General features: G+C 68.2%; 45 protein-coding genes (1 of these 45 running past the window's edge). 27 read left to right on the forward strand and 18 right to left on the reverse strand.

Translation table 11 applies throughout. The features are described 5' to 3' along the window. The first annotated feature begins 1274 nt into the window (after nucleotides 1-1274). The 7 genes from ACFXJL_RS18780 (at nucleotide 1275) to ACFXJL_RS18810 (ending at nucleotide 13269) form a co-directional block, all read left to right on the forward strand. Nucleotides 1275-1931 carry a VWA domain-containing protein gene (locus tag ACFXJL_RS18780; RefSeq protein ID WP_384693960.1) on the forward strand — a complete coding sequence of 219 codons (657 nt, stop codon included), beginning with the start codon at nucleotides 1275-1277 and terminating at the stop codon, nucleotides 1929-1931. 34 nt (nucleotides 1932-1965) lie between these two features. After that, the gene (locus ACFXJL_RS18785) at nucleotides 1966-3387 is read left to right on the forward strand and encodes a protein kinase (protein WP_384693747.1); all 1422 of its coding nucleotides are present in this window, start codon (nucleotides 1966-1968) and stop codon (nucleotides 3385-3387) included. Nucleotides 3388-3422: 35 nt separating this feature from the next. Further along, entirely contained in the window at nucleotides 3423-6788 is a 3366-nt protein-coding gene (locus tag ACFXJL_RS18790; RefSeq protein ID WP_384693750.1) for a DEAD/DEAH box helicase, read from the forward strand. After that, complete coding sequence (locus tag ACFXJL_RS18795; protein ID WP_384693752.1) at nucleotides 6772-8220, forward strand: hypothetical protein; 1449 nt, start codon at nucleotides 6772-6774, stop codon at nucleotides 8218-8220. The genes ACFXJL_RS18790 and ACFXJL_RS18795 overlap by 17 nt, the downstream gene beginning before the upstream one ends. Before the next feature lie 3 nt (nucleotides 8221-8223). Further along, nucleotides 8224-10665 (forward strand): hypothetical protein, encoded by a 2442-nt coding sequence (locus ACFXJL_RS18800; protein ID WP_384693755.1) that lies wholly within the window; start codon nucleotides 8224-8226, stop codon nucleotides 10663-10665. Continuing rightward, nucleotides 10662-12602: a DUF2357 domain-containing protein gene (locus ACFXJL_RS18805; RefSeq protein ID WP_384693758.1), complete on the forward strand. Its 1941-nt coding sequence runs from the start codon at nucleotides 10662-10664 to the stop codon at nucleotides 12600-12602. Before ACFXJL_RS18800 ends, ACFXJL_RS18805 begins: the two co-directional genes overlap by 4 nt. 133 nt (nucleotides 12603-12735) lie before the next feature. Then, entirely contained in the window at nucleotides 12736-13269 is a 534-nt protein-coding gene (locus ACFXJL_RS18810) for a hypothetical protein (protein WP_384693761.1), read from the forward strand. Between the two features lie 201 nt (nucleotides 13270-13470). On the opposite strand, the gene ACFXJL_RS18815 is transcribed toward ACFXJL_RS18810, so the two are convergent. Further along, the gene (locus tag ACFXJL_RS18815) at nucleotides 13471-14490 is read right to left on the reverse strand and encodes a glutathione S-transferase family protein (RefSeq protein WP_384693763.1); all 1020 of its coding nucleotides are present in this window, start codon (nucleotides 14488-14490) and stop codon (nucleotides 13471-13473) included. Between the two features lie 425 nt (nucleotides 14491-14915). Between ACFXJL_RS18815 and ACFXJL_RS18820 the strand changes: the two genes are divergently transcribed. After that, nucleotides 14916-16181, forward strand: coding sequence for a cation:proton antiporter (locus tag ACFXJL_RS18820; RefSeq protein WP_384693766.1), 1266 nt, complete (start codon nucleotides 14916-14918; stop codon nucleotides 16179-16181). Nucleotides 16182-16226: 45 nt separating this feature from the next. On the opposite strand, the gene ACFXJL_RS18825 is transcribed toward ACFXJL_RS18820, so the two are convergent. From ACFXJL_RS18825 to ACFXJL_RS18845, 5 genes are all read right to left on the reverse strand, one after another. Further along, complete coding sequence (locus ACFXJL_RS18825; RefSeq protein ID WP_384693769.1) at nucleotides 16227-17126, reverse strand: hypothetical protein; 900 nt, start codon at nucleotides 17124-17126, stop codon at nucleotides 16227-16229. After that, nucleotides 17123-17857, reverse strand: coding sequence for a MerR family transcriptional regulator (locus ACFXJL_RS18830; RefSeq protein WP_384693771.1), 735 nt, complete (start codon nucleotides 17855-17857; stop codon nucleotides 17123-17125). Before ACFXJL_RS18830 ends, ACFXJL_RS18825 begins: the two co-directional genes overlap by 4 nt. A gap of 100 nt (nucleotides 17858-17957) precedes the next feature. Beyond that, nucleotides 17958-19490, reverse strand: coding sequence for an MFS transporter (locus ACFXJL_RS18835; protein WP_384644380.1), 1533 nt, complete (start codon nucleotides 19488-19490; stop codon nucleotides 17958-17960). A 162-nt stretch (nucleotides 19491-19652) separates the two neighbouring features. Beyond that, nucleotides 19653-20000, reverse strand: coding sequence for a PRC-barrel domain-containing protein (locus tag ACFXJL_RS18840; RefSeq protein WP_358882376.1), 348 nt, complete (start codon nucleotides 19998-20000; stop codon nucleotides 19653-19655). 380 nt (nucleotides 20001-20380) lie between these two features. Further along, nucleotides 20381-22228 carry a transketolase gene (locus ACFXJL_RS18845; protein ID WP_384693775.1) on the reverse strand — a complete coding sequence of 616 codons (1848 nt, stop codon included), beginning with the start codon at nucleotides 22226-22228 and terminating at the stop codon, nucleotides 20381-20383. Nucleotides 22229-22702: 474 nt separating this feature from the next. Between ACFXJL_RS18845 and ACFXJL_RS18850 the strand changes: the two genes are divergently transcribed. From ACFXJL_RS18850 to ACFXJL_RS18860, 3 genes are all read left to right on the forward strand, one after another. Further along, on the forward strand, nucleotides 22703-23245 hold the full coding sequence (locus tag ACFXJL_RS18850; RefSeq protein WP_384693778.1) for a type 1 glutamine amidotransferase domain-containing protein: 543 nt from the start codon (nucleotides 22703-22705) through the stop codon (nucleotides 23243-23245). Nucleotides 23246-23523: 278 nt separating this feature from the next. Continuing rightward, nucleotides 23524-24324, forward strand: a complete 801-nt coding sequence (locus ACFXJL_RS18855) for a phytanoyl-CoA dioxygenase family protein (protein WP_384693780.1) — start codon at nucleotides 23524-23526, stop codon at nucleotides 24322-24324. A 22-nt stretch (nucleotides 24325-24346) separates the two neighbouring features. Next, a complete protein-coding gene (locus ACFXJL_RS18860; protein ID WP_384693783.1) occupies nucleotides 24347-24961 on the forward strand; it encodes a DUF6309 family protein in 615 nt (204 codons plus the stop codon). Here ACFXJL_RS18860 and ACFXJL_RS18865 read toward each other — a convergent pair. Further along, complete coding sequence (locus ACFXJL_RS18865) at nucleotides 24890-25660, reverse strand: SDR family oxidoreductase (RefSeq protein WP_384693786.1); 771 nt, start codon at nucleotides 25658-25660, stop codon at nucleotides 24890-24892. The genes ACFXJL_RS18860 and ACFXJL_RS18865 overlap by 72 nt on opposite strands. Nucleotides 25661-25686: 26 nt before the next feature. Between ACFXJL_RS18865 and ACFXJL_RS18870 the strand changes: the two genes are divergently transcribed. Next, the gene (locus ACFXJL_RS18870) at nucleotides 25687-27057 is read left to right on the forward strand and encodes an aspartate aminotransferase family protein (RefSeq protein ID WP_384693788.1); all 1371 of its coding nucleotides are present in this window, start codon (nucleotides 25687-25689) and stop codon (nucleotides 27055-27057) included. Nucleotides 27058-27564: 507 nt separating this feature from the next. Here ACFXJL_RS18870 and ACFXJL_RS18875 read toward each other — a convergent pair. Then, nucleotides 27565-28098, reverse strand: a complete 534-nt coding sequence (locus tag ACFXJL_RS18875) for a DUF1203 domain-containing protein (protein ID WP_384693791.1) — start codon at nucleotides 28096-28098, stop codon at nucleotides 27565-27567. 99 nt (nucleotides 28099-28197) lie between these two features. Further along, nucleotides 28198-28845 carry a MerR family DNA-binding transcriptional regulator gene (locus ACFXJL_RS18880; protein WP_384693794.1) on the reverse strand — a complete coding sequence of 216 codons (648 nt, stop codon included), beginning with the start codon at nucleotides 28843-28845 and terminating at the stop codon, nucleotides 28198-28200. A 144-nt stretch (nucleotides 28846-28989) separates the two neighbouring features. Between ACFXJL_RS18880 and ACFXJL_RS18885 the strand changes: the two genes are divergently transcribed. From ACFXJL_RS18885 to ACFXJL_RS18895, 3 genes are all read left to right on the forward strand, one after another. Beyond that, nucleotides 28990-30792, forward strand: a complete 1803-nt coding sequence (locus ACFXJL_RS18885; protein ID WP_384693797.1) for an ABC transporter ATP-binding protein — start codon at nucleotides 28990-28992, stop codon at nucleotides 30790-30792. Next, nucleotides 30789-32531: an ABC transporter ATP-binding protein gene (locus ACFXJL_RS18890; protein WP_384693799.1), complete on the forward strand. Its 1743-nt coding sequence runs from the start codon at nucleotides 30789-30791 to the stop codon at nucleotides 32529-32531. The genes ACFXJL_RS18885 and ACFXJL_RS18890 overlap by 4 nt, the downstream gene beginning before the upstream one ends. A gap of 269 nt (nucleotides 32532-32800) precedes the next feature. Next, a complete protein-coding gene (locus ACFXJL_RS18895; protein ID WP_384693802.1) occupies nucleotides 32801-33826 on the forward strand; it encodes an ABC transporter substrate-binding protein in 1026 nt (341 codons plus the stop codon). A gap of 183 nt (nucleotides 33827-34009) precedes the next feature. Here the strand turns inward: ACFXJL_RS18895 and ACFXJL_RS18900 are convergent, their stop codons facing one another. Next, entirely contained in the window at nucleotides 34010-34267 is a 258-nt protein-coding gene (locus ACFXJL_RS18900) for a hypothetical protein (RefSeq protein ID WP_384644360.1), read from the reverse strand. Between the two features lie 488 nt (nucleotides 34268-34755). On the opposite strand from ACFXJL_RS18900, the gene ACFXJL_RS18905 reads away from it, so the two are divergent. The 8 genes from ACFXJL_RS18905 (at nucleotide 34756) to ACFXJL_RS18940 (ending at nucleotide 41906) form a co-directional block, all read left to right on the forward strand. Next, the gene (locus ACFXJL_RS18905) at nucleotides 34756-35238 is read left to right on the forward strand and encodes a hypothetical protein (RefSeq protein ID WP_384693804.1); all 483 of its coding nucleotides are present in this window, start codon (nucleotides 34756-34758) and stop codon (nucleotides 35236-35238) included. 481 nt (nucleotides 35239-35719) lie between these two features. Beyond that, the gene (locus tag ACFXJL_RS18910) at nucleotides 35720-36130 is read left to right on the forward strand and encodes a tyrosinase cofactor (protein WP_384644356.1); all 411 of its coding nucleotides are present in this window, start codon (nucleotides 35720-35722) and stop codon (nucleotides 36128-36130) included. Nucleotides 36131-36146: 16 nt separating this feature from the next. Then, the gene (locus tag ACFXJL_RS18915; RefSeq protein WP_358882390.1) at nucleotides 36147-36971 is read left to right on the forward strand and encodes a tyrosinase family protein; all 825 of its coding nucleotides are present in this window, start codon (nucleotides 36147-36149) and stop codon (nucleotides 36969-36971) included. Between the two features lie 473 nt (nucleotides 36972-37444). Next, nucleotides 37445-38329, forward strand: coding sequence for an SDR family oxidoreductase (locus tag ACFXJL_RS18920; protein ID WP_384693808.1), 885 nt, complete (start codon nucleotides 37445-37447; stop codon nucleotides 38327-38329). Nucleotides 38330-38504: 175 nt separating this feature from the next. Continuing rightward, a complete protein-coding gene (locus ACFXJL_RS18925) occupies nucleotides 38505-38960 on the forward strand; it encodes an SRPBCC family protein (RefSeq protein WP_384693810.1) in 456 nt (151 codons plus the stop codon). 50 nt (nucleotides 38961-39010) lie between these two features. Further along, complete coding sequence (locus ACFXJL_RS18930; RefSeq protein ID WP_384693812.1) at nucleotides 39011-40660, forward strand: phytoene desaturase family protein; 1650 nt, start codon at nucleotides 39011-39013, stop codon at nucleotides 40658-40660. Between the two features lie 319 nt (nucleotides 40661-40979). Beyond that, nucleotides 40980-41201, forward strand: a complete 222-nt coding sequence (locus ACFXJL_RS18935) for a DUF6480 family protein (protein WP_358882438.1) — start codon at nucleotides 40980-40982, stop codon at nucleotides 41199-41201. Nucleotides 41202-41492: 291 nt separating this feature from the next. Next, nucleotides 41493-41906, forward strand: coding sequence for an SRPBCC family protein (locus ACFXJL_RS18940; protein ID WP_384693815.1), 414 nt, complete (start codon nucleotides 41493-41495; stop codon nucleotides 41904-41906). 516 nt (nucleotides 41907-42422) lie between these two features. On the opposite strand, the gene ACFXJL_RS18945 is transcribed toward ACFXJL_RS18940, so the two are convergent. Then, entirely contained in the window at nucleotides 42423-42920 is a 498-nt protein-coding gene (locus tag ACFXJL_RS18945) for a type II toxin-antitoxin system Phd/YefM family antitoxin (RefSeq protein WP_384693818.1), read from the reverse strand. Nucleotides 42921-43085: 165 nt separating this feature from the next. Between ACFXJL_RS18945 and ACFXJL_RS18950 the strand changes: the two genes are divergently transcribed. After that, on the forward strand, nucleotides 43086-45272 hold the full coding sequence (locus tag ACFXJL_RS18950) for a germacradienol/geosmin synthase (RefSeq protein ID WP_384693821.1): 2187 nt from the start codon (nucleotides 43086-43088) through the stop codon (nucleotides 45270-45272). Between the two features lie 69 nt (nucleotides 45273-45341). Here ACFXJL_RS18950 and ACFXJL_RS18955 read toward each other — a convergent pair whose 3' ends face one another. Both ACFXJL_RS18955 and ACFXJL_RS18960 read right to left on the reverse strand, forming a co-directional pair. Beyond that, nucleotides 45342-45842 carry a hypothetical protein gene (locus ACFXJL_RS18955; RefSeq protein ID WP_329013254.1) on the reverse strand — a complete coding sequence of 167 codons (501 nt, stop codon included), beginning with the start codon at nucleotides 45840-45842 and terminating at the stop codon, nucleotides 45342-45344. A 143-nt stretch (nucleotides 45843-45985) separates the two neighbouring features. After that, the gene (locus ACFXJL_RS18960) at nucleotides 45986-48913 is read right to left on the reverse strand and encodes an ATP-binding protein (protein ID WP_384693824.1); all 2928 of its coding nucleotides are present in this window, start codon (nucleotides 48911-48913) and stop codon (nucleotides 45986-45988) included. A gap of 368 nt (nucleotides 48914-49281) precedes the next feature. On the opposite strand from ACFXJL_RS18960, the gene ACFXJL_RS18965 reads away from it, so the two are divergent. Further along, complete coding sequence (locus ACFXJL_RS18965; protein ID WP_384641429.1) at nucleotides 49282-50196, forward strand: phosphorothioated DNA-binding restriction endonuclease; 915 nt, start codon at nucleotides 49282-49284, stop codon at nucleotides 50194-50196. Between the two features lie 579 nt (nucleotides 50197-50775). On the opposite strand, the gene ACFXJL_RS18970 is transcribed toward ACFXJL_RS18965, so the two are convergent. From ACFXJL_RS18970 to ACFXJL_RS18990, 5 genes are all read right to left on the reverse strand, one after another. Beyond that, nucleotides 50776-51246 carry a hypothetical protein gene (locus tag ACFXJL_RS18970; protein WP_358882432.1) on the reverse strand — a complete coding sequence of 157 codons (471 nt, stop codon included), beginning with the start codon at nucleotides 51244-51246 and terminating at the stop codon, nucleotides 50776-50778. 515 nt (nucleotides 51247-51761) lie between these two features. After that, nucleotides 51762-52628 (reverse strand): NAD-dependent epimerase/dehydratase family protein, encoded by an 867-nt coding sequence (locus ACFXJL_RS18975; protein WP_384641435.1) that lies wholly within the window; start codon nucleotides 52626-52628, stop codon nucleotides 51762-51764. A gap of 714 nt (nucleotides 52629-53342) precedes the next feature. After that, on the reverse strand, nucleotides 53343-53933 hold the full coding sequence (locus ACFXJL_RS18980; protein WP_358879791.1) for a hypothetical protein: 591 nt from the start codon (nucleotides 53931-53933) through the stop codon (nucleotides 53343-53345). Nucleotides 53934-54046: 113 nt separating this feature from the next. Then, nucleotides 54047-55486: a WGR domain-containing protein gene (locus tag ACFXJL_RS18985; protein ID WP_384693829.1), complete on the reverse strand. Its 1440-nt coding sequence runs from the start codon at nucleotides 55484-55486 to the stop codon at nucleotides 54047-54049. Nucleotides 55487-55758: 272 nt separating this feature from the next. Then, a complete protein-coding gene (locus ACFXJL_RS18990) occupies nucleotides 55759-56619 on the reverse strand; it encodes a helix-turn-helix transcriptional regulator (RefSeq protein WP_358879789.1) in 861 nt (286 codons plus the stop codon). A gap of 265 nt (nucleotides 56620-56884) precedes the next feature. Here ACFXJL_RS18990 and ACFXJL_RS18995 point away from each other — a divergent pair, with 265 nt between their 5' ends. Both ACFXJL_RS18995 and ACFXJL_RS19000 read left to right on the forward strand, forming a co-directional pair. Continuing rightward, complete coding sequence (locus tag ACFXJL_RS18995; protein ID WP_329028025.1) at nucleotides 56885-57085, forward strand: hypothetical protein; 201 nt, start codon at nucleotides 56885-56887, stop codon at nucleotides 57083-57085. 430 nt (nucleotides 57086-57515) lie between these two features. Beyond that, on the forward strand, nucleotides 57516-57671 hold the beginning of the coding sequence (locus ACFXJL_RS19000) for an ABC transporter substrate-binding protein (RefSeq protein WP_358879788.1). 726 nt of this gene lie beyond the right edge of the window; the window shows 156 of its 882 coding nt (coding positions 1-156); its start codon is at nucleotides 57516-57518; its stop codon lies beyond the right edge, outside the window.

A 57671-nucleotide genomic window follows, 5' to 3' on the forward strand; every position in this document is an offset into this window, starting at 1 on the left:
CGCTATGGCAGGGAGAGCCGTGCGGGCGGCGTCCGTTACCCGGTGACTGGTTACCGCGGGGGAAGGCGGGCGTGCCCCCGGTGTCGATGCACCGGGCGCACAGCGCATGCCGTTTGGGCACTGCTCGGACCGACGGAACCTGCCCGGACTCGATCGAGCCGATCGGTGGGCCGCTGATCGGGCTGTGTCGAGCGCGCGAGCGATCGCCCTTCGCGCATCCCGTCCGGCCCTACCGAAGGGGTCAGACCCGCTCGGGCACCCGAAGGTTGCGCCACTGCCCGGGCGTGCCCTGGCCACGCAGTGAGACGCCGTGTACGTCAGGCAGGGGATGCAGTGTGAACAGCCCCATGCCGACACGTAGGGTCGGCGGAACTTCGATGTCATGTGCTTCGTAGGTGAGTCGGTCGACGCAAGAGGAATCCAAAGATCTTCGCGTCCTACGCCCAGCAGCGCCGCAAGGCCGTCGATGACCTCGCGGCTGCGGAGGCCCACCACGAGTCCTGCCCGCACTGGCATGTCTTCCCCGACCACTCCCCCGAATCCGGGGTGGGCGCCCGCGAAACAGGCCCTCAGGCATCTACGAGAGTCCCTTTTCGCCGTCAGTCCCAGGCGGCCACCGTTCCCCACCGGGCTCGGGCGGTCACCTGAAGCAGTCCAGAGCGCTGAACCGACCACCAAACGGGGACTGCTGGTTGACGAATCCCCCGGAGACGTCGACGTCACAACACTCATGGGAACGGGCGGGCACCCGACAGTTGATGAGCCAGGTGCAGGGCACATTCAGACGTCCTGCCAAGCTCCTGGGCTCGGGAATGACCCTGATGGGCTCTCCCGACGCTCCCAGAGGACTGAACGCAAAAGGGTCATCCATGCCCGATGTCTAACGCACGCCTGCGGCGGTGTGGTCCGTCCGTTCGACGCAGCACCGAGAACCACCTGCAAAATCGATTCCCGTCTACTCCATCTGCCCGGCTTCACGACATTTCGAGTCCGTTGGACGGTCCAACTCGCCGGCTGCGCCTGCTGCTCACAGACGAGGTCCGCTGACGGCCCAGCAGCGTCGCAACGCCGTCGCTGTCCCACCGGGTACCACAACGCTCGATCCAGCCGGAGATCGACGGCGAAGCGCCACGGATCGGGGGGATTCGTAGTAGCGTGCGTTACCTGGTCCAGGCTTAAACAAGCCTTAAATCGAGGGTACTTGACGGCTCGGAGGGCGGCGCACCGGTCGCCCCGGGCGTGGGAGGGAAATCGTGAGCGTCGCGCCGCGCTTCATGGCCGCGAAGGCACGTCCGTTACCGGTTCTCGTGCTGGCGGACATCAGCGGGAGCATGAAGGAACCCAAAGAGAAGATCGATGTGCTCAACGAGTGCATCCGCCGCATGCTCGATGACTTCGCATCCGCCGATGTCGGGCGGGGTGCGATCCATGTCGGCGTGATCGCCTTCGGCGGAGCGGGCGCAACGGAACACCAGCGGCTGGTACCCGCCGTCGAGGCGGCCTGGACCGACATGGAAGCCTTCGGAGGCACCCCGCTCGGCGCCGCGCTCCGCCTTACCCGGGACGTCCTCGCCGACGAGGCAGTGATCCCCGCCCGCGCGTTCTCCCCCACCGTCGTACTGGTCTCCGACGGGATGCCCAACGACGACTGGGAGGAGGGGTTGGACCTGCTGCTCGCCTCGCCCCGAGGGGCCAAGGCCAATCGGCTCGCGGTCGCCATCGGAGGCTCCGACATGACCGAGCCGGCGAAGGCGGTGTTGCGCAGGTTCGTGAGCGACGAGTCCACCGGTGTGTTCGAGGCACAGGAGGTCGGGCGGATCCAGCAGTACTTCCGCTGGGTCACCGTCACCGTCACCCAGCAGGCCAGGAGCACCCGCCCGGGCGTGTCACCGGTGCTCAGCCCCGAGGACCTGTCGGGCTTCGGCGCCTGAGCCGACTGATCCCACTCTGGAAGGGAACCGATCGGTGGCATCACGGTGGGACCTCGGCGGTCTGCTGCGGCCCGTGGAGGACGAATACCATCAGTTATGGCCGTTGTCGCACTCCATCGGAGTCGGCGGCCAGGGCGAAGTGTGGCTGGCCAGGGGCGGACGCACGGCCATCAAGATCATTAGCGCCCCGACCGAAGAGGCGGCGGAAGCGGTTCACGCACGGCTGCGGCGCATCCAGCGACTCCCCCTCGACGGACTGCCCCTGGCAACCGTGCAGGCGCTCCTCGCACCGCCGAAGCTCGGCTACGTCATGGAACTCATCGATGAGATGGTCCCGCTGGACGCGCTGTGCTTTCCCGATGAGGACGATCTGGCGGCCTGGTACCTGCGCACCGGGGGCCTCGACCGCCGGCTGCGGGTGCTGGCGAAGCTCGCGGACGCCATCGCCAGGTTGCACGCGCGGGCCATCGTCTATCAGGACCTGTCGCCGTCGAACGTACTCGTTTCGGCCTCCCGCGAGCAGGAGGAGATCCGACTGATCGACGTGGACAACCTCGGGCTCGTCTCGGCGATCGGGTCCGGGGCCGTCTACACACCCGGCTACGGCGCCCCGGAGATCGTCCAGGGCCGCAGCGGTCCCACCACCCTCACGGATGCCCACGCGCTCGGCGTGCTGGTCTTCGAGACCCTGACCGGCAGTCATCCGTTCCGGGGCGATGCGGTCCTGGACGCCGACCCCGACTACCAGCAGGAGTACGCCGATCGCTTCCGGCTTCCCTGGATCGACCACCCCACCGACCGCTCCAACGAGTGCACCAACGGCATCACACCGCGCGAGGAGTTGATGTCCGCCAAGCTGTGGGACCTGGCCGGCCGGTGCTTCGCTGACGCAGTGGAGGATCCGAGGGTCCGCCCGTCCGCTGCCCTGTGGGCGGCGGCACTGCACTCCGCGGCGGGTCAGACCGTGACCTGCCCGGAGTGCGACTGGGTGTACCGGGCGATCGCACCCTCCTGTCTCCTCTGCGAGCGGCCGACCGATCCCTCCTGGGTACTGCGCCATGGCATCACCTGTCCGGTGGGCGTGGAACCGGAGCCCGGCAACGTTGGCGGTATGCCCGGCACCAGGTCGGCCGAGGTGCCGTTGCCCGACTTCACCGTCCTCCAGCCCGCCGCCGACACCACACTGACCGCCCGCCACGCCGCCCCGGCGCCTGACCGGCCCGACGTCCCCGTCGCACGGTTGCGGTTCGACGGAAGGGACGCGACCGTGCTGAGCCTCGCCCGCGAGAGCCTCTGGCTCGATCACGACGACGGCCGTCCCTGGCGGGAGATCAGACAGGGCGGCCAGGCCGTCGTCCCGGTGGGCGATCTCGGCCGGACCTGGACCCTGCACTTCGGAGCGCGCGATTCCATCCACCGTTGGGTCCGGCTGATGCGGCTGGCGGTGCCCCGTTGACTCCACGACAGAAGACACCCGCAATGCCGGAACGCATGCCCGGCGCTTCCATCCTGCTGTCACTGATGTGGCAGCGAGTACCCACCGGGTTCATCGGAACGCCCCTCGCCGACGGCACCGAGGTCCGCTTCCACCACCGTCCCACTGGCCAACTCGACCTGACCACCGAGGACGCCACCTACGGCGTCCGACCGGCCGGGCCCGAAGACGGACGAAAGCTGGAGGAACTGCGCGCGGCAGGCTCCAGCTCCGTCGTGGTGACCGCGCACCGGGTCACACCGCGCCCACCGGTGGCACGCGTGCCACGACAGTCCCGGCCGGGAAGAGCCCCGGAGGCCGATGAGCCGTTCACCGTCCGGGCCCATGTCTACGCACCCGCCACAGGACTCGCCCTACCGCTCACCACGGGCCTCCATCTCGATGTCACCGACGCCGTGGTCGAGGACGCCCGCAAGTACACCGAACGGGCCGACACCGCCGACGCCGCATCGGCCATCGCGTTCCTCGGCCGCGAACTGCTCCTGGCCCCGCGCCACGGGGCACCGGCCGAGGCCCGACGCATGGTGGTGTCCGCGGGTCCTGCGGGCAACCTCGCGGCAGGATTCCGACTGCACGGACCCCAGTTGATGGCCGACGTCGAGAAGCACGGCGACGGCTACCGGCTCACGCGTCTGATCAGCGCCGTCCACGACAGGTCAGGAGACTCGTCGCCCAAGGCGCTGGCGGTCGGGGCCATCGAGCTGCGCGACATGACGGCGCGGCAGCGCGACCGGGTGCTGATCCAGCGCGGACTCGACCTGGTGGCGGGCCAGGACAGCTATCTGGCCATGTGGGACAGGTACCAGGAGCTGGAAGCCCACCACATCCGTCGGCGGATCACCGACTTCGGAGCGATTCGCTACAGCCGCGTCCGGGTCGAGCCAGACGGTCGCTGCGCCTTCACCGTCCATCTGGGCGGCGCGCTGCCGCGCACCCGTGCCGTGTTGGAGAACGCGACGACGGTCGAACGGATGGAGATCGAGGCCGCGGCGGACATCCCTGACTCGGTGACCAACACCGCCGTGACCGACCGCGAATGGCTGGTGGCCTCGCGCGCCCAGCGCAGCGATGCCTGGGTCGGGGAACCACTCGGCTACGACGATGTGACCGAGACCCTGCGGCTCGCCGGGACCCTGCACGACCAACGAGACCCTGCTCCCAAGGGATGGCTCTATCTGGCGCACCGCGGCGACCAGCGCCGACTCGACCGGCGCGAGAAGGCGATGCAGAAGCTGCGCACCGACGGGACGCACATCCCCGCGCTGCCGACCCTGCTGGAGGGCGGCGCCTGGCCGCAGCCCGCCCAGCGGCGGATCACCCGGCTCTCGCGTGCCGCGCTCGACTGCTTCTTGCCGCACGGACCGACACCTGCCCAGCTCAACGCCGTACTGACCGCGCTCAACACACCCGATCTGGCCGTCATCCAAGGCCCTCCGGGCACCGGCAAGACCCAGGTGATCGCCGCGCTGGTGAATCAGTTGGGCGACCTCGCACAGGGGGGCGATGTCTCGGGCAGCACCCTGCTCACCAGCTTCCAGCACGCGGCGGTGGACCATCTGGTGACCCGGGGCTGGGTCTTCGGGCTGCCGCCGCTGAAGGTGGACTCGCGTGGCCGGGGCAGCAGCGTCGCCCTGGACACCTGGCGGATCGAGGCGGCCCGCTCGGTCGACCTGCGGTTGCGCGAACGCCCTTCGGGTCGGCACCTGGCGGCCCGGCGTGCAGCCGCGGACCTGGCCGCCGCCTATCGCGCCGCCCCCGTCCCTCCCGAGTATCTGACGCAGTTCCTGGACCAGGTCCTGTCGGAACTCGCCGACATCGCGGACCCCTCACTGGTCCAGGAGCTGCGCGCCCGGCGCGAGGCGGCGCGGGAGCAGCGGCATCGTGCCGTCGCGGTCGCCGACTCCGAGGTGAGCGCGGAACTCCTGCCCTACGTACGGTCGTTGCGCTGTACCGAAACGGGGTTCCTGGACGACGGGCCTTCGTGTGCGCGTGCGCTGCTGACCCGGCTGGAACTGGCGGACAGCCCGCTGCTGGAGGGCGTCGCCTTTCGGGAGCCGCTGCTGGCCGCCTGTCGTGAAGCGGTTCCGACCCCGGACCTCCTGGACTCTCTCGCCGAGTTGCGCGACGCGTTGCTCGACCGCTTCACCGCACGGATACGGCTGCCCGAGGTCACCGTCGCAGATCCCTTGCTGGTGGACCTCCTCGACCGGGTCGCCGCTCAACTCTCCGAGGCCGTCACGCGGTCGCCTGACGCCGTGGCCGCGGCACTGCTCGACTACCGGGACGATCTGCGCAACGATCCGGAGGGAGTCGACGCGACCCTGCGCGCGTACACCGTCTCGTTGGCCTCCACCTGTCAGCAGGCCGTGTCCAAGGCGATGGCCGATGTCGGACGGCCGGACGGGGTCTTCGAATCGGTCATCGTGGACGAGGCGGCACGGGCCAACCCGCTCGATCTCCTCATCCCGCTGGCCCAGGCGCGTCGCCGCATCGTGCTGGTGGGTGACCATATGCAGCTTCCGCACATGCTGGAGCCCGATGTGGAGCGCGAACTGGGCTCCCTGGGCGATCAGATGCGCGACCGGCTTCAGGAGAGTCTGTTCCAGCGGCTGGCGCGGCAGTGGAAGCACGGTTCGTCCGACTCCCATCCCCGGTTCGCCCGTCTCGACACACAGTTTCGGATGCATCCGGTGCTGGGCACCTTCGTCAGCGACAACTTCTACGAAGGAACCCTGCACAACGGTCGCGAGGCGTCCGAGTTCGAACACGGCATCGATCGGTACGGAGAGGTGCCCGCGGTGTGGCTCCGGGTCCCGCTGTCCTCGGGTGGCGAGACGAAACGGGGCACCAGCCGCGCCCGGCGCGCCGAGGCCACGGCCATCGCCACCGAGATCGTCCGGTTGATCGACCGGTACCCGGGGCTGACCTTCGGGGTCATCGCCTTCTACGCCGCACAGGTCACGGAGGTCTGGACCGAACTCAAGAGGGCCGGTATCGCGGAGTTCACCGAAGCCGAGGGGTGGCGGCCGATCCCCAGGCTCTGCCGGGACGAGAACGGCACCCCGCTGGACCGACTACGGGTGGGCACCGTGGACGCCTTCCAGGGAATGGAGTTCTCCGTCACCTACCTCTCGACCGTACGCAGCTGCGCGCCGGAGGCCCGTACGGACGCCAGAAGGGACTACGGGCACCTGACCGTGAAGAACCGGCTCTGCGTGGCGATGAGTCGTCAACAACGGCTGCTGGTCGTGGTCGGCGACGATGCCATGTTCGGGCCGGGAGCTCCGAAGGCGGTCGAACCGTTGACGGAGTTCCTGGCGCTGTGCAGAAGGGAACGGGACGGCCGTGTCCTTCGACCGTAGAGCGTCGGTGTTCCAGCTCAGCGCCCCACCGCAGGGACACTACCGGCCGGTGCTGCTGCCCGTCTGGGTCTACCAGGCGATGGCTCCCACGGGCTTCTCCCGGACCTTGGACACGTTCCAGATGGTGGTGCTCCGGCTGTGCGCCGCCGGGGTGCGTGACATCGGGGAGCTCTCCGGGCTGATCGGCCTCGACAGCTCACTGTGCCGCACGGTCATCGCCCGGCTCATGGAACGCGGACTGATGGGATCGGGGCTGAAGCTCACCGAGGCGGGGCGGGACACGGTCAGGCTCGGTGAGGTCGCGGAGACCGAGCCACGGCTGATCCGTGTCTTCCAGGACCCGGGCACCGGGGCCCTGCTACCGCGCATGTTGATGGCCGATCCCGTACGTGCCGATGTACGCGGTTACCGCGGTCGCCAGGTGATCATCCAGTTCGGTACCGCCGGAGCCTCAAGGGAACTCAACACGCTGGCGCTCGACGGCGACGCGGATCCGATGCGCCCCTCCGAACGGGATGTACTGGAGGCGTGCCGGGGGCACGACATGGCCGCACGCGGCATCCGTGGCAGCGCCCGCAACACCCGCCCGACGGCCGGGGCCTCCCAGCGGATCAGGTTCCACGGCTCCCGCACCCCGGCCTACCTCGTGTGCTACCTCATCGCGGACGACGACGGCTCGGGACGGATGTGGACCGTGCTCGACCCGTTCGCCGTAGGTGACGGACGGGTCTTCGCCGACGTTCTCGCCGCCCGGGTCGAACGGGAGCCCGATCTTGCCCGGCTGATCGAGACCCTCGCCGGCCCCGACCGTCGGGACCGCGTCCTGGCCGCCCGCCGAGCCGATCGCGAGCTGGCGCAGGACGCCCGGGCCGACGTGGTGGCGACGCTCGGCGAACAGGTCCGGGAGCACCCGGAGGTTCTGGCGCACCTGGCCGACATCGAGTTGGCCCGGGTCAAGGACACCCCGCGGGAGCGCGAGAACCTCGTCCGCAACGCCATCCGCGTCTTCGAGTGCATTCTCCCCGGGCTCAACGAGAACTACCCGGTTTCGCTGCCGCCGTCGAACGTTTCAGAGGTGCGGCAACGGGAGTTCGTCCTCACGGCCCAACGGCTCGGTGCCCTCTCGGTGCCGCCCAAGATGCGGCACCACTCGGGGAGCGGGCCGCGCGGCGGCTTGGCCGGGGACGTCATCAAGGCCGTCTGGGCGGCCCGAGGCAACCCCGACCACCCGTTCGCGCTGTTCATCAGGCATCGCCCCACACTGCTCGAAGATCTGGAACGCTCGCGCATTCTGCGCAACAACGCGACCCATGCGTCCGTCGGACCGCCTGCGTCCGACGAGTTGGAGAACATCCGGACGCTCGCCTATGAGGCAGCCGCCCACCTGCTCGGGATCGAGTGCCGTCTGACCGGCCACGAGAAAGCGAATTGAACCATGGGAAAGAACACCGGCCGCGGCCGACGGACCCATCGCGCCAGGTCGAAAGGGCCGGTGGGGCAAGGTCAGGCCACACCGCCCGCGTCCGGTCCGACCGCGCCCAGTGCACCGGCTCCTGCACCTACACCGGCTCCTGCTCCTGCTCCTGCTCCTGCTCCTGCTCCTGCTCCTACTCCTACTCCGACCAACGCGGCGCTGCGTCTGCACGAGGACGACGCCGCGCAGGCGTTGTTCGACGAGATCCGGCAGTTGGCGGGTGCTGCGGAACCGCTCCTGACCACGGAGGACGAGGCGAACGGCGACACAACCGAGTTGGAGCGCGTCTGGGCCGTCTTCCGGGGACTGGCCCGGCGCCAGACCGAAGCGGGGGACGCCCTGACCGCGCACGAGGAACGGATACGCGCCGAACGGTCTGCGTTGCGGGCGGACGCGACCGAGCGGGCGAATGAAGCGGCTGCCCTTCGGGAGGAACACGATCTCCTCGATGCGCGCGCCACCCTGCTGGACCGTAGGGAGGCCGAGTTGGAGGCCCGGCAGCAGAAGGCCGAGCTGCGCTTCACCGAACGTCGACTGGAAGCGGCCAGGGAGCTGGAGGTGTGGGTGGCCGACCACCGCCGCAAGGCGGTCGAGGCCCTGGAGGCTGAGCACGACGCCTGGCGCACCCGCTGGGCCGAGACCCAACAGCGGCTGTCCGAGGCCCAGGGGGCGATGGACCAGCGCGAGAGCGACTTCGCCCAGCGCGAGAGGGATCTGCGGTCGCAGCAGTCGCGCCTGAAGATGGACGAGGAGGACATGGCCCATCTGCGCAAGGTCCTCAAAGAGCAGCAGACCTCCCGTGAGGAGCGGTTCGAGCGTCAACTCGACGCCAGAACGACCCAACTGGTCCAGTCGGCGGAAGAGGACAGGCGTCGTGTGCAGGTCCTCACCGAGGCCAATGAGCGGCTGAACGCCCGGCTGTCCGAGCAGGAGGGCTCGTTGGCCGTGCTCGGTGGTCAGACCCCGGACCGCATCGCCGAGCGCATCGCCCGGCTCCAGGCCGAGAACGCGCGGCTGACCGAGGAGATGGCGACTTCGCCGCGGGTCGATGCCCAGATGCTCGTCCGGCTCCAGGAGCAGGTCCGACAGTTGTCGGTCGACAACGAGGAGTTGGTCAGGGAGCGGGGGGAGCTGGACTCCGCACTCCAGCGCGATCGCATCGCCGTCAACGAGCGGCAGAACTACCTGGACCTGAACAACTACCTCGAAGCCGCCAACAACCAGGTCCGGCAGACACTCAACGAGGAGGCCGCGAAGCTCAACGCCACCGCCGAGGCCGGAAAGAAGGGACTCGCCTTCCCCGCCTGCTCGCGGATGGACCTGGACTTCGGCGCTCCGCAACCGTCCGTCACCCACCCGCCGCACCTGGGTGACCTCGTCGACCAGATGCAGGCGGTGATCCTTCAGCACAGTCGGCTCGCCTACCGCCGCTCCGATCTGCGTCTGGTGCTGGCAGGTATGGCCATGAGCCGGCTGCACCTCTTCCAGGGCATCAGCGGCATCGGCAAGACAGGACTCGGCCGGGCTCTGGCCACGGCTTTCGGTAGCGCCGGCAGTGTCGCTGTCGTTCCCGTACAAGCGGGTTGGCGCGATCCGCAGGACCTCATGGGGTACTACAACAGCTTCGATCGGATGTTCTACGAGTCCGAGTTCACCAAGGCCCTGTACCGGGCCCAGTGCCCACAGTTCAGGGACCGTCCCTTCTTCATCGTGCTCGACGAAATGAACCTCTCCCATCCCGAGCAGTACTTCAGCGGTGTTCTCTCCGCCCTCGCGATCAAGGAAGGCCCGCGGCTGGCATTGACCACGGCACCGGTGCGCAACCCTCCGCAACTGCTCATCGACGGCACCCACATCTCCGTACCGGACAATGTGTGGTTCATCGGCACGGCCAATCATGACGAGACGACCGTCGGCTTCGCCGACAAGACCTACGACCGGGCCTTCGTCCTGGAGCTTCCCTGGCAGCACCCCGAACTGTCCGATGACACGACCGGACTGCCTGATCCCCTGGGCCACCGAGCCCTCATCGGGGCGTTCGACGAAGCCCGCAGCCGGTACGCGCAGCAGGCCACGGCCGTCATCGACTTCCTGGACATCGGATGGCGCGGCCGGTTCGCCGAGGACCTCGGCATCGGTTGGGGCAATAGGCTCGAACAACAGATCAAGGATTTCGCCCCAGTCGTGATCGCCGCCGGTGGCAGCCTGGGAGAAGCGGTCGACCATGTGCTGGCCACTCGCGTCCTACGCTCTGTCGGTGGCCGGTACGACATCCACGCGGACACGTTGGACGGCCTGCGCGCCGACCTCGTGGAGGGCCTGCGGGAGTTCGACGGAGCCCATGACCCCGTGGCGACCGACCGACTGCTGAGCAGCGCGATCCGATCGCGTGGCCGCCGATGAGCGGCAGGGAGGCGAGCGAACCCGAAGCCGACTCTCCGCAGGTTCGTCATCTGATGACCCTGTCGGCGCGGCTCGCCGGGCTGACCACCGATCTGGACGACTGGCTCGCCATGCCACCGATCACCCTCGACACCGGTGAGGAGACCGTCGCCCTTCCACTGGAGGAGGTCTTCGGGCGGGAGTCGGGCGCACTGAGGGCCGTGTGCAACCGTCCCTACACACGTCTGCGGACGATCGAGGAACCCATGCCCGCGTCGCGGGTGCGTTCGATCGCGCCCGGAGCGGCGACACGGCTGGCGGCGCACCCGGAGGACTGGGCCTCGCACACCCTGGCCGGGGTCCGGCCGCACCGGCTGCTGGCCCGGCGCAGCGAGGAGGATCCGGACATCTACGAGAACCGGATCGCCGTCGGGGTCCTGCATCTGATGCGATCGCACCTCCAACAGCGCATCGCCAAGGTGAGCGCGCTGAATCAGATGGTCAGTGATGTGCAACAACTGCGGATGCCCTCGGAGAAGAGCGCCTGGAGGGCCCGTCGCGACCTCGCAGGACTGCTGCGGAACATCGACGATTCGGATCGGCACCGGGCCGCGGCCGAAGCCCGTCTGGACGAACTGGAATCCGCTCTCGTCGATGTGGAGACCATGCTCGGCTCGCCACTGGCCCGGGCGATCGGCCACCGCGGTCCGCCCCCCGGGGATCTGCACGCCACGAATCTGCTCACCGCCGATCCCGGATATCGCCGGGTCGCCAGGCTGTGGGAGGCGTGTACGGCGAACGTGGGGCCGCCCGCGGAACCGGGGACCGAGCGCCGTCAGGAAACGGACCTCGCCTTTCGGCGCTTCACCGCCCTCCTTCTGCTCCTGGCCTGCCGACTCCTGGGGGCGACACCGGTCGCCGACCAGCCTGCTCCCGCTCCGGGCACGACGTCACGGTTTCGTCTGCGCGGCGCCGAGTTGGCGGTCGAGTGGACTCCGATGGGCGACTTCGTCCTCCGTTGGAGGGGCAGTCCAGTCCTGCGGGTCCTACCCGTCATGACCGATCTGTGCACCGCGCCGGACATCGCCTCCGTCACCGCTGCGATCAGTGCGGTCCGGGAGGCCAGACCGTACGCAAACGAGGTACGGGACCTGGTCGTCTATCCCGGCTCGCTGCCTTCGCGCCAGAAGGCCGCCCCCGAGGTGGCCGCCGCCGCGTATGCCGTTGGAAACGGCACGGTGGGCGGTCCGGGAGGTGCGGGGGCGGTGGACGTCGCGCCGCTGTCACCACTGGAGATCTTCAGCGTGAGCCGTCTGGTGCGGGCGATGCACTGGGCCACGCTGGGTGCTGATGCGAGGGGCTATCCGCATCTGGTGCCCATGTCCGCGGGTGAGCGATCAGCGTTGGCGGAGTGCGACTGGGTCGAGCCCCGTGCCCATGGCCTCGCGGTCGTACGGCCTCCCCTGCCGCAGGAATTGGACCGGCTGCCCGTTTTGCTCACCCCGTCCCATCCTCTTCAGGGCGGACGCCGAGCCGCCGAGAGCGAGAAGCGGCGGATCCATGCCCTGTGTACGGCGCTTGGGGACGCGGGTCGGGCCACGGCGTTGCTCGCGGTGTGTCCGGTGTGTGCCAAGACCGATCCGCACCGGCCGACTTCCTTCAAGCCGCGCACGGGGGGTCTGTTCGCCGCCGTCTGCTCCTCCTGCCAGACGCGATGGGAACTGCGTCGCTGTACCTCCTGCGACGACACCTTCCCCTTGCTGCATCCCCATGGACATGCCGCCTCCGGCACCCTTGAATCCGAACTCGATCGCCGCCTGGGAGGGGCACTGTTGGCGGTCCCCTGCTGGTCCGTGCTCCATACGGAGCAGGCTGTCTGCCCCAGCTGCGGCGCGTGCGGGCAGACTCCCCCGGCCTCCGAGTGTCCCCGCGGCTGTCGGGCTGGTGCCGGAGCCTGAGGGTCACCGGCACCCGTATCGATGGGTGAGTGTGGTGAAGCTTGGCCGCGGTGGTTCGGCTCGGGCACAACACAATGGCGAGCAACTGGGGCCAGGGGTTTCCGCAGCGCGGCCGTGAGTAATCCTTTGTGTCATGGAGAGCGGTGTGCACAGCGGTGGATGTGGCCGGAGCTCCCTTGAGGAGGTCCGGGAGTGGGCCGACCGTGCGGGTGCCGATGGACAGGAGATGGAGTACATCCGTGAGGTGGCGCTGTCTCGCGCCCAGAACCGTCGCCTCGCAGCCGAGTTGCGGAAACAGTGGGCCAAACTGTCACTCCAGGTCAACGCCCGTATGCATGGCGACGGCCCATGGGATCAGGCACGCATGACTCGGCAGAGCTGCGGTCTGCGGACGATGATCATCGAGGAGCTTGGACCTGATCCCCATGACCCCGACTGGGACCCTGCTGCCGTCGCCTCGGACATCGTGAGTGCCATACCGCTGACGTCACTACAGGCCCATGAGCTGAGCGTCAGGTGGCATGAGCGACCGGTTGAGCAAATCGGTCTCCTGCGCCGGATCAAGAACGTCACCGCGCCACTTGAGCGACTCCAGCACCACCTGCCGCCTGGACCGCTCCACGACCTGGCCCTGGAATGGCTGGCTGTCCGGAATCATCTGCCCTGAGTCCATCGGCCGCTGGCTCCTCCGTCCAGTTGTCGGTGCGGGGCCAGTTCCTCCAGCCTCAAGCAACCCAGGACCGGGGTGGGAACACACCCACACCTACTCCGGCGACGCGTATCCGTACGGCGCTGAGCCGCTCACCAGGGGGCGGTGCCCTGCCGGGCCACGCGGCAGGTTCCTCGCTGGACCCGCCCCCTGTGTCCGTCAGGCCGCCCGGCCGGTGGGCGGTACTGCCTCGGCGGCGGGTACGGGCCCCGGGGCCTCGGCGTCGCCGAAGGGGGTGCCGCCCAACTGCTCGCGGTGGTGCGGTGTCAGCCAGGAGGAGAGGTCCGGGCCGATGGGCACGATGGCGGTGGGGTTGATGTTCGTATGGACCTGGTGGTAGTGCCGGGTGATGTGGTCGAAGTCGATGGTGTCGCCGAAGCCCGGCGTCTGGAACAGGTCGCGGGCATAGGCCCACAACACCGCGTCCTCGCTGAGTTTGTTGCGGTTGCACTTGAAGTGACCGTGGTACACGGTGTCGAAGCGCACCAGGGTGGTGAACAGCCGGATGTCGGCCTCGGTGATGGTGTCACCGACCAGATAGCGGCGGGTGGCGAGCCGCTGCGACACCTGGTCGAGTCGGGCGAAGAGCTGTCGCACGGTGGTGTCGTAGGTCTCCTGGTGCGTGGCGAACCCGGCTTTGTACACACCGTTGTTGACATCTCGGTAGATCGATTCGGCGACGTCGTCGATCTCCTCACGAAGCGCCTCGGGATAGAGATCGGGGGCGCCGTCGCGGTGCAGACCGGTCCACTCGGTGGCGAAGTCCAGGGTGATCTGCTGGAAGTCGTTGGTGACCAGCTTGCCGCTGGAGACATCGACGATGGCCGGGACGCTGACCCCGCCGGGGTAGTTCCGCTCGCGGGCGTCGTATGCCTCACTGAGGAAGGCGATGCCGAGCACGGGATCCACGCCACCGGGGTCCAGGGTGAACCGCCAACTGCGCTCGTCCTGGATCGGGTCGGTGACGGCGAGCGAGATCGCGTCTTCGAGACCGAGGAGTCGACGGGAGATCAAGGCACGGTTGGCCCAGGGGCAGGCACGGTTGATCACCAGCCGGTAGCGCCCTGCTTCGACGGGCCAGCCGTCCCGGGCGTCCGCGGTGATCCGGTCCGCGAAGTGGCTGGCGGACCGCTTGAACTCGCCCTTGCCGCTCTTGTCGTCCTGGTCGGTGGCGACCATCACGCCCTCTTTTCCGATGTGCGCGTCGTGGCACCGGAGCGAAGCCCCTCGCACGGAACAGCCGCGCGACGAGGGGTTTTCCCACCGGAGAACCGATGTAGTCCGTACTTCAACAGTACGGGACGGCGTCGCTCAGCGCCGCCCCAGGCGCCCATTGCGAGATCCCCTACCCCGTCTGTCTTCCGTGCCTCCGGACGGACCGCGGGACGCAAGGGGCCAGCCCCGGTTGCGGGCCACCCCGGGGGCCGGTCCGGGCACCTCGGGAAGAGCGCTCGGGCTCAGCGGACCGGGCTATCCCTCGGTCATACCGGCACGCTCCGAGGTCGTCGCCGCCGTGACTGCCGTCTGCTGCGGGCCATAAACCGTCTGTGAACGGGCAGTCGGGTTCTGGGGCCCGTACGTCTCGGCCGAGAGGACGCAGAAGGTTGACCCCTGCCGACATCGTGTACACCGCCCTGGGCTTGGGGGCGCTCGCCGCAGCGGTCGTCCCGCGTCTCGTTCGACGACGCCCGCTGTCGACACCCATGGTCTTCCTGGCCGCCGGTGCCGTGGTCGCGCTCCTGCCGTTGCCCCTGCCGCAGGTCGACCCCGTGCAGGACCGGGTCTGGGTGGAACACATCGCCGAGGTCTGTGTGATCGTCTCGCTGATGGGCGCGGGGCTCGCGCTCAACCGTCCCTTCGGGCTGCGCGCCTGGGCCGGACCGTGGCGGCTCATCGGCATCACACTGCCTCTGACCGTCGCAGCGACCGCCGCCCTCGCCTGGGCGCTCCTCGGTTGGCCGATCGCCGCCGCACTGCTGGTGGGAGCACTGCTCGCGCCGACCGATCCGGTGCTCGCAGCCGAAGTGCGCGTGGGTGAGCCCACCGCCGACAAAGACGATGAGGACGAGGTCCGCTTCACACTCACCGCAGAGGCCGGGCTCAACGACGGCCTCGCCTTCCCCTTCGTCCTCGCCGCCACCACGCTCGCCGCCGCCCAGGGCGTGTGGAGTCACGCCGACTGGGGGCGCTGGTTCGCCGTGGACGTCGTGGCGAAGGTCGCCATCGGTGTCGCGGTCGGCTTGGTCCTCGGACGCCTGCTGGGGTGGATGTTCTTCAGGGCCGGCGCCTCCGCGCTGCGGCTGTCCGACCACATGGAGGGTTTCGTGGCCCTCGCCGCGACCTTCCTCTCCTACGGGATCGCCGAACTCGCCCATGGCTATGGTTTCCTCGCCGTCTTCGTCACCGCGTGTGCCATCCGGGCTGCCGAACGCGACCACGGCTACCACCGCGTGCTCCATGAGTTCACCGATCAGATCGAACGGCTGTTGACCGCCGCCCTCCTCTTCCTCCTCGGCGGCTACCTCGTGACCAGTGGCTTCGCGGAGCTGACCTGGCAGGCGGTCCTACTCGCCCTTCTGCTCATCGTCCTCGTCCGCCCGGCCCTGGGTTGGGTCGCGCAGTGGGGATTCGTCACCGGCCCCCGCGAACGCATCGTGACCGCAGCATTCGGGCTGCGCGGGATCGGTTCCCTCTTCTACCTTGCGTACGCCCTGGGTCACAACGGTTTCAACGGGCTGGCCAGTCAGCTCTGGGCGCTCACCGGTGTCACCGTCGCTCTGTCCGTCCTCCTGCACGGTGCCAGCGCCACTCCGATCATTCGGCGTCTGGACCGGCTACGGGATGCCAGGCCGACGGACGGGCCACTGTGAGGACCAGAAGAGCAAAGGCGGCAGGCGTGCGGCCCAGGGGTGTCGTCACACTGTCGATGCGTCGGTTCCGGTCGTGGGCGGGATGAAAGGCAGTACCGATGAACGCGGGCGGCGCAGGGCATCGACCAGTGCGCGCGGGTCGTCCGCGTGGAAGCGGATGGTCCGCGCCTCCGCTGTCCCGCCGAGCGGTCGGGTGCAGACGAGTGGACGGGTCAGTTCAAGGGTCACCGTGGTCTGACCGGCCACGATGAGATCGAGCACTCCGTCGTCCGACAGCGTCACGATCCTGCCGGACGGATAGCGGCGATCGACCCGCACGGAGGCGACCGCGTCCGCGGGGACTACGAGATCAAACAGTGCGCCGTAGCGGATCCGCAGGGAACCGTCGGATCGCACCACGTGGGGTCGGGTGATGCAGGCAGCGTGCATGCCCAGCAGGAGCACGACCCCGTACACATCGACTACGAGCAGCACCGAGTGGACCACCGGCCAGGGGATCAGGATGGCCAGCGCGACCGTCTCGACCACCGAGACGAAGATCAGTCCGTACATGAGTGCCGTCTGCGGTCCGGTGTACCCGGCGATCTGGTCCCCGGCGCGAACGCCGTGCTTCCTTCGGGCCACCCGCAACCCGAGCGAGACCATGGCACGCACTTCGTGCATCAGGAGGCGCCGTACGCGTACGGGGACGACAGCGCGCACAGCAGCGACCAGGGCGTGTGGCGGGGCAAGCCCCCGGTCGCGCCCGTGTGCGTACAACGAGCGCAGCACCCATGCCTCGACGGTGAGCACCGCCAGCACCATGACCCCGGCGGACGCGGTCACCCACATCGGTATGCGTAGCCCGGCCAGTTGGCACACCACCAGGGTCAGCTCCCCCGGTATGACGACAAGGGCCGCGATCCGGGCCGCTCGCACCCCGACGACATCTCCAGCTCCACTCATCCCCGACTCCTCCGCATAAAGGCTTCCATCACTCGGCGTACGACTTCGGCCTGCGCGGGCGCGTACTCCGCGAGCAGCGCTTCCCGGAATCCGGGAACGACCCGCCCCTCGGTGGGGATCGCTGCGAACACCTCATCGGGGACGGCCGCCACCAGATCGGCTGCCAGAACCGGGATCCGTGGATCGTCGGTCGGGGCGTCGGCGAGCGCGTCGAGGCGTTCGTACAGCGCGAGCAGTGCCGGATCGGCTGCCAACGGGCCCAACGCGGCGTACACCTGCTGGCCGCCGACGCCCAAGGCGTCGAGCAGTGTCAGATGTTCGCGGTCCTTCGCCGCGGCGGGCGATGTAGTGCGCGGCGCCTGGGCGAAGAGTGCGGCGAGCGCGGGGGACGAGGCTTCGGTCTCGCCCGGCTCGGCGGCCAGCAGGATCGCGAGCCTCCGCCGACGCTCCTCGATCTCGGCAGCCTGCCGAGCGAGGTCGGCGTCCAGTTCCTCCAGTACGTCGGCCAGATCGCGGCCCGCATCGTCCATGAGGACGTCCCGCACTTCGTCGAGGCTGAGCCCGAGTTCGGTCAGCCGGCGTACACGTGCCAGGAGGACGGCGTCTCGGACGCTGTAGACCCGGTATCCGTTGGGGCGCCGCTCCGGTTCGGGAAGCAGCCCGACATGGTGGTAGTGCCGGATCGCCCGGGTCGTGAGCCCGACGAGCGCGGCGATCTCTCCGATCCGCATGGCCTCAGTAGAAACCCTGCCGTCGCGTCAAGGTCAAGCACCTGGGCGGTGGGCAGAAGCACGGATAGGACGGGGGCGCCGGCATCCGCGGCGGAACCATTCAGGTGCGGTGCCCGGTCGCTCGGCCATCCGACTGACGAGGCAGCGGGGCACCTTCGGTCGTTTGGTCCCGGGCGTCGGACGGTTGTGCGGAGAGGGGGGTGGCGATGTCCTCCAGTGAGCGGCCTTCCGCGGCGACGGCGAAGAAGAAGGCGATCACACCCGCAATGACCATGAGCGTGGCCCCGATGCAGAACGCGAGAACCGCGTCGGAGACGGCTCCGCTCTCGGTCAGTCCGGCGAAGACGAGGGGGCCGGAGATGCCGCCTGCTGCGGTGCCGATGGCGTAGAAGAAGGCGATGGACATCGCCCGTGTCTCCATGGGGAAGATCTCGCTGACGGTCAGATAGGCGGAGCTTGCTCCGGCTGATGCGAAGAAGAGGACGACGCACCAGCACAGGGTCATCGTCGTTGCGGTGAGCACTCCGGCGCCGAAGAGTGCGGCGGTGGCGAACAGCAGGAGCCCGGACAGGATGTAGGTACCGGCGATCATGGGCCGCCGTCCCCAGGTGTCGAAGAGACGCCCGAGCAGCAGCGGGCCGAGGAAGTTGCCCGCGGCGATGACGGCGAAGAAGTAACCGATCGATGCAGTGGGGACGTCGAAGAACGTGACCAGGATCGAGCCGAAGCCGAAGGTGATGGCGTTGTACAGGAACGCCTGCCCGATGAAGAGTGCGAAGCCGAGGGTGGCGCGTCGCGGGTAGACGCGGAAGACCGTCCGGGCGATCTCCCCGAAACCGATCGTGCCACGCTGACGCACCGTCATCTCATTGCCAGCGTCGGGCAGGGGTCGTCCGATGTCCTGTTCGACCTGGTGTTCCACCTCGTCGACGAGCCGTTCGGCGTCCTTGGCCCGGCCGTGGATCAGCATCCAGCGCGGGCTCTCCGGCACGTGCCGTCGGACCAGCAGGATCACCAGACCCAACACAACACTGAGGGCGAAGGTGAGCCGCCAGCCGATGTCCTTGGGGAACAGATCGGTGTTGAGCGCGAGGACGGACAGCAGTGCGCCGCCCATGGCTCCGAGCCAGTAGCTGCCGTTGATGATCAGATCGACCCGGCCCCGGTACTTGCTGGGGATCAACTCGTCGATCGCGGAGTTGATCGCCGCGTACTCCCCACCGATACCGAAGCCGGTGAGGAACCGGAAGAGGAAGAACCACCAGACGGAGAAGGAGACCGCGGTCAGTGCCGTGGCCGCCAGATACAGAGCCAGGGTGATGAGGAACAGCTTCTTGCGGCCGTAGCGGTCGGTGAGTCGGCCGAAGAACAGGGCCCCGCAACAAGCGCCGGCGACATAGAGCGCAGCGGCGACCCCGGTGACCTGGGCACTGCTGATGTCGAGCCCGCTGCCGTCCTCCGAGATCCGCCCGGCGATGGCACCCACCACGGTGACTTCCAGACCGTCGAGGACCCACACGGTCCCCAGGCCGATGACGATCATCCAATGCCAACGCGACCACGGCAGACGATCGAGCCGGGCAGGCACCTTCGTCGTGATGGTGTCCGCTGGTAACCGCCTGGCCTCGTTCATGTCCTGCACCCCGTTTCATCCCGAAGTTGTGGGTCGATCAGCCGAGTGACGATCGCCCGACACCGCGCCGGGCCATGTGTTCCGCGCTGCCGCCCGGGACTCAACCCACGGGACGACGGTCCGGTGCCCCCGCACGAACGGCGGGGGCACCGGCAAAGCTGGTTAGATCCGCGGCGGCCAGTAGAAGGCCGTCAACTGCCGGCGGTAGTCGGCGCTGTCGTAGTGGGTCTCCCGGTGGAACTCGGGGGCGCCCTTGACCTGGTCCTTGGTCAGATCCAGGAACACCTTCTTGTGGTCCGTGTCGACCCGAGTGACGGAACCGGCGGGAATGAGTACTTCCCTGCCGAAGATCCACGGACCGGTGTCCACCACGAGACAGGCGGAGCCCACCTCGTCGGTGTGTTTGTCGACCTTGCCGATGTCGCCATCCAGGGCCTCCACCTGGAATCCGGTCAGATCGGACCCGGTGTATCCGGCTGCGGACGGGTAGTCCCAAGCGTTTTCCTGCACGGTACGGAATCCTTTCCCTCGGAATGAGAAGAGGCCACGGCGGGGTCACCGCTCCTCCGGACGGAGCCGCCGCCGTGGCCGCTCCCGTCCTCACCGCGCGCCTTCCCCGCTCACCGCCCGCCATACGTACCGGCTCTCCGCGAACCTCAAGGGGATCCCCCTTGGCGTCGACCCAACGCCCCGTCAGATGGACGGTTCGGCCGACCGTGCACCAGCCCCGCCGAGGAGCTAACCGGCACGCCAGGACCCGGGCGCAACCGTCATGGTCCGGGCGGAGTGAGCCGTGCAACGTCACCCCGCCCGATCGGCAGCGAGCAGGCACGGTGCACAACAGGAGCCGCTCCCGCAGCGGTGGGCCAGCTCGCGATCAGCCAGAAGGATCAGGAGACGATGACCTCTTCCACCAGCAGTTTGACGCTGGCGGCGATCGACTCGGCATCGATACCGGAGTGGTGGAGTTGTTCTTCGGGGGTGGCGGAGCCGGGCATGTTCGAGACCGCGAGGCGAACCAGCCGAGGCCCCGGACGGCCGTCGGCGAAGGCCGCCGCGACCGCGTCCCCGATACCTCCCGCGGGCCGGTGGTCCTCGACGGTCATCAGACACCCCGTTTCCTCCGCCGCGTGCCGGAGGGTATCCGCATCGACGGGCTTGATCGAATACAGGTCGACCACCCGCACGGCGATGCCGTCGGCAGCCAGCAGATCGGCGGCGCGCAGTGCCTCGTGCACGGTGACACCGGCGCCGACAACGGTGAGCCGGTCGTCCGGGCTGGACCGCAACACCCGGGAACCGCCGACCGGAAAGTCCTCGTCCGGGCCGTAGAGCACAGGCGTCGCGCCACGGCTGGTGCGCAGGTATCCGATGCCCGGTAGCCGGGACATATGGGGAACGAGACGGGCCGTCTGGTTGGCGTCACAGGGGTAGAGGACGGTTGACCCATGGATGGCACGCATCATGGCGAGGTCTTCGAGCCCCATCTGCGAGGGCCCGTCCTGGCCGATGGCGACCCCCGCGTGGGAGCCGCAGAGCTGGATGCCGGTACCGCTGACGGCGGCCATCCGAATGAAGTCGTGGGCCCGGGTGAGGAAGGCCGCGAAGGTCGTCGCGTAGGGGAGGTAGCCGCGCGCCCGCATCCCGACCGCGGTCGCGACCAGCTGTTGTTCGGCGATGTACAACTCGAAGTACCGGTCCGGATGGGCCTTGGCGAACGCGTCCGCCCGGGTGGAGTCGCCGACCTCACCGTCCAACGCGACGACATCGCCGCGCTCGGACCCCAACGCGGCGAGCGCGGCGCCGAAGGCGTCCCGGGTGGCGACCTTGTCGCCGACCTGGTAGCGCGGCGTCGCAGCTTCTTCGGACGACGGCGAACCCATGGCGACCGACCCGTCCGGCGGCGGCGCGACCTCGACCCGAGCGGAGCGGACGCCACCCAGTTCCTCGATCGCCTGCGCGGCATGGGGCAGCGGTTTGCCGTGGAAGCCCTCCTGGTCCTCCACCTCGGCGACACCGCGGCCCTTGTGGGTACGGGCGATGACAGCCGTCGGCCGGCCTCGGGTGGCCGCGGCCTCCTGATAGGCGGCGTCGATCGCAGTGACGTCATGGCCGTCGATCTCGACCGTGTGCCAGCCGAAGGCCCTGAACCGCCGGCCGTAGGCGTCGAGGTCCCATCCTTCGCGGGTGGGGCCGCGCTGACCGAGCCGATTGACGTCGACGATCAACGTCAGGTTGTCGAGCCGCTCATACGCCGCATGTTCGGCGGCTTCCCAGATGGAACCCTCGGCCATCTCACTGTCCCCGCACAACACCCAGATCCGGTACGGAAGCCGGTCGAGCCGCTTCCCGGCGAGCGCCATCCCGGCACCGACCGGAAGCCCCTGCCCCAGGGAGCCGGTGGCCACGTCCACCCAGGGCAGACGTGGGGTCGGGTGGCCCTCCAGGAGGCTGCCGTCCTGCCGGAAGGTGAGCAGTTCTGCGTCGTCGACCACTCCGGCTGCCCGGTAGAGCGCGTAGAGCAGTGGGGAGGCATGCCCCTTGGACAGGACCAGACGGTCGTTGCCCGGGTGACGGGGTCGGTCGAAGTCATACCGCAGATGGTGCGCCAGCAGTACGGCACCGAGATCGGCAGCCGACATCGACGACGTGGGATGTCCCGACCCCGCCGCGTCCGCCGCACGCACCGCGTCGACCCTCAACTGCTGCCCCAGTTCGGCCAGTTGCTCCATCTCCATGTCAGCGCTCCTTGCTCGGTCCACGTCGCGGCTCATCGAGGCGCGTCCTCCTACCCGGGTCGCGTCCTCCTCCAGGGTTCCGCCTACTTCCCCAGACCGCTCCCCGAGTGCCCCGACGCCCTCGGCGCAAAACCGACTCCGGAGGCGGACCGCGCCCTCATGGGAGCTCGCGCACCCCGATCCGTCCTCCCACCGGGCCGGTCAGCTCGACGTGCGACCTGCACCGGTGTGTCGCACCATCGAAGGGATGCCCGTTGTGCCTGGGCGGGCAGTGGCAAGCGATCCGGGACCGGGAGAAGGGCAGCATTTTGTTGCCGTCCGGTGTGATTCTTCCGCGGCAGACGGGTACCCGCGCATCGAAAGCCGGTACGCGGGGTCGCTTCGGAAGGTGCTCCGCGTCCCCAGCAGAACCCACACCCAGCCGCTGACCCACCCGACAGTGGTGCTCCGGGTGAGGAGAGGACGTGAGCACGGATGAGGATCGCCTTCCTGGTGGCTCCTGAAGGAATCGAACAGATCGAACTGACCGAGCCGTGGCGGGCCGTCGTCGACGCGGGTGACACCCCCTCGCTGATCTCCACCGAAGCAGGCCGCGTGCAGGCGTTCAACCACCTCGATCGCGGGGACACCTTCCCGGTCGACCAGGTCGTGGCAGAAGCCGATGCAACGGCGTACGACGCTCTCGTACTGCCCGGCGGCGTGGCGAACCCGGACGCTCTGCGGATGGACGAACGTGCTGTGGCCTTCGCACGGTCGTTCTTCGACGCGGGCAAGCCCGTGGCGGCCATCTGTCACGCACCCTGGCTGCTCGTGGAGGCGGACGTCGTCGGCGGACGGACCCTGACCTCCTGGCCGAGTCTGCGCACCGACATCCGCAACGCCGGCGGTACCTGGGTCGACGAACCCGTGCGGATCTGCCGCAACGGCCCGAACACCCTGATCACCAGCCGTCGGCCGGACGACCTCAAGGACTTCACCGGCGCGTTCACCGAGGAGTTCGCCACGGCAACGTCCTGAAGAGACTCAGCCACATCGCGCGTGAGGCCGGTGCCCCAGGGACACGGGTGCCCCAGGTACACGGCACGCCGCAGCGGTCTCCGGAATTGACTTGATCCGTAGGCGGCGGCTTCAGCCCCGCCATAGGGATTTGGACATCCTTGTTGCCCTCCGCATAGACCGATAACGACCTGGATAGCCTCTGGCCTTGTTCGACCTTGTTCGGGTCGAATTTATGCCAGGTCGAGCCGCACTCCACGAGGAATTCGTACGGGCGGCTACGGGGAGGGAACGGCACTGTGAGCCAACAAGCCTCACCCATGCTCGACACCGAGCAGATAGCCCAGTTCGATGAACTCGGCTATCTCGTACTCCCCGCCTTCCTACCGCCCGCGCTGGTGGTGCGGCTGGAGCCGGAGGTCGACCACTGGGTGGACAGTGGACTGCGGGCGGACTCGATCGCAGCCTGCCGTGACGCCGAGTCGTTACAACCGCCACCGGTCATGGAGATCGAACTTCCGGCCCACGGCGAGCTTGTCGCACATCCTCCCCTGATGTGGCTCCTGCACCAGCTCATGGGAAGAGACTTCGTCTTCCATCACCTTCACAGCGTCCGGCTGCCGCCGGACGCCCCCGGCAAAAGCTGGCACCACGACTATGAGCAGCCCGTGGGGCACGGCCGAAGCCATCTGATGGTGCATGCACTGCACTATCTCGGCGGCCTCGAAGCTTCACAAGGCGGCCTGGCGCTCCTCCCGGGCTCGCACCGAGAACATGCGGAGAAGGCTGCCCGGGCCCGGTTAGGCTGTTCCGAGCTGCCGGGCGAGGTCCTGGTCAACGACCTGCCGCGCGGCTCGACCGTGCTGATCCACTCGGCACTGTTCCACACCCGGCGCCCGCCGTGCGTCACGGGGGGCGAGGCGAACCGGCCTCGCTATCTGGTCGATGGTTCGTACTGCCGGACGGGGGTGCGCTGGCAACCGGTGAAGCCGTACTGGCGTCAGATGCTCAGCCGGGCAAGGGACCTTGGCCTGGGCCACGGTCAGTGGCCGGAGCTCTTCTCCGACCAGCACTTCACCGAGTACACCGACCCGAACTGACGCTCCCGAGAGGCACATCAGCATGCTGACCGTTGCACCCGTCTCGTTTGACGAGGTACTTCACCGCTTCCACCAGGAGCACCCGCTCGACCGGGAGCACGAGGAGAACACCAACGACGAGGCAGAGGGACACCTCCGTGCCGCGGACCGCACCATCGGGGGATGGCGCAAGGTCCTGCTCGACAGGAGTGACCTGGGCGGCATCATCCTGCCGTGGCATCTCGGTGAGGGCGGGGAGCGGGAGCTCATTCCCAAGACCGGGCTGACGGTCGCCCGTACGGTGGCGCTGCTGCGCGCGTCGGGTGCGGCGTACGCACGTTCGAACCCGGTCTGCGGTCGCAAGCTCGCGCACCAGGCGACCAGCGCCTTCGCAACGATCTTCCTCAGCGTCGGGCCTGCGCCGGGCATCGACTACGACGGTCTGACGGTCAGGGACGGGCTCACTCACCTGGACGGCCTGCACCGCATGATCTCTTGGGAGCTCCACGGCAGGCTCACTCCCGGCACCCGGATCCAGGCGTACGTGGCTGGAGGGCCCGCCGGATCCGGGTCGGGAGCCGGACCGCTAGCCGCGGCCGACGTACGGCATGGCGGTGGGCATCACCGTGACGGACTGGATGTTCACGCCGACGGGTAGGTTCGCCATGGTGACGACCATGTTCACGACATGAGAAACGTCCATGGTCGGCTCGACCCGAAGTGATCCGTCGGCCTGGCGGACCGCCGGTTGTTCACGGCCCACCGGCGTGACGTTGCCGATGTCTATCTGACCGCAGGAGATGTCATACCGGCGTCCGTCGAGCGACAGGGACCGGGTGATCCCGGCGACCGCGTGCTTGGCCGCGGTGAAGGCGATCGAGTCCGGGCGCGGCACGTGGGCGGAGGGAGCGCCGTTGTTGATGATGCGGCCACCACGCGGCAACTGGTCCTTCATCATCCGGTAGGCGGCCCGTGAGCACAGGAAGGTGCCGGTGGCGATCGAGTCGAGCACCCGCCGCCAGTCATCGATGTCCACGTCCTCGGTCGGCGTGTACGGCATCGTGTCGGCCGCGTTGTTGAACAGTACGTCGACGCGCCCGAACCGCTCAGCCACCTCAACGAACAAACGCGTGACGGCGTCGGCGTCGGTGATGTCCGCGACGACCGGCACGGCCTGGCCCAGGCCCCCTTGTCCGGCGCCTGCCCGGGCGAGTTCCGCCGTCTCCTCCAAAGTGTCCCTTCTCCGCCCGACCAGCACCACCGACCACCCGTCCGCGACGAGCGCCAGGGCGCAGGCACGGCCAATTCCGCTGCCGGCGCCGGTAATGACAGAGACCTTATGGACCTTTTCGGCCACGAGCGGTTCCCCTTACAGGAGCAAGAATGAGTCTCGAAAATTTCGCCTCCCCTACCGTTCGCGGTGTTCCTGAAATCGGGAATACCAAAACGAGCCAAGCCCTGTTCGAACGAGCGAAACTCTCACTGGCCGGCGGGATCGCCTCCTCGTCACGTCTCACCTCGACGGGCACCCGCCCGTACCCGCTCTACATCAACAGCGGCTCGGGGGCACGAATCGTCGATGTCGATGGAAACGAGTACCTCGACTACCTCATCTCCTACGGCAGCGTGATCCTCGGACACGCCGCTCCGGCCATCACCTCCGCGTTGTCCTCGGTGCTGGCGAACGGCACGATGTTCGGTACCTGCAACGTCCCGGAGGTCGAACTCGCCGAGTTGATCTGTTCGTTGGTCCCCTGCGCCGATCTGGTGCGCTTCTCGAACTCTGGCTCCGAGGCCGTTCTCGGCGCGATTCGTACGGCGCGCGGATTCACCGGCCGTTCCACGATCCTCAAATTCGAAGGTCACTACCACGGGTGGACCGACACCCTGGCGATCTCCAACCGCCCCACCGCCGCACAGGCCGGTCCCTATGAATCGCCCGCGGCCCATCCCCATTCCCCGGGAATCCCGCAAGGCGTCGTCGACGACGTGGTGGTCTGCCCGTGGAACGACGTGGACCTCCTGCGCACGGCCCTCGACGCGCACCGGGGCGAGATCGCGGCCGTGATCTGCGAACCGATCGTCGCCAACAACGCCTGCACGATGCCGCTCCCCGGCTACCTCCAGACGCTGCGCGAGGAATGCACCGCACGCGACATCCTGCTGATCTTCGACGAGGTCTGCACCGGCTTCCGTACCGGCCCCGGAGGCGCCCAATCGCTCTTTGGAGTGGTCCCGGACCTCGCGGTCTACTCCAAGGCCCTCGGTGGTGGGCTGCCCATCGCCGCCTTCGCCGGGCGCCACGACGTCATGGACAGCCTCGCCACCGGCCAGGTCAAGCACGGCGGCACGTACAACGGCTCTCCGCTGTGCGCCACCGCCGCTCTGGTCACCCTCACCGAACTGGCAGACCCGGCTGTCACCGCGCGGATCGAGGAGAGCGGCCGACGTGTCATGGAGGCCGTTCGTAAGGCCTCCACGGATCACCACGTTCCCTGCGCGGTACAAGGCGTCGGGTCCATGTTCCAGGTCGTGTTCTCCGCCGACGGCGCACCGACGCGGCACTACCGCGACACCCTCCGCCTCGACCAGCACCGCTATGACGCATTCCGCCACGCACTGCTCCAGCGCGGCATCCACGCCAACGGCTTCGGACTGGCCTGCTGGTTCGTCTCCGCCGCTCTCACTGAATCCGACATCGATGAGACCTGCGCGGCGATCGACGAGGCGTTCGCCGCCATCCGTACTGCCTGACGGACCGCGCCGATGGCCCTCACGAGGAGGCCGGGGGTGGTCCCGACCAGGGGCACCCGCATGACGGTCCGGCCACTACCGCATCTCATCTGAAATGCCATGGCGGGTCCAATTTCGGAACTATCCATCATCGCGACACTGGTGACCTGGAACTGACCATGGTTCCCATGGGGTATGTCCGGACCCACCTCGAACCGGTCAGGGACCGCTCTCAGACCCGGCTTCCGGCACCGGCGCTTCCCCCATGCCGAGTGCCCCGCCACCAGGGCGGGGCACAGTCACATCGGCTAGGGGGTCCAGGCGGACGCCCCAGAGGGTCCGCCGGCACCCGGGGGAGCCACCATGAATCGCTCGACGCTCTCCGACGGGCCGTTGCCCGGCCGGCTACCGAACAGCGGAAGCGCCGCTCGTGTCCGATGTGCCGGTGCTAGGTCCGATGTGCCGGTGCTACACGGGCACACCGGACCTCCAGACCGCCGGCCATCAGGACTGCACGCCGCCGGACGGTCAATCCACCGGCCCGCCCTCCGGCCGGACCTCGAAGAGAAAGCAGCCGTGCTCCAGGGCCCGTACGTGCACCAGCGCGACTCCGGACTCGGCGAACGCCTCTCGAAGGACCCGGTCGAACCCGGCGTCCGCGCTCTCCGGAACCTCGAAGAAGCGGCCCCCGACGATGTGCCCCTCGGCGTTGTAGCCCCGGACGGTGCGCAGTGCCCCCGGACGCGTGGACGGGTACCTCCCTGGCTCCCGTGGCCCCTCGCATTCGTCTGCGTGGATGAACACCGGCCCGATCTCGTCGTAGGCGCCGGGCTCGGCTCCGGTGGTCGTCGCCCAGCGGCGGAGCGGCGCATAGGAGACGAGGGCGACCCGCTCACCCGCTTCGATGGTCCGCAGGCAGCAGCGCAGCGGACCTCCCACACAGTCCAGGGGCACGCCGTCCTCACGCGCGGTGTACGGCCGCATCGGCCGGCCGCCGTCATCGACAGTTCGCAGTTCCTGGAGCGTGGCGGGAGGGATGGGAAGAGTTGTGTAAGCGGTCATGGGACCAGTTTCGGTAGCCGTTCCACGGGCTGTCTGGCGGAATTCGGACATGGAGTTCCGTGCCCTCGCTTCGGAGTGCGCGGCAAGCAAACATGCCGGCTACCGATGGGCATTGCGCCGGTACTGTCGTTGTTGGCACGCGCGCGAACAGTAGGTGCGGCGTCGGCCGCGGGCTTGTTGGGCGAACGGCTCCATACAGACGACACAGCGTCCCGAGGCCAGAGCATTTTCGTCACGCAGCGAATCATTTTCGTCACGCTGGGGCTGACCCTGTGCGCCGTGGGAGATCGACTGTGCCGCGGCGACGAGCCCCTCTGTCGCGATGCGCCGACGCGGTGTGTGGCTCATCAATTCATCATCCAGGTCGGGGCATTGTCTGACGATGTCGTCGTCAGGGCACTGCAGCAGGTGCAACAGGTACTCGTGCGCGCTCTGCAACCGCTCGATCTTCTCCTGGATCAGCCCCGCCTGCCGCTGCACCGTGCTCTGCCAGTGTCGATTCCGGCTCCCTGATGTGACGACCGATGTCTGCTCAAGAGGCATCGCCCCAACGACACAGCACAGGTAGGCGAGACCGATGCGACGGAGCTCGGTCTCGGTGTAGACCCGGCGTCCATTGACCCTCGGCGGTTCCGGAAGTACCCGTTGGGACTCCCACCACCGCAGGGTCGACGGAGCAAGCCCGAAGAGCGCCGCCGCTTGACCGATCGAGACGCCTTGTGGATTGTCCATGCGCCTATTTGACATCAAGTCACCTTGAAGTCTCAAGATTGAAGTGAGGTTAGGCATACCTAGCCACTCTCAGATGGTGGCCGTTCAGACGGCGTCGCCACGGTCAGCGGCGAGAACACCTCAACGAAGGCGATGACACTCCTCAGGAGGAACCGGAACGTGAGCACGACAACAGAAGGACGCGCGGCCCCCGCATCGGGGGCCGATACGAGCGGGGACCGGTCAGCCGCATTGGCGAACCCCGGGTCCCTGGCACGGTTGCTCGCTCCGATCCGGACCCATCTGGTGGTCTGCGCGACCCTCTCGGCCCTGGGTGCAGCGGCGGGGATCGTGCCGTACATCGCCGTTGCCGAAATCGCTCGACTCATGCTCGACGGCCCGACAGTGGCGCATGAGTCCGTCTGGACCTGGGTCGGCATCGGTGCCTCGGGCGCCGGGCTGTGGCTGCTGTTGCTCGTGCAGTCCTCCCGCGTGGGGCACTACGCGGACGCGAAGATCCTGCACGAGCTACGTACGCGGATCGTGCGCCATCTCGGCGCGTTGCCGTTGGGCTGGTTCCGCGCTTCGGGCTCGGGCAAGGTCAAGAGGGCGCTGACGGGCGACCTGGAGGAGATGCACGAGGTCATCGCCCACGCCTTGGGGCAGCTGACCGGAGCGGTCACGGTGATGGTCGTCGGAGCGGGCTATCTACTCTCGGTCGACGTGACGATGGCACTGATCGTGCTCGGCGTACTGGGCCTGATGGGGGTCTGCTACCGCATCTCGATGCGGTCCATGACGCCCCATATGAACCGGTTGACCGCTGCCGATGCGCGGATCAGCGCGGCCAGCGTCGAGTACGCCGATGGGATCCAGGTGGTCAAGTCGTTCGGCACCGGGGGCCGGGTCCTGCGCCGCTTCGACGACGCCGTGGACGAACACACCGACGCATTCGCGGCATGGGTCGCCGAGGTGCGCTACAGCTCGGCGGCAGCACGGCTGCTCGGCTCGGAGATGGCAGTCCTCGCCGTTGTGTCGGCCTCGGGTCTGGCCTTCGTCGACCACGGATCACTGGCGGTCGCGGATCTCGTGGCGTTCCTGGTCGTCGCAGTGGGTCTACCGAACTCGATCCTCCCGGCCGTCACCGCCTCCCAGGGGGTGCGCAAGGGGCGCATGGGCGCGGCCAACATCGAGCGTCTGCTGTCCCGTTCCCCCCTACCCGAGACCGAGCTACCGCTCACGCCAGACGGTCACGACGTGGAGTTCGACCGTGTCTCGTTCTCCTACGACGGAGTCAACAACGCGGTCGAGGAGGTCAGCGCCGTCTGTCCCTCCGGCCGAGTCACCGCGATCGTGGGCCCATCGGGCGCCGGTAAGTCGACCCTCGCAAGCCTGCTGCCGCGCTTCTACGACGTAACACACGGAGCGATCCGGATCGGCGGTGTGGATGTGCGCTCGATGACATCGACGGAGCTGTTGGGATCGATGTCGCTGGTGTTCCAGGAAGTGGCGCTGCTGAGGGACAGCGTGGCGGAGAACATTCGCATCGGTCGCCCCGGTGCCAGTGACGCGGAGGTTCACGAGGCGGCAGCCGCTGCCCATGTCCACGAGGTGATCGAGCGACTGCCCAACGGGTACGACACGCTGCTCGACGCCGGCGGGGGCAGCCTGTCCGGTGGTGAGCGCCAACGGCTGACGATCGCCCGGGCGATCCTCTCCGGGGCGCCGATCGTCGTCCTGGACGAAGCGACGGCGGCGCTGGACACCGACAGCGAGGAGGCGGTGCAGAATGCCCTCGCCAATCTGGCCGTCGGCAAGACCGTGATGGTGATCGCCCACCGACTGCACACGATCGCCGGTGCCGCCCACATCCTCGTACTCGACAAAGGACGGCTGGTCGAGCGGGGCGGCCACGACGAATTGCTCGCCCGCGACGGCCTGTACGCACGGATGTGGGCCGCGCAGGAAGGGGTGCCCGCATGATCCGCAGGTTGTACCGACTCTGGCCCGAGCCACAACTGTTGACCCGACTCTGGCTGCTGACAGCGGCGCAGGCCGTCCTCCAGGGGCTGCTGCTCGGCCTCCTCGTCCCCGTTCTCAACGCCATCGCACGGCCCGAACCCGACATCGCCGAGGCCACGCCGTGGCTCGTGCTCGGAGCCATCGGCGCCGCCACGTATGCGGTGCTCTCCGTCATCGCCACTCCGGTGGGCTTCGCGGCGGCCGGCGCACTGGCGGCGCAACTGCGGCGACGGTTGATGCGCCATGTGAGCACACTGTCGTTGGGGTGGTTCACCGCCGACCACAAGGCACGGCTCGCGCGGGGGGTGACCGCGGACGTGGGCAACGCTGCGCACCTGGCCGTGACGATCGGTGGGCCCGTCATCACCTCGACGTTGTTGCCGGCGACGGTCGTGGCCGTGACCTTCGCGGTGGACTGGCGGATGGCAATGCTGTTGTGCGCGATCGCGCTGGTCGCCTTCCTGGCGCTGCGGCGCGCCGCACGGATCGCCGAGATCGCGGAAATCGAGTTGGAGCGGGCGTCGACCGAGGTCGCCAGCAGGGCGATCGAGCTGGGCCAGGCGCAGTCGGTGCTGCGGGCTGCCGGCCATGCCCACGGCACGCCTCGGATGCGGGCCTCGCTTGAGGACCATCGCGACACCTACCGGGACGGCATGCGGCGCGCTCGACAACCGTTCTTCGTCTACACCGGCGTGATCATGGGTGGGTTCGTCGCGGTGCTCGCGCTCACCGCCGAACTGCTGCTCAGCAACCGTATCGCGGTCCCCGAGGCCATCGCACTCCTCGTCCTGGCGGCCCGATTCCTGGAGCCGCTCGGCAATCTCATCGACCTCATCGGGGCCCTGCGCGCGATGAGGAACCAGATCGCACGGATCGAGGACCTGTTGGCTGCCCCCACGCTGCCGGTGCCTGCCGACCCGGTATCCGACCTGGAGACGACCGACGTTGAGTTCTCGCACGTCAGCTTCGCCTATCCGGGCAGTGACACCCCCGCGCTGAGCGAGGTGTCACTGCGCTGCCGACCAGGTACCACCACTGCGCTGATCGGGCCGTCGGGCTCCGGCAAGACGACGGTGACCCGGCTCATCGCGCGATTCTTCGATGTGGATACAGGTCAGGTGCGGGTCGGCGGCGTCGACGTTCGTGAACTCGACCCGAGCACCTTGCTCGACGAGATCGCCATCGTGTTCCAGGACGTTTACCTGTTCGACGACACCATCGAGAACAACCTGCGCCTGGCTCGGCCCGAGTCGACGTGGGAAGAGCTCACGGAGGCCGCAGCAGCAGCGCGACTCGATGAGGTGATCGAGCGACTGCCCAACGGCTGGTGCACGCGTGTGGGCGAGGCGGGGGCCCAACTGTCGGGCGGCGAACGTCAACGTGTCGCAATCGCCCGGGCGATCCTCAAACGGGCCCGCATCGTGCTCGTCGACGAGGCCAGTTCCGCTCTCGACCCGGAGAACGAAGCCGCGATCACCCAGGCGATCGCCAACCTCGGTGACGACCCCGACCGCACGGTGGTCGTGATCGCCCATCATCCTGCGACTCTGGCCACTGCGGACCATGTGGTCTCGCTCGACGGCGGCCGAGTCACCGAGACGGGCACGCCGACGGAGCTGCTGCGTACAGGCGGGGCGTTCGCCCGCTTCAGCCGGCAGAACGAACGAGCGCGACACTGGCGGATCGCCGACCACGGATGAGGCGCGCGTACGGGAAGCCCCTCATGAGCCCGTCTGCTGCGAGTCGCCACAAGGGACCACCAGGCCGGCCGCTCTGCGGAGTCCGGAGTCAGCCCTCGAAACGGCGTTCTCAGTACGGGGCGCACTCCAGCGCTTTCGCCCTCGCCAAGGGCCACACCACAGGCAGGGCTCATGGTCCGCCCCTGTGGACCTCCGAGCACCGGGGACCGGCGATGCGCTCGCTCCGGCACTCACCACTCACCACAAGAGCCGCATCAGAGGAGACAGCGATGCCACGCGGAACTAGTCGACGACGCCGAACCCGTACGGCAGGGCTGTGGGCCGTGCTCATGGTCGTGGGCCTCCTCTTGAGCGGCTGCGGCTCCGCAACCGGTGAGAACCGCCGTGCAGCGGCCAAGACCACGACAGTTGAGGCCGCGAACGGTCGGATCACCGTGCCCGTGACCGATCAGGACATCTGGGCGCTGGATGTGTACACCGCGTTGAACCTCCTCGCTGTCGGCGTCGTACCGGATCATGTCGGCAGGACCCACCAAGGACAGGAAGCCCGTGAAGGGATCGCCGCTGATGCGGGCGTGAAGATCGTCGAGGCGCACAAGCTGGAACTGGTCGTCAGCGCCAAACCGTCCCTGATCGTCGGCATCGACCACCCCGAACACCGAGCGCTACTCAAACACCTGAAGGCGATCGCCCCTGTCGTCCTCATCGAGGACGGGATCGAGATCAATGAGCAGATGGAGGTGGTGGGCACGATGACGGGGCGCACGGCTGAGGCCATGAAGACCGTCGGTCGCATCGGTACGGCGACCGCGACGCTGGCTGCACGGATCAAAGGCGCCGGCCACTCGGGTCGGACCGTCTCCGTCCTCCAGGAGTATCCGACCGTCTTCTACGCCTACGACAGCAGCACGCAATGCGGCGCGCTGCTGACCCGTCTGGGCCTGGACCGTCCCGAGGCACAGTCCGGCGAGTCCGAATGGGGGTACACGGAAGTCTCCGAGGAGAACCTCGGCGAGCACGGCGCCGACATCGTGGTCGCTCTGGTGGACCGCATCTACGCCAAGGGAAAGTCCGTGCTCGACAGCCCCATGCTCGACACCTCCGAAGCGATCACCGCGGAAGTGGAATTCTCCGGCTGGTACAACAGCGACATCCTCAGTGCGTGGTGGGTCCTGCACGATGTGGCGGCCATTCTGTTCCATCAGGCACAACCCACCACTCACGCGGACGTACCGGCTCTATGGTCACAAGCCCTCGGGACGGAAACTCCGGGCGTCCGCAGCCCTTCGGCCTGAGAACGGCTGTACCACATCGCCCTGTTGGAGGCAGCCCGGCGAACCGGACACATGGGACCGTCGTGGTCGGCCTGCGCGCCGTGGGCGTGATCGTCGTGACGGTCGTGGCGACAGCGGGACCTTCACACCGCAAGCTGCCGCCGAGAGTCCCCCGCTACCTCCAGGTCGGGGTGTTGTCACTGGTCAAACTCGCCTGCGCGCCCTGCTGCGGATGCTCAGGATACGCATCCACCATGCGATCCCGAGCAGTGCGACTCCGACTGCGCAGTAGTTCCAAGCGTTCTCCCAACCCCTGGCGACGCCCAGTAGGTTCAGAGCGACCCAGAGTACGAGCACGACACACAGGGCGGTCCAGGCTATGTCCGCCCAACGCTCGCGCAGTTGGGAGAGCTGGACGGTACCTCGCCGCATCTCCCCCATCGGTTCGCCCTCGTCACTCATGTCTGCTCTCCCATCGTTGGTCGATCCTGACTCCGAGAGGTGATAGCCGCATGACGGCTTTCGCCGGGACAACCGTGGTGTGACCGGTCCCGACATCAGAATCGGCTCAGTCGTCACCGCGACCACGCCCCCTCCGTGCACCTGTGCACCTATGCACCTATGCACCCGTGCACCCGGGGAGTGCGACCGCACTGTCGTGGGCCTCGGTGAGGTGGGAGCGGTCATGTCCTCGGCGGTCATGGAGTTGCGGGTTCCCCCGGGCTCGCGATTGATTCCCGGTACGGACCTCGTGTGCTGGTGGCGGACTGGACGGGGCTGGCGGTGGGACATGCGCATGGTCACCCATCCACCAGTTCATGTCACTCACTGCCCTGGCCCTGCCCCCTTCCACGGCAGGAGGATGAAGCGCGCCTTGAGGGAGGCATCGATCCCGTACGGACAGGACGGCCGTCAAGCCTCCCAACACTCACCACGGCATGAGGAGTTCCATGAACCATCGCAAGAGACTCGCCGCAAGCCTCACTGCTGCCTTCACGCTCGGCGTGGGGTTGGTCGCCACCGCTCCTCAGGCGTTGGCGGCCGGCTACGAGACGGACCGCGCTGTCCGCACCAGTGCGAATCCCAACTACGAAGCGCCGGGCTGGTGGTTCCAGGGTGCCGGTCCCACCGGTCATGGCGGGGGTGTCGTGGCCTTCCAGTCAAACGGTGACAAATGGTGGGTCGCCGATACACAACGGGACGGCAAGTCCGTGGCCGTGAGATGGAAGAACTTCGTCAACGGCTCCCTCTATCGAGAGGGCGTGTGTATCAACAGCAACAGCGCACCTTCCTGGGCGACCTGCAACAAGAACTACCGTGAGGACAGCACCATCTGGGCGTCAACCTGTCTCTATGACGGCGACACCGGCACATACTCCGAGTGCAACCTGCTGGGCTTCCGCTTCCGCGTCAGCGACGGCAGAACCGTCTGACACCACCCCACTTCGGAGCGGTCCTCCCGCCACACGGCCGGACCGCCCAACGGACAAATCTCCGGTGGAACACGCCTCGCCGACCAACGTCCGGCCGCACCGGCCCGGACGATACCCATACCCGACGTCGCATTCGTCAGCCCGAGTGCGGCACATGGAGTCCGCCGCACGGAGGAGCCCCCCGATTTCAGGCCATGCTCACTACGTGTCGCCCCGCGGTGGGACGGCCCGACGAGGTCCGAAGGATCTTCGCATTCAGGTGGGATCTCCCATGAAATCTTCACTCCCGCGATCTACAGAGCGTGGGCACGGGGTGGCACGGACATCAGCAACATCCGTATGACCTGCGAAGACGTGTCCATATGACAGCCAACCAAAATTGCTCTGCTTCTAAGAATGATCACTTCCGTGTAGGCATGGTCGAGGCGGCCCCAAACGACCTGGGGGCCGCCTCAATCGTGCTATTGGGGGTTCGTTCACCATGTCCAGACTCACTCGCCGTCAGGCCCTCGGGGCCGTCACCAGCGCTGCCGCAGGCGTAGCGCTCATCGGCGTGGCAACTGCTTCGGCGAACACCGCACCGGCGAAGGGCAAGGCCGCCACACCCGCTGCCGGCGCGGGGCCAGCGCCCTTCGACGAGGTCTTTCGAGGTCGCCGCATCCAGGGCCTGCCCACGGAGACCGATGCTCACGCCCACGCCCACGCCGGGCACGGCACCGGCTACCGCGTCCTGATCGACGGCCGTGAACTCCATGTGATGCAGCACGGAAAGAGCGGCTGGAGCAGCCCGATCAACCACTACGAGAGGTTCTCCTCCCCGCGCGAGGCCGCTCGCACCGCGGTCACCGCACTCAAGGGCGCGGCCGTCGTCCCCTTCGACCCCACCGTCTGAGCCGGAGAGCGCTGCCATGACCGTACGCAAGAACCAGGCGAACCTCACGACCGCCGAGAAGAAGGCATTTGTCGACGCCGTACTGGAGGTCAAGCGCCTCGGTGTGTACGACGAGTTCGTCGCCGCCCACCGCCTCCGGTTCGCACTGGATATGAACACCGGTATCTACGTGGGCCACTTCGGCCCCTCGTTCTTTCCCTGGCACCGGAAGTTCCTCATCGACTTCGAGTCGGAACTCCAGAAGGTCGACGCATCGGTGTCGATCCCCTACTGGGACTGGACCGCCGACAACACGGTCGGCTCCTCGCTCTGGGCGCCGAACTTCCTCGGCGGAACCGGACGCCCCCTGGACGACCAGGTGATGGACGGCCCCTTCGCGTACTCCGCCGGCAAGTGGCCCATCACCATCCAGGTCGACAGCCGCCCCTTCCTCGCCCGCAATCTCGCCTACCGGGTCCCCACCCTCCCGACCCGGGCCGAGGTAGACGCCGCACTCGCCATGCCCACCTATGACTCAGCACCCTTCCGTGACGGCTCGGCGGGCTTCCGTTCCACGCTCGAAGGCTCGGCGGGCTACATGAGCATGCACAACCGGGTGCACACCTGGGTCTGGGGCCAAATGGAGTCGAGCGTCTCCCCGAACGACCCGGTGTTCTGGCTGCACCACTCGTTCGTCGACAAGCTCTGGGCCGAATGGCAGGCGCTGCATCCGAGCAGTGCCCACTACCTCCCGGCCGGAGGCACGCCCGATGTGATCGATCTGAACGAGACCATGCCGCCCTGGCCCAACACGACCCCGCAGAGCATGCTGGACCACACTCCGTTCTACACCTACGTCTGAGGTGTGGTCTCCGGGCAGCCGCTGCGTTTGCGATGGCTGGGCAGGAATAGGCCCTTCAGGCGCTTCGGTGTGACCCGTTAGAGCCGACCGGCGGTGGGCCGAAGCCCGCTGCCGGCCGGCTGGGTCGGCGTCGGCGTCGGGGACACACCTGCCGCCCTGACCGGGTGGAGCCACTGCGGCTGGCTACGCGGTGGCGAAGCGGCAGCGGTGCCCGGGCACAACGCGAGTTGCTCACCCGTACCGGCAGCATGCAGGGCATGGTCACAGCCTGTGCCCACAGGACCTCCCGTCGGGCCAGGACTCCGGATGGCCCAGGACCTCCGATGGACCAGGCGGTATCTCTCGCTCCCTGCGGGGAAACCTGCTCATGGTGACCGATGCCTGGGCGGATCCCCGCTGGTGCCCCGGACCGTACTTACATCCAGCGGACGGCGGCGTCGGCGATGTGGCCGCAGACGGAAGGAAGACGCCTCATGCCCGAGGACACAACGCCCGCCAATCCGGTGGACAAGCACCCGCAGCCCTTCGCGCAGCAGAAGCAGCCACATCCGGGGTGGACGGGCCCGATGGACCCACCGCCGGACCACGGCGAGGACACCTATCAGGGCTCTGGCGTGCTGAAGGGCCGCAAGGCCCTGATCACTGGAGGGGACTCCGGTATCGGCCGCGCGGTCGCCCTCGCCTACGCACGCGAAGGCGCCGACGTCCTCTTCACCTATCTGGCGGAGGAGACCGACGAAGCACGCGAGACCGAACGCCTCGTCCAGGACGCGGGGCAGACCGCGGTCTCGGTCGAATGCGACATCCGTTATGAAGAGCAATGCCAGAACCTCATCGGAGGGGCTGTCTCGGAGTTCGGCCGGATCGACATCCTCGTCAACAACGCCGCCTACCAAATGTCCCAGCCCGACGGCATCGCCCACATCACCACCGAACAGTTCGACCGGGTCGTGCGCACCAACCTGTATGGCATGTTCTGGCTCTCCAAACTGGCAATCCCCCACATGCCGGCAGGCGGCAGCATCATCAACACCACCTCCGTACAGGGTTACAAACCCAGCCCCCACCTGCTGGACTACGCCATGACCAAAGGCGCCATCACCACCTTCACCCAGGGCCTGGCGCAGATGCTCGCCAAGGACGGCATCCGCGTCAACGCCGTCGCCCCCGGCCCGGTCTGGACACCCCTCATCCCCGCCACCATGCCCGACACCACCGAATTCGGAAAACAGTCCCCCCTCGGCCGCCCGGCACAACCGGCCGAGATGGCACCGGCCTATGTCTTCCTTGCCTCCCCACAAGCCAGCTACATCACCGGCGAGATCGTCAACGCCACGGGCGGCACCCCTCTCCCCTAGCCGACCCCGTACCACTGCCGACAGCCGTATGCGCCGCGGACTCGTGGACGGGTGACAACCCCGCGAGGTGTTCGTCCGGCGCACCTCGGGACGGGAGGCCGAGGGGGGTGGTCCGCTCTAGGCTGGGCAGACGCGGGGGTGCACGATGTGTTCCGCCGAGTTGCTGGAGAGCCCTATGACAGTACGACACCGGCTGATCCGAAGGCCGCCTGCGGCGGTGTGGGCAGTGCTCGCCGACGGTTCCCGGTACGGAGAGTGGGTGGTCGGCCCGGACTCCTCACGTCCGGCAGACGGAGTCTGGCCGCAGATCGGTGCCAGCCTTGAGTACACCATCCGACTCGGGCCTTGGGCCGGGAGCGGAAAGACGGTCGTCAGGGACATGGACCCACCGAACCGGATCGAACTGGAGGCCGAAAGCGGGCGGCTAGGCACCGCGCGCATCTCCATCGAGGTACGTCCATGGGGCGAGAACTCCCTGGTCATCGTGGACGAACATCCGTTGCGTGGGCTGGGTGGTCAGCTCCACAGTCCGGCCTTCGACTTCCTGCTCCAGTTGCGCAATCGAAGGATGCTCAGCCGCCTCGCCGACGTCGTCGAGCAGACCTCCCGTCCCCCGGCCGAGCACCGCTGACCAGGTAAGACCCACGGCGAGCAGGGACGCGCGGAGGAGACGAGACAACAATGCCGGATGCGGTGGTGATCGGTGCGGGGCCCAACGGGCTCGTCGCGGCGAACCTGTTGGCGGACGCCGGATGGAGTGTGGAGGTCCTGGAAGCGCAGCCGGAGCCAGGCGGCGCGGTCCGCAGCGACAGGGGCGTCCACCCGGACTTCGTGAGCGATGTGTTCAGCGCGTTCTATCCCCTCGCTGCCGCCTCTCCCGTCCTCGCGGGGCTGGACCTCCACACCTACGGCCTGCGGTGGGCCCATGCTCCCCGGGTGCTGGCCCACCCGCTGGCCGACGGCCGTTGTGCAGTCCTGGAGCGCGAAACCGACGGCACCGCAGCGGGCCTGGACTCGTTCGCCAACGGCGACGGTGCCGCCTGGCAGGAGCTGTGTGCGGTCTGGCGACGAATCGGGCCCGACATCCTCGGCTCCCTGTTCACTCCCTTCCCTCCGTTGCGCCCCGCCGTCCGGCTGGCGGCCCGGCTGCGTGGCGCCGGCGGACTTCGTCTCGCCCGGACCATGCTGCTGCCGGTACGCCGGTTGGGAGAGGAGGAGTTCAACGGTGAGGCGGGCCGACTACTCCTCGCGGGCAACGCCCTCCATGCCGATCTCGCCCCTGAGGCGGCGGGCAGCGGTGGTTTCGGCTGGCTGATGTCCATGCTCGGCCAGACCTACGGCTTCCCCGTGCCCGTGGGCGGCGCCGGGGCCCTGACCGCGGCCCTGGTACGACGCCTGGAGGACCGTGGCGGCGCAGTGCGCTGCTCGGAGCGGGTGGTCGAGATCGTGGTGCACGACGGCCGTGCCCGGGCGGTACGCACCGCGGGCGGGGAAACGGTACCCGCTGGCAGGGCAGTACTCGCCGATGTGTCCGTACCGGCCCTCTACTGCGATCTGGTCGCCGAACACCATCTGCCGAGCCAACTCCTGGCGGACCTCCGTCGGTTCCAGTGGGACTTCGCCACCTTCAAGGTCGACTGGGCGTTGAACGGTCCCGTTCCGTGGACCGCCGAAGCAGCCCGGACGGCTGGCACCGTACACATCGCCGACGGCATGGACGGCCTGACGCGCTTCGCGGCGCAACTCGCCATGGGACAGATCCCCGACCGCCCGTTCGCCCTGCTGGGCCAGATGACCACGGCCGACCCGACTCGTTCCCCCGCTGGTACGGAGTCCGCCTGGGCCTATACCCACGTCCCGCACCGCACCAAGGGCGATGCGGGAAACAAGAATCTCACCGGAGTGTGGAAGGAGGACGAGCAGGAGGTCATGGCGGATCGGATCGAAGCGCAGATCGAGCGGTACGCACCGGGCTTCAGGTCGCACATCGCGGCCCGTCGAATCCTCGCGCCGCCCACCCTGGAATCGATGAACGCCAACCTGCACAACGGCGCGATCAACGGCGGCACCACGGCGCTCCACCAGCAGTTCCTCTTCCGCCCTGTTCCGGGCACGGGTCGACCCGAAACCCCCGTCAGGGGCCTCTACCTCGCCTCCGCCGGCGCCCACCCCGGCGGCGGTGTCCACGGCGCCCCCGGAGCCAACGCCGCCCGCGCGGCACTGCGCACACGGGCTCCCGGCGGTGTCCTCACCCGTACCCAGCGCGTACTAGCCCGCCGAGACCGCGGTGGCGATCCCGGTCAGAAGCCGAACTCCCGGACCGGTCCGTAGCCGATGGTGGCACTCGGTGTGTCAGCAGGCGGTGCCGTTGACTCCTGTGGTGCCGTACGACGTGGGATCCACCACCGCGATGACGGCCCCAACGGCATCGCGACCCTCACCATGAGCCTCGACCGAGGTGGGGCAGGACCCTTTTCGAGGAAGCTCCTCTGCTCCCACGGGCCCGACGCCGAGACACACGACCTGGTCGGCCCCACATCTCCACCCGGTCCAGTAACGTCCTTGTTCTTTTGGCCCACCGTGCCAGCCCGTTTGCAGCATTTCCGCGAGCACGACGTTGGTTGTGTTCCGCGCGGGGTAGGGAATCGTTGTGAGCTTCGACAACGCTGATCCCGGACCGGACCCAGGGGAGCCCGGCGGCGGAGTGCCGCCCGGGCAGACTCCGCCCGCCGAGTCGAGTACGGGCTCGGGCACCGGCCCCCGCCAGGAAACAAGTCGCGGCTGGGCCAAGGGCCCTCTTCTGATCATCCTGGCCATCGCGGCCTGCTTCGCCGCGTTCTTCCTGGTCTACGCCATCATCCTCATGCTCTGAGCCGAGGCCGAAGTGTGCAGTTGGTCCTGGGAGAGGCGCATCACGTCGACCTGGCAGGACGGCGTGTCCACTCCACGGTCCCCAAGGGCCAACGTGGCGCCTCAACCATCCGTCAGCTCCACGCTGCTGAACGTGCATCCCGACCACCGCAGGCCCGTAGGGACCAAGAGTGGGTGACTTCCTGCGGCGCACCCGCTGGCGAACGGGTGGAATTGTGATGCTGCGGCTTCGGCTTCCGCAAGCCGGGCATGCGTGTGGTGGCAGGTCCCCGAGCCGAGGAACGATAGCGCGATGACCGAGTATGAACGTTCACGCACGATGCCCGCACTCCCGGAGCATGTCTTTGACCAGGCAGCTGATGTCGACCGGCTGGATGCCTGGCTGCCGCGGGAACTGCATGTGACCGCGGGGGACCTGCCCGCCGTCACCGTGCACGAGGACGGTACCGACGAGGACACGGCGGCGGTGCTGCGCGTCCAGCAGGAGCACCTGCGGATCGAATGGGGAACCCGCGAGCAAGGCGGCTACACCGGCTGGCTGCGGGTCTCGGAACACGACGGCGGTGCCAGCGAGGTGACCGTCCATCTGGCGTTCTTCGACGGCAGCCACGACCCGGGCGAGCAGGCCGTTGAAGCCGCCCTCGACAGCAGCCTCCAGCGGCTGGAGGAACAGGTTCGGCTACGGGTCGACAACGCCGCGGGCTGACCGAATCCGATGGGCCGCACGTTTCCGGGCGCTGTGATGTGACCGGATGGGTGTTCCCTCGTTTCCCTGCCTCAAGGCTCGATGGATCCCATTCGGGTACGCCGTGTGGGCAGACAGCGGTTCGGCCGTTGGGGGTGTTGTCAGAAGATCCCCTCCGCACTCCTTTGCGGAAGCTAACCCCATGCCGCGTGTGCGCGCCGAAGGTGTGGTCCAAGGGTCTGCATGCGCGCGCCAGCGGACAACGAGCAGGCAACGTCCGCCGCACTCAGGCCCAGGGCCCGGGCCATGCTGACCAAGGGAGCGCCGGGGAGTCGATGGCGCCCTGGTCAATCGGGACCGTGACGGTGCCTCGGCAGCCTTCCGTGGTGATCACGACCCTGTAGAGGCCCGGCCGCTTCCGGCACCGGTCCTCGGCGACTCCGAGGGCCTCCGGCTCCGGTCCGCGCACCCGACGGGAAGCCGGCATGCGGCTGCCGTGCGGGCTCGTCGCCGGTGGGCACCGGCTTCCGTGGGTTGCTACTCGCCGACCGGAGGCTGTCGGGCCAGGAACTCTTCGAAGGCCGCTGCCTGTGCGGGGTCCATGTGTCCCTGACGCGCCTGCATGGCGCGGTCCACGAGCCATGCCGCCTCGTCGGCGGCCAACTGCACGGCCACAACGGTTCCGTCCCGTACGAAGTCGATGCGCATGCCGTCGGCACGCACGTACCGCATGTAGGGTCCGTACTCCCGTGGGCTGGCCAATGGCTCGACACCAAGTCGGCCGATATCCCAGGTCGTCCCGCTCGCCTCGTCCTCTTGCGCACCTTGCGGTACCGACGCGGGTCGCGGGTAATGGGCGCGAGCCCAGTGCTCCATCTCGGCGACCGCTCCCGCCGGGAACAGCACGCTCACCGGCACATCAGCGTCCGTGAGTACGACGCGCTCGCCGGTTGACTCGACCAGCGACACGAGACGCTCGTAGTCGATCGGGTTCGAGGCGTACCGGCGCTCGACGACAATCTTCACATCATCCATGGAGCACAACGCTATCCACTGCTATCCACTCGGGGATACGAGCCAGGGCCCATGTTCGAAGTCGGATCGATCATTAATGTGACTATTAGTTGGTGTGCGTGGGCCGTTCAGGCTACGGGTAGGGCTGGGCCGTAGCTTTCGCACCAACCGAAAGGCCCAGCACGCATGGCCCAGCCCTTCGTCCTGCCCGACTTCTACATGCCGTATCCGGCCCGTCTCAATCCCCATGTCGAGGCTGCGCGAGCGCACACCCGGGACTGGGCGCGGGGCATGGGGATGCTGGAGGGCTCGGGAGTGTGGGAGGAGAGCGACCTCGAAGCACACGACTACGCGCTGCTGTGCGCCTACACGCATCCCGACTGCGACGCCGACGCGCTGTCGCTCGTGACCGACTGGTACGTGTGGGTCTTCTTCTTCGACGACCACTTCCTGGAGATCTTCAAGCGGAGTCAGGACCGCGAGGGCGGCAAGGCGTACCTCGATCGGCTGCCCGCCTTCATGCCCATGGACCTGTCCGAGCCGGTTCCCGAGCCGACCAACCCCGTAGAGGCAGGCTTGGCCGATCTCTGGCGGCGCACGGTCCCCGGAATGTCGCCCGCATGGCGGGCACGGTTCACCGAGTCCACCAAGAACCTGCTCAATGAATCGATGTGGGAACTGTCCAACATCAATGAGGGGCGGATCTCCAACCCCGTCGAGTACATCGAGATGCGCCGCAAGGTGGGCGGCGCACCCTGGTCGGCAGGGCTGGTGGAGTACGCGGCGGGCGCGGAGGTCCCCGATGCGGTGGCGCACTCGCGCCAACTGCGGGTGCTGACCGACACGTTCGCGGACGCGGTGCACCTGCGCAACGACCTGTTCTCCTACCAACGTGAGGTGGAGGACGAAGGCGAGCTCAGCAATGGAGTCCTCGTCCTGGAGACCTTCCTCGGCTGCACCACCCAGGAGGCGGCGGAAGCCGTCAACGACCTCCTCACCTCCCGACTCCACCAGTTCGAGAACACCGCGATCACCGAAGTGCCGGGACTCTGTCTAGAGAAGCGGCTCGACCCCCTGGAGTGCGCGGCCATCGCCGCCTACGTCAAGGGGCTTCAGGACTGGCAGTCGGGCGGTCAGGAGTGGCACATGCGCTCCAGCCGCTATATGAACGAGGGAGCGGTAGGACCCAGGTCGATGTTCTCCGGTGTACTGGGCACTTCGGCCCTGGACATCACCACGCTGTTCGGTCGGCAGGCGACCGCCCGACTGAGGTCGCTCACGCACGTCCCGCACCAACGCGTCGGAGCCTCGCTGCTCCCGGAGTTCGATCTGCCGTTCCCGCTCACCTTGAGCCCGCACCATCAGGACGCGCTCGACAAGTCGGTGGCCTGGGCCGAGCGGATGGGCCTGCTGGGCGAGATCTGGGACGGGCCGATGCTGCGCGGGTACGACTTCGCCCTGTGCTCGGCGGGCTTGGACCCGGATGCCACCGCGGAGGAGTTGGAGCTCAGCGCCGAGTGGCTGACCTGGGGCACCTACGGCGATGACTACTACCCGATGATCTTCGGCCGCAATCGCAATCTCATCGGCGCGAAGTTGAATCACGACAGGCTGCTGACCTGTATGCCGGTGGATGACCCCGCCGCGGCCACTGCTGTGGCGGTGAGTCCGATGGAGCGGTCACTCGCGGACCTGTGGCGGCGTACGGCCGAGCCGATGAGCCTCGACGCACGACACCAACTACGCCGATCCATCGAGACGATGCTGGAGAGCTGGTTGTGGGAGCTGCACAACCAGGCCCAGCACCGGGTGCCCGACCCCGTGGACTATCTGGAGATGCGGCGCATCACCTTCGGTTCGGACATGACGATGCTGCTGTCCAAACTGCGCCACGAAGGCCAACTCCCGGCAGAACTGCTGACCAGCGGAACGCTGCGCAGTCTGGAGTACGCGGCCCAGGACTACGCCTGTCTGATCAACGACCTGTTCTCGTACCAGAAGGAGATCGAGGTCGAAGGAGAAGTGCACAACGCGGTGTTGGTGGTGCAGACCTTCTTCGGTTGCGACTACCCATCGGCCGTCACGATCGTCGACGACCTCATGAAGGGGCGGATGCGCCAGTTCCTGCACATGAAGGAGCATGCACTCCCCCTGTTGTGTGACGACTTCGATCTGGACACCGCCGGGCGGGCTGCGCTCGACACCTATGTCCGGGAGATCGAGGACTGGCTCGCGGGGATCCTCAACTGGCACCGTTCCATCAGGCGCTACGAGGAAGGTGACGTCCACTCCGGGGCGGGCACCACACTGCTCGGTGCACCGACAGGTCTGGGCACGACAGCGGCGCGCGTCGCCACCCTCCTCGCCCGCTGACCCACCGCCGCGCCGTGGAATCCGCTCCACGGCGCGCTCCCGTCCGGCGCTCATCGCGCCGGACGGGCTTCAGCCCTGCTGGAAGAGTTCGGCGGGCAGGGGCTTCAGCAGGGCATAGAGGTCGTCGGTGATCGGCCGGTCCCAACTGGCGATGGTGACGAGCACCTGATCACTGCGGTCGAACTGCACACAGGAGATCCGGCTCTCGGAGAGCTTGATCTTGCGCACGATCAGCAGGTTGTCGCCCTGCATCACCGGAACGTCCTCGGTGTCCACCACGACCACGGGCTCGTCGTTCTCCAGGGCGAGCAGCAGCTGGGCCACCTCGAACGGAACCTGGCCCTCTTCCAGCTCCCGGGCCGGTGAGCCCTGCGGGAGGTTGCCGATGATCATCGCGGGGCCGCGTCCTCCGAAGAGGTCGTATCGCAGAAAGACACCCTGGCAGGTGCCGTCCGGTGCGGGAAGGAGGCCCGCACCGAGATTGCCGGGCCAGTCCCCCGGGTCCATGGCCAGGACATCGAAGTCCGGGCCCGCGGGTGTGGCGGCGCTGCGGCGGCGGAGGAAGGACATAGCGCCATGGTACGTGGCCGAAGAGCCCGAGAGGACCCCGAGCGGCGGGCCCGTGGTGCGGATCGACCATCCCGGTGGGGTGTGCTGCCCGGCCCCCTGGTGGGATGACCGCCACAGCGGGCCGGAGCCCGCTGGAAGGCGGCTCAGTCGTCGCTCAGTATCCGTATGTCGGGCGTGTTCTCCTCGGGGGTGCTCGGGGGTGCGGCGAGGGAGTGTGCGAGACCCGCTTCGGAGGTGCCCAGCTTGCGGTAGACGGCCGAGAGCAGTCTGCGTACTGCTTCCCCGTCGGTGTGGAGCTCAGCGGCCACGGCCGCCCTGTCGTGTCCCTGGGCGGTGAGAGTGGCGGCCGTGCGTTCCCGCGCGGTGAGTGCGTCGCTCTCGATGGCGTGCAGGGAGCGGGGACGTAATCCGGCGACGGCCAGTTCGGTACGGGCTGTCGCCGCGAGCGCATCGGCGCCGCAGTGGCCGGCGATCTCCAGGCCCCGTTGGAGATGGGTTGCCGCGTTCTGGTGGCGGACCGATCCGCGCTGGTGGGAACCGAGGGCAATCAGCGCCCTGGCGAGTTCGTACGCTGCCGGGGAGCCCTCCAGTTGGAGGACGGACTCCTCCAGGAATGTGAGGCGTTCACCACCGCCTGTCACCTCGGCGGCCACGCGGAGTGCCATGCCGACACCGGATGGGGCACCGTAGCGTCGGGTTCGTTCGACCGCGTCGAGGGCGGTCAACCTGGCGCGTTCCGGTGCGTGATGTGCTTCTGCGAGCGCGAGGTGGAGTTGCCAGGGGCACCAGGCGGGGTTGCGCATGCCCCGGGCGTCGAGGCGGCGACCCACGGCGGCCAGCTCCGCGGCGGCCTCCTTGGTGCGTCCCTGAGCGAGGAGGAGTTCGCCGTACACGGTTTGTGAGTCCGGGAAGGTCACAGCGGCCGGAAACGGATCTCCGAAGTGGTGGTCGTGAGCGACCCTGGCCGCTTCGTCGATGCAACCGCGGGCAAGGAGCACCTCGACAAGGGTTCCCACCGCGTACCACTCAGCCGGGGTGCGCGGCCCCACCCGTTCCGCCAGGCGCAGCCCGGCCCGGCTGAAGTCCTCGGCTTCCGCGAGACGCCCCCTGCGGAAGCGGATGTAGGCGAGGAGGGTGTAAGCGAAGGAGAGGTGCGCCCCGCGCCATCCTTGACGTTCGAATTCGGCGGTGCCCGCCGCGAACAGTTCCTCGGCGCGCCCCGGGAGGTCGGCGAAGAGGAAGGTGAGGGCCACCAGCGCGGGCACTTCGAATCCCCGGTCCTCCACCGCCCAGCCCAGCCCGCCCTTGAGTGCGCGTTCGGCGTGGTGGAGGGCCACGGGGGCGGGTTCGGCCCGCAGGGTGGCGTCCCAGGCCCTCAGTCCGATGATGTAGCGCTCGGTGAGATCGCGTCCGGTGAGCCGATCTGCGAGCTTCGCCAGTCGGCGCGAACGGGCGGGGGATTCGGGCTCCTCGGCCCGGAACGCGTCCCACATGAACTTCTCGGCCCGCATGCGCAGCCGGGTGCGCGGGTCGCTGGTGAGCCGGGCTTCTCGGGCGAGGATCTCGGAGGCTTCACCGATCCGGTCGGAGTGCGCGAGCACCTGCGAGAGCCGGTAGACGATCCCCTGGCGCAGAGCCTGGTCCGCGATCGGTTCGTCGAGAGCTGCCCGCAGATGGTTGACCGTGGTCGCGGGTTCGGTGAGGAGGGAGGAGCAGCCCAGTTCGTAGAGGACGGCGGCCCGTTCCTGAGGGGGCGGGGGTTCCCGGAGGGCTCGGGCCAGTTGCCGTCGGGCCGCCTCGGGGGCTCCGGCTCTGAGGGTCTCGCGGGCAGCCTCCCGCAGTTGCTGGACCACCCAGGGGTCGCCTTCGGGGTGGGTTTCCAGGAGGTGGCGGGCGGCAGCCGCAGATCCGAGTCCGGCATCGACGACACACCAGGCGGCCTGGCCGTGGAGGGCGACGCGTACCCCGTCGGGGATGGCTCGGTAGACGGCGGTGGCGATCAGTGGATGGACGAACTCAAGGGTCTCGGTACCGGTCAGGACCCGGGCGTCTCGGAGCCGGTCAGCGGCGTCTGCGGCTGCTTCGGTACCGAGACCGGCCACGGCAGCCGCGAGGGCGGGTGGGATTTCCGTGCCGAGCACGGCACCGGCCCAGGCGAAGCGGACCGTGGAGGGGCCGAGGCGCTCCAGCCGGGCGATGAGTCCGCTGCCCTTGACGGCGGCTGCGAGATCACGGAGGAGGCGGGCTCCGGATGCAGTGGGTGTGATGCCGCGGTCGCGCACCTTGGCGATGAGTTCGATGGCTTCGAAGGGGTTGCCCGCGGTCACCGCCCAGCATTCGCGGCAGAATGTGTCATCGGCGTGGGTGCCGAGCCATTCGCGTACCAACCGGGCCACGGCGGAGACCGTCAGGGGCTCCAGATCTATCGGTCTCTGTCCGGCTCGGCCCGGTAGATGACGGAACTGGTCCGCGTGGTCGGGCAGTTCTTCCGGCCGGTAGGCGACCACGAGGAGCATGGGGAGGTCCTCGGCCCGAGGGGCGAAGGAGGCGAGCCAGCTCAGGGACTCGGGGTCCGCCCAGTGGGCGTCGTCGAGGACGAGGACGAGCGGTGCCTTCTGGACCGCCAGATGGGTGAGGACCCAGTCGAGGCCGTCACGCAGTCCTTGGGGATCCGGTGGCGAGCCCGCCTCTGCGGTGCAGAGTCCGAGGGCCGGGCCGACGATGCCGTACCAACTGCCCAGGCGCATGCGCAGCGCGGCCTCGGACGCGCCTGCGAGCTGCGGTTGAATCAGCTGGCGAGCGACGTGGAAGGCGACCTGTTGCTCCTGCTCCCCACCGCGGGCGGAGAGTACGGTGCACCCTTGGGCGGTGGCGCGGCGGCGGACCTCGGTGAGCAGCGTCGTCTTGCCGAGCCCCGCGTGTCCGGCGAAGGCGAGCAGGGCCCCGCGCGGGTGCCCGGTACCACCGTCAGGGGGGATGCCGATGAGTTCGTCCAGCGCCTCGTCGGCGGCGGCCAACTCCGCTTCGCGCTCGAAGAGTCGGCGCCTCACCGCGCCAACACGTCGCGTCATGCAAACCCCCATGACCAGGCGGGCGCCCGGCGTATGCGGGGGCTGCCGGGACAGACGTCCTTGAGGAACATCAGCGTACGCCAGCGGGCGGGTTCAGGGACCTCCCACGGCAGAAATGGGCTGTTGGGAAAGGGTTTCCCGGCACGGTGTACCCGGGCGCGGAGTCCGGCACGGTGTGCCCAGGAGCCGGGTACTGCGTCGTCGGAGCGGTCCCGCGGGAGGGGGGTCCGCGGGAGGGGGGCTGCCCGCCCCTGCGTCGTCGTCGCGTCTGCGGGGCGGCTGCGAGGGGCGACCGGACAGGGGGAACGGGCATCACAACGGGCCCGGATGGGAGGTGAGCGTCGTGTCCGTATCGGTACCCTGCGGAGGTGGATGCGTCGTCGACTCGGTGGGTCAATAGCTTCAGCTCGTTGCGCCAATGGGCCAGGGGCGGCGAGCGAGCTCCGCATAAACCCCTGTTGTTGCTGTACGCGTTGGCCCGATTCCAGCGTGGCGCTGCGGAGTCGCTGCGGTACTCGGAGGTGGAATCGGATCTGCGCCGGTTGCTGGCCGAGTTCGGTCCGGCACGACGCACCACCCCCGCGTATCCGTTCCACCACCTCCAGAGCGACGGACTGTGGGTGGTGCGCACCGACACCGGTGAAGGTAGCCCCGGTACCGGGGAGCGGGCTCTGAGGGAGAGCGGGGCCGCAGGACAACTGGCGCCCGAACTCCGGACAGCACTGGCGGCCGACCCCGAACTGGTGCACCGTTTGGTGGGCGTTCTGCTTGAGCGGCATTTCGCTCCGTCCTTGTACGAGGACATCGTGGCCGCCACCGGGTGGGAGCCCGGGGGGCCGCTGGTGCACGGGGACGATGCGTTCGGTGTGGCGTACACCCTCGGGATGCGGCAACTGCGCCACGGGGCCGGCGCCATGCGTGCGCGCGTCCTGGACGCCTACGACGGGCGATGCGCGTTCTGCGGGTTCGACGGCCGGATCGGTGAGCGGCCGGTTGGCCTGGAGGCCGCCCATGTGCGCTGGTGGGCGTTCGACGGACCGAACGACGTGTCCAACGGGCTGTGTCTGTGCACGTTGCACCATCGGCTCTTCGACAAGGGGGTACTGGGCCTCTCCCCCGAGCTTCGCATCGTCGTCTCCCAACGCTTCGCGGGACGCAGCGAGGCCGCTCGTACCCAGGTCCTCGACCTCGCAGGGCGGTCGCTCAACGGCCCCGGCGACCACGCGGCCATGGTCGCTGCCGCCCATGTCCAGTGGCACACCGCGCAGGTCTACCAAGGGTGAGCGGTCGGGACGCCACTTAGCGTCGGTGATGGCTGGGAAAGGAACCCGGCGTTCCGGACGGGAGATGTCGGTGCGACACGTGGCGCGAGCAGCCTCGGTGGGTCCAGCGGATGCCTTTGGGCGGGCACTCGGTGGAACGCACCCCATCTGCGGCCGGAATTCATCTCCTGCGGCAGCGGAATCACCGAGCGGCTGCTAACGGCGGGCACCTTGCCGGGATGCGTCCTCCTCGACCGGTTGCCCGGGCACGGTGACCATGCGGCGCTCCGGGCACTACGGGCTCAATCTCATGCTGAGCACTGTGACCGTCGCGGTCCTCGTGGGCGAGGGTTGGGACGGAACAACCCTGACCTGGTCGACGGCTTCCGCCGCGGTCGAGTCCCGGTACGCGGTGGGTACCGACAGCTCTGTCTACGAGCCGGGCGACTTCGCCCTGGTCAGGACCGTACTCACAAGCGCCTCGGCCCCTGGCGCAGGAGGCCGCACCCCGGATGGGCGGATCGCTCAATCCGACATGACGACGAGGTCACGACCGGGGTAGGGGGTAGGGCAGCGGGAGCGAGTGGCGAGCGCTTGCCACTACTCGTCCACTGATGGCCCCGCACGGTGGACCCGCAGAAGTTGCTGACGTCCCGGCCATCCGTCCCGCTCGATGAGGTCGACGTCGAAGCCGAGTTCCCGGAGGGTCCGAGCTATCAGGTTCAGCCGTTCCCGACGATGTTCCGCAGCACCGGGAGGGTCCGGTTTGCTCCCCGGCGGCCTGCGGAACTCGGCAGGGGGGTAGTACGTGACCTCCACACAGAGCTCGACCCCGGCCGGCCATGTCTCGGGGTGGGTGGCCTCGACCGCACAGAACCCGCCCCGAAAATGCCCCTTCCGCTCAGCCCGCGACGGGGTCAGCCCCGTCTCCTCCAGCACCCGGGCTACCTCGGTGGCACCCTCGTAGTAGTCGAACCCCTCGGGTACGGGACTACTGGGCGCTTTGGGTGCGGCCTCTACGGACGGAACGGCCGAGAGAGGATGGGCGCGACCGTGGTTGCGCTTGGTCATGCTTCATCCTCCCTCTCCCTGACCACCGCCAGTGCCGTTTTCCGGACAGGTCCCACCGTAGTGATGCTCTGGTGTGGCCGGTTCGAACGCGATCCCTTCACGGTGAACCGCCCTGGGGCTCCGGCGTGGGGGCCGGAGGGAGGGCAGACGGCCACCATCAGGGCGGGTTTCGTAAGTGATCGTTGACGCACAAGAGTTGATCGTATGGTCAGACGGCGTGCCTTCGCACACGAGAAGGGTAATTGCCATCCCTCTCCTGTGTCCTTGGGCTATGGGGGCTCCTCCCTCATGATCGGGCAGGGTGGGGGCTCGCTCCGCGGCTCCCAGTAGGGGCAAGGGGGGAGCCCCTGGGCGGTCAGAGGCAGCTCTGGGTCCGCGCCGGAGGCCGGGTCGGGTCGGGGGGCGTCGGGCTGGTTGGGGTGGGTTGGGTTTCGGTTCGGTTCGGTTCGGTTCGGTTCGGTTGGAGCCTGGGTCGCGTCGGAGCAGGGCAGAAGTGCCCAATGTTGGGGGTGTGGCTACCTGCCGGCGAATCCCTCGCGCCACGTGGGGTGTTCCGGGCGCCAGCCACGGGAGCGGGCCAGGTGGTGCGTGGCGCCTCGGGCCCATGGCTGCCGTCCGGGCACGGGGGTTGGCGCGGGCAATCCGAGGGAGGCGGCCAACTGCAGGAGCCACTCGCGGGCCTCGGCCGGTTCATCGTCCACGATGTTGACCGGCCCACCAGTCCAGTCGAGGGCAGCGACCGCCGCACGCGCCGCATCGGCGACATGGAGGAACGAACTGATGGAGCGGTCGGCTTCAACACTGCCCAGAAAACGGGCGGTCGGGTCACCGGACAAGGCGGCGGCTACGGGGCCGTCGGGCGCGTACCACGTGCCAGGGCCGTAGAGGATTCCGTAGCGCAGTACAACCGCCGTACCGAGTTCTGCCACCGTCTCCTCAAGAGCCCTGACGCCGGCCACCATGCCCCCGCGGGGCTGCTCGGCGCCGTGATCGAGGGGCACGGACTCATCCGCGGGGGTCTCTCCGGGGGCGTACGCCCAGGCGATGGACTGAGCGACGATGCGCTGTACGCCAGCGGCGCGCGCTGCATCCACGAGATGACGGGTGCCGAGGACACGCAGTCGGCTGTTGGCAGCGCCATCGGCACCTGAGAGATCAGTCAACTGATGCATGACCACGTCGGGTTGGGCTGCCACGAGTGCCCTGCGGAGCCCTGGGCCGTCCAGAGCGTCGACGGCTACGGCTGCCGCTCCCTGCCGTCGGATCCGTTCGACCCCGGCCGAGGTCCTTGAGATGCCGGTGACCTCGTGCCCGGCGTCCAGAAGCATCGGGAGGAGGAGCCGGCCGACTGCTCCGGTGGCGCCCGCGACGAAGATTCGCATGGAGGGATTCGATTCTGGGAGGGTGGGGGCTGATGGTGGGGTCAAGGGTAGGGGGTGTGGGTCCTAGCTGTTTCCGGGCGGGGCTTGTGCGTGGGGTTCCGCCCTGGGGGGCGGAGGGTTCCGTCCTCAAACGCCGGACGGGCTGGGTGGGCCAGAGCTGCGGGTCCTAGCTGCTTCCGGGTGGAGCCCGTGCCTGGGTTTCCACCCTGGGAGGCGGAGGGTTCCGTCCTCAAACGCCGGACGGGCTGAGGTGGGGCGGGTGGAGCGTGTGTTGGGGGGTTGGCTCTGGGGTGCGGGGCTTTGGGGGGTCCGGCTGGGGTTTGGGTTGGTGCGGGTGGTGGGGGTGCTTTCGGGCGTGACTCCTCAGCGCCGGCGGCCAGCGGCTGACCCGTTAGTGACTGCCCTGAAGCCGCCGACGCTTCCGGGGACACCCCCTGCGCGCCCCCAATACCGCAACCAGGTGGTCTGCCTGCCCCCGGCCCATCCAGAAGTCGGGCTCAGAACGGGCGCCCAGTGGCGCAACTGACGCTGCTCGCCCCGGCTCCATCCATAGGTGGGGCTCAGGACAGGGCGTCAGTTGGCCATGGGGCCCAGTCCCGAGGGGATGAGACAGGGAGGTTCATCCAAGGGCGAGGTCGTGCCGGGAAGAGCCGTCGGTTCGGGTTGCCGCAGCCGTGATTCGTCGGCGAGGGTGCGAAGGCTTTAGCCGGTGGGCTAGTTGCCGAGCCAGTAGAGCGCAATGTCGATTTCGCGTGCGGTCCAGTCCACCGCCAGTGGATCGCGCTGGGCGAGGAGTTGGTCAAGGAGATGCAGATAGCGACCGTACCGCCCAGGGGTGTTGGTCAGGTTCAGTCCCAGAGCGGTCAAGGCGTGGTGGGCGCGCCGGTCGTAGACCGCCATGCGGTGGGGTGCTGCGGCGGTGAGCAGCGTGGAGGCCAGGGCGTCGCCGGTTCTGCACCCCGGCAGCTCCCACACGATGCTTCGCCCCTTGCGGGCCGCTTCCGCGCGGGAGAGTGTCGAGTCACGGACCGCCTCCATGGCCGCCTTGGTGATGGAACGTATCTGGGCGTCCGGTAGCGCCATCAGTTCGGCCATCCACGGAGTGCGGGCGGAGAGGCGCTTCCAGGCGACCAGTGCCCCGATGTCGACCTTTCCCAGGCTTCCGGAATCCTCTGCCCGCTGCGCCACCTCCCACAGGACCTCGTCGTAGGCGGGCGAGACCGCGGCCTGGTAGGCCCTGTGGGCATCGAGGAGTGCGGGCCAGACACGGCTGGCGTCGGCAGCGGTCACCGGTGTCGATTCCATGACTCTGTTTATCAGTCAATCGCTTGCCGTGGCCGTGGTCCTTCCAAGCCGGGGAGCAGTCCAGGCGCGTGCACATGACACCAACACCCGGCGCTCCAGGGCGGGATCCCGGCTCACACCAGCCGGCGTATCTCGCCGCGCACCCGGTAGAAGCCGCCCGACGCGGGGTGCAGGGCGTCCACCACATAGCGGGCGCCTGCCTCCCTGATGCCGCGGGGGAACTGTACGTTCCACGAGGGCTCGAACCCCTCGGAGACCACGTGCACACGCATCCGGCCCGACTCCTGGATGCACTCCACCACCACTCCATCTGCCGGTGCCACCGTCACCGTGGCCACCGCGGTCGGTGAGGCCGCCGGGGTGTAGGTGGGCAGTGCGGCGGCGGACTTGATGTCCCGGGCCACGGGGACCGTGCCCTGTTGTGCCGCCGCGATCGCCGCGTCACTGGCGTCCACACAGACGAGGGAGCCATCGGTGGTGACCATGTAGAGGCGTCCGTCGAGGTACTGCATGGACAGGGCCGAGCCGCCTCCCGTCCCCAACTTCCACAGTCGATTGCCTGCCGCGTCGAAGCAGTACACCGAGGAGGAGGAGTCACCGGCGAAGACATAGGCGCCGTCAGGCGCCGTGGCGCAGGAGTACACGGAGGCGTCGCAGCGGTAGGTCGCCTCGATCGTGCCGTTCGTCTTGGAGAGGCGTTGGACCACATGACGGCTGGTGCCCGCGTACACCGAGTTCTGCTCCTGCCAGCCGAACAGGACGGAGCCGGTCGTGGGGGTGTGCCACAGTTCGCCGTTGCCGTGGGGTGCGTAGGCCGTGACGCCCTTGCCATGACCGTGGTAGACGCCACGGTCGTCGGCTCGGACCATCCAGCCGTAGGGACCTGCGGAGGTGCGGGACCACTGGTACTCGTCCTCGTGGTCGATCACGTTCAACCCGCCTCGGGCGTCCGAGACGTTGAGCACTCCCTCGCGGATCTCCAGCCAGAAGATGTCGACGTCGGCAGCGATGTCGTACGCGGCGAACGGAAGCTTGGACGACAGGTCGTACACCGTGCCGTTGTCGCAGCCGGCGTAGATCCAGAAGTCATCGGCGACCAGGCACTTGACGCCGTCCGGCAGGGAGTACTTGGCGAGCACCTCACCGCTGTGGCTGACCGTGTACACATCGCCCGCCTGGTTGCCCACCCAGCAGCGATCCTCGTCGATGTGGATGCCGAAGGCAGCGGATCCCGTGCGAAAGCGCCACAGCACGGGGGCGACCGAGCGAGCGGTGGAGGGGGCCGATGTGACCTGGCGGCGGGTCACTGCGCGGGCCGCGCGCTGGCCCTGGACCGCGGGGGCGTACCCCTTGCGGACCTTCTCCCCCACCTTCTTGGCCGCTGCGGCCCGGGCCTTGTCCACCGTGGGGAACGTGGAGACCTGGGACTGCCCCTGCGCACCGATGCGTCCGTAGCGCACCGAAACGACCGTGTCGTCCACGGTCACCTCGTAGAACTTGTGCGCCCCTTCGCCGTCCTGCGACAGCTCCAGATACGTCGTGGTACGAGACACAGCAGACTCCTCCCCTGGGTGGAACCGGCGGCCTGGTCCGCCGGTTCCCACTGCTGCCGACATTATGGGGCGGCACTGACATCGACGTTCTTGGCCGGCCTGGGACCTCGGCCCTTCCCATGGTTCGCGCAGGTCAGCGAGGCGCTGGCTCGTGCATTACCCCTGCGCTGGTGGACTGTTCGGCGCGCAACCGGTGGGCGCCGCGGCTTTCTGCTGCACGTACGCGTCCTGTCGGCACCGTCGGCAGGACCGGTCGGCGGGTGACGTGGTGGCTACGACCAGTCCTTGCGTATGCCGTACAGGGCGTCCTTGGTGCGCCTGGGCGGGGTGGCCCTGATGACCATCTGGTCCAGGACCTCGCGGTAGACGGACACCTCGGCCATCTCCTCTATGTAGGAGGAGCGGGTCAGGCTCTCGCAGTAGATGACGTCGGGAAAGTCGAACCCATCGAAGCGGAAGAGGGCGAACGGTCCGTAGGCGCCGGGGTGGGCTCCGGCCCGGAACTCGGCCAGTTGCAGTGCGACGTGGGGCATGTCGCAGGTGTCAAGGAGACGATCGATCTGCCCCTTCATGACGGCAGCGTCGCCGACGGGTCGCCGAAGGACCGTTTCATCCATCACCACCCACAACTTCGGCGCGTCCGTGCGCTCCAGCACCAACTGGCGCTCCTGGCGCAGGGCGATGCGTCGGTCCAACTCACGTTGGTCCACTCGGGGGAAGCCCAGGCGCAGAACTGCACGGGCGTAGTCCTCGGTCTGCACGAGGCCGGGAACGAAGTGCGGTTCATAGGTCCTGATCTGGGCGGCGGACGCCTCCAGACTGACATAGAGGCTGAAGACGTCGGGAAGCACATCGCGGTACTTCTGCCACCATCCGGAGACGTTGGCCTTCTCACTGAGATCGAGGAACTCTCGCTTCTCCTTCTCGGTGACGCCGTAGAGGTCGAGCATGGCGGCGACGGTCACGTACTTCAGTGCGACCTCGGCCCGCTCGATCCGTGTGACGGTGGTGTGCGCCTGGCGTAGGTGCCGGCCGGCCTGCTGTGCGGTCATCCCGGCTGCTCGGCGGAGCTTTTGGAGCCGCCTACCGAGCACCATCTGAAGGACTGTGGGAGCGGACCTCGGCTCGCTCACTCCCACAACCTCCCCTGTTCATGGCCCCTTTGGGGAGCAGTGTGCCATGGGTCGGCCAGGGTGGCCGCTGTCCGGCGGGCATCCTGGCCAACCGGAAGGAATTTGCTTCTGCGAATGGATGTGGATGAAAAGCGACGCCCACCGGCCCAACCCCACCCGGGGTGCCAACGGCAAGAAGAGTGGCGTCCGTCTGCCGGACCCGCGACCGAAGCGGGCGCCCACACCGTAGACTCGGCAGCTGCTCCCGGCCACGGGAGCTGGACTCGTGTGCGGAGAGGACTGGTTGGCCGTGTGGCAGGAGGCGCCGATCTACGACCGGCTCATAGGGGAGCTCGGTGATGTGCCTACCCAGGTCCGCCGGGAGGCCGAGCGAGTGCTGCGGGAGCTGGAGCAGGTGATGCGCATGGCGACACCACTGTCCGGTGGGCTGCCGCAGCAGATGTGGCCGCAGCCGCCTCGGCAGTGAGGTCGGTCGCATCCAACGATTGAACCGGGCGCGCCGCCCGGTTCCCCTGACGTACGGTGCTGTGGCCGGGCGGCTCCTTCGGGCCGCCCGTCGCCTCGTTCCCGGTGGTGCCGCGTCCAGGTGCTGAGCTCCGCCACTGCGGGCGTTTCTGTTGCAGCTCGCACCCATCGGATGCCCTCTTACGGGCTGAGTTGCCACCCTCACTCCCCCGAGCCGGTTCGCAGCCTTCGTTGTACCGGCCCTGCGGGAACAGCTGCCGGTTCTGCCGCGCCGTGTGTGCACCCAACACCTTGAGTCTCCGGAGCAGCGGTGACCCCTCGGCCGCAGCAGTACCTTTTTCGATGCTCAGACAGGAATAGCTTCATCATCTTCCATTCATCGGCACCCGACTGCCAGCATCGGCGCACGTCACCGCGTGAGGGAGAATCCGATGAGAAATCTCAGACGTCTGAGCTGTGTGTCCGCACTGTTGGCGGTCGCGCTCGCGACCACCGCCTGTGGGCGCTCCGACGCGGGCAGCGCCCCGTCGGGGGACAAGTCGGCCGCGGCGGGCAAGTCGGCGTCCGACCTGCTCCCCGCCGACTTC

This window comes from Streptomyces sp. NPDC059256 (assembly GCF_042753785.1).
Taxonomy (GTDB): domain Bacteria; phylum Actinomycetota; class Actinomycetes; order Streptomycetales; family Streptomycetaceae; genus Streptomyces.

Bases quoted from the DNA above. Each gene is read 5' to 3' on its own strand.
- ACFXJL_RS18780 (WP_384693960.1), top strand. From the start codon at position 1,275: ATGGCCGCGAAGGCACGTCCGTTACCGGTTCTCGTGCTGGCGGACATC.
- ACFXJL_RS18790 (WP_384693750.1), top strand. From the start codon at position 3,423: ATGCCCGGCGCTTCCATCCTGCTGTCACTGATGTGGCAGCGAGTACCC.
- ACFXJL_RS18800 (WP_384693755.1), top strand. From the start codon at position 8,224: ATGGGAAAGAACACCGGCCGCGGCCGACGGACCCATCGCGCCAGGTCG.
- ACFXJL_RS18805 (WP_384693758.1), top strand. From the start codon at position 10,662: ATGAGCGGCAGGGAGGCGAGCGAACCCGAAGCCGACTCTCCGCAGGTT.
- ACFXJL_RS18810 (WP_384693761.1), top strand. From the start codon at position 12,736: ATGGAGAGCGGTGTGCACAGCGGTGGATGTGGCCGGAGCTCCCTTGAG.
- ACFXJL_RS18815 (WP_384693763.1), bottom strand. From the start codon at position 14,490: ATGGTCGCCACCGACCAGGACGACAAGAGCGGCAAGGGCGAGTTCAAG.
- ACFXJL_RS18825 (WP_384693769.1), bottom strand. From the start codon at position 17,126: ATGAGTGGAGCTGGAGATGTCGTCGGGGTGCGAGCGGCCCGGATCGCG.
- ACFXJL_RS18830 (WP_384693771.1), bottom strand. From the start codon at position 17,857: ATGCGGATCGGAGAGATCGCCGCGCTCGTCGGGCTCACGACCCGGGCG.
- ACFXJL_RS18835 (WP_384644380.1), bottom strand. From the start codon at position 19,490: ATGAACGAGGCCAGGCGGTTACCAGCGGACACCATCACGACGAAGGTG.
- ACFXJL_RS18845 (WP_384693775.1), bottom strand. From the start codon at position 22,228: ATGGAGATGGAGCAACTGGCCGAACTGGGGCAGCAGTTGAGGGTCGAC.
- ACFXJL_RS18850 (WP_384693778.1), top strand. From the start codon at position 22,703: ATGAGGATCGCCTTCCTGGTGGCTCCTGAAGGAATCGAACAGATCGAA.
- ACFXJL_RS18860 (WP_384693783.1), top strand. From the start codon at position 24,347: ATGCTGACCGTTGCACCCGTCTCGTTTGACGAGGTACTTCACCGCTTC.
- ACFXJL_RS18870 (WP_384693788.1), top strand. From the start codon at position 25,687: ATGAGTCTCGAAAATTTCGCCTCCCCTACCGTTCGCGGTGTTCCTGAA.
- ACFXJL_RS18875 (WP_384693791.1), bottom strand. From the start codon at position 28,098: ATGACCGCTTACACAACTCTTCCCATCCCTCCCGCCACGCTCCAGGAA.
- ACFXJL_RS18880 (WP_384693794.1), bottom strand. From the start codon at position 28,845: ATGTCAAATAGGCGCATGGACAATCCACAAGGCGTCTCGATCGGTCAA.
- ACFXJL_RS18890 (WP_384693799.1), top strand. From the start codon at position 30,789: ATGATCCGCAGGTTGTACCGACTCTGGCCCGAGCCACAACTGTTGACC.
- ACFXJL_RS18895 (WP_384693802.1), top strand. From the start codon at position 32,801: ATGCCACGCGGAACTAGTCGACGACGCCGAACCCGTACGGCAGGGCTG.
- ACFXJL_RS18900 (WP_384644360.1), bottom strand. From the start codon at position 34,267: ATGAGTGACGAGGGCGAACCGATGGGGGAGATGCGGCGAGGTACCGTC.
- ACFXJL_RS18905 (WP_384693804.1), top strand. From the start codon at position 34,756: ATGAACCATCGCAAGAGACTCGCCGCAAGCCTCACTGCTGCCTTCACG.
- ACFXJL_RS18910 (WP_384644356.1), top strand. From the start codon at position 35,720: ATGTCCAGACTCACTCGCCGTCAGGCCCTCGGGGCCGTCACCAGCGCT.
- ACFXJL_RS18915 (WP_358882390.1), top strand. From the start codon at position 36,147: ATGACCGTACGCAAGAACCAGGCGAACCTCACGACCGCCGAGAAGAAG.
- ACFXJL_RS18920 (WP_384693808.1), top strand. From the start codon at position 37,445: ATGCCCGAGGACACAACGCCCGCCAATCCGGTGGACAAGCACCCGCAG.
- ACFXJL_RS18925 (WP_384693810.1), top strand. From the start codon at position 38,505: ATGACAGTACGACACCGGCTGATCCGAAGGCCGCCTGCGGCGGTGTGG.
- ACFXJL_RS18930 (WP_384693812.1), top strand. From the start codon at position 39,011: ATGCCGGATGCGGTGGTGATCGGTGCGGGGCCCAACGGGCTCGTCGCG.
- ACFXJL_RS18940 (WP_384693815.1), top strand. From the start codon at position 41,493: ATGACCGAGTATGAACGTTCACGCACGATGCCCGCACTCCCGGAGCAT.
- ACFXJL_RS18945 (WP_384693818.1), bottom strand. From the start codon at position 42,920: ATGGATGATGTGAAGATTGTCGTCGAGCGCCGGTACGCCTCGAACCCG.
- ACFXJL_RS18950 (WP_384693821.1), top strand. From the start codon at position 43,086: ATGGCCCAGCCCTTCGTCCTGCCCGACTTCTACATGCCGTATCCGGCC.
- ACFXJL_RS18955 (WP_329013254.1), bottom strand. From the start codon at position 45,842: ATGTCCTTCCTCCGCCGCCGCAGCGCCGCCACACCCGCGGGCCCGGAC.
- ACFXJL_RS18960 (WP_384693824.1), bottom strand. From the start codon at position 48,913: ATGACGCGACGTGTTGGCGCGGTGAGGCGCCGACTCTTCGAGCGCGAA.
- ACFXJL_RS18970 (WP_358882432.1), bottom strand. From the start codon at position 51,246: ATGACCAAGCGCAACCACGGTCGCGCCCATCCTCTCTCGGCCGTTCCG.
- ACFXJL_RS18975 (WP_384641435.1), bottom strand. From the start codon at position 52,628: ATGCGAATCTTCGTCGCGGGCGCCACCGGAGCAGTCGGCCGGCTCCTC.
- ACFXJL_RS18980 (WP_358879791.1), bottom strand. From the start codon at position 53,933: ATGGAATCGACACCGGTGACCGCTGCCGACGCCAGCCGTGTCTGGCCC.